At 65.9% G+C, this 55,712-nt stretch carries 54 protein-coding genes and 2 pseudogenes (2 of these 56 running past the window's edge); 19 read left to right on the top strand and 37 right to left on the bottom strand.

The genetic code is table 11. The features are described from left to right. Positions 1-28, top strand: partial view of a class I SAM-dependent methyltransferase gene (locus FLL57_RS02645; RefSeq protein WP_047307026.1) — the 3' portion only. Its footprint begins 668 nt before the window's first position; only the last 28 of its 696 coding nucleotides appear in the window; its start codon lies off the left edge, out of view; its stop codon occupies positions 26-28. A gap of 150 nt (positions 29-178) precedes the next feature. On the opposite strand, the gene FLL57_RS02640 is transcribed toward FLL57_RS02645, so the two are convergent. Further along, positions 179-1,288: an ATP-dependent DNA helicase gene (locus FLL57_RS02640; RefSeq protein WP_013503836.1), complete on the bottom strand. Its 1,110-nt coding sequence runs from the start codon at positions 1,286-1,288 to the stop codon at positions 179-181. A gap of 75 nt (positions 1,289-1,363) precedes the next feature. Next, positions 1,364-2,194: a transglutaminase-like domain-containing protein gene (locus tag FLL57_RS02635; protein WP_013503837.1), complete on the bottom strand. Its 831-nt coding sequence runs from the start codon at positions 2,192-2,194 to the stop codon at positions 1,364-1,366. Positions 2,195-2,453: 259 nt separating this feature from the next. Between FLL57_RS02635 and FLL57_RS23485 the strand changes: the two are divergent. From FLL57_RS23485 to FLL57_RS23245, 3 genes and pseudogenes are all read left to right on the top strand, one after another. Further along, positions 2,454-2,695 (top strand): annotated as a pseudogene (locus FLL57_RS23485) (hypothetical protein). 39 nt (positions 2,696-2,734) lie between these two features. After that, positions 2,735-3,013, top strand: a complete 279-nt coding sequence (locus FLL57_RS02625; RefSeq protein ID WP_013503838.1) for a DUF1488 domain-containing protein — start codon at positions 2,735-2,737, stop codon at positions 3,011-3,013. A gap of 57 nt (positions 3,014-3,070) precedes the next feature. Next, the gene (locus tag FLL57_RS23245) at positions 3,071-3,226 is read left to right on the top strand and encodes a hypothetical protein (RefSeq protein ID WP_013503839.1); all 156 of its coding nucleotides are present in this window, start codon (positions 3,071-3,073) and stop codon (positions 3,224-3,226) included. Between the two features lie 407 nt (positions 3,227-3,633). On the opposite strand, the gene flbD is transcribed toward FLL57_RS23245, so the two are convergent. The 6 genes from flbD to FLL57_RS02595 all read right to left on the bottom strand — a co-directional run bounded on the left by flbD (position 3,634) and on the right by FLL57_RS02595 (position 9,236). Then, entirely contained in the window at positions 3,634-5,013 is a 1,380-nt protein-coding gene (flbD, locus tag FLL57_RS02620; protein WP_013503840.1) for a sigma-54-dependent transcriptional regulator FlbD, read from the bottom strand. A 46-nt stretch (positions 5,014-5,059) separates the two neighbouring features. Then, positions 5,060-5,407 (bottom strand): flagellar motor switch protein FliN, encoded by a 348-nt coding sequence (fliN, locus tag FLL57_RS02615; protein WP_011156831.1) that lies wholly within the window; start codon positions 5,405-5,407, stop codon positions 5,060-5,062. 18 nt (positions 5,408-5,425) lie between these two features. Further along, complete coding sequence (locus FLL57_RS02610) at positions 5,426-6,052, bottom strand: FliH/SctL family protein (RefSeq protein WP_013503841.1); 627 nt, start codon at positions 6,050-6,052, stop codon at positions 5,426-5,428. Further along, positions 6,052-7,140, bottom strand: a complete 1,089-nt coding sequence (gene fliG, locus FLL57_RS02605) for a flagellar motor switch protein FliG (RefSeq protein ID WP_013503842.1) — start codon at positions 7,138-7,140, stop codon at positions 6,052-6,054. Before fliG ends, FLL57_RS02610 begins: the two co-directional genes overlap by 1 nt. 6 nt (positions 7,141-7,146) lie before the next feature. Continuing rightward, entirely contained in the window at positions 7,147-8,760 is a 1,614-nt protein-coding gene (fliF, locus tag FLL57_RS02600; protein ID WP_142882059.1) for a flagellar basal-body MS-ring/collar protein FliF, read from the bottom strand. A 200-nt stretch (positions 8,761-8,960) separates the two neighbouring features. Then, entirely contained in the window at positions 8,961-9,236 is a 276-nt protein-coding gene (locus FLL57_RS02595) for a DUF1153 domain-containing protein (RefSeq protein WP_011156827.1), read from the bottom strand. A gap of 217 nt (positions 9,237-9,453) precedes the next feature. Here FLL57_RS02595 and FLL57_RS02590 point away from each other — a divergent pair, with 217 nt between their 5' ends. Further along, positions 9,454-9,921: a hypothetical protein gene (locus FLL57_RS02590; RefSeq protein WP_142882058.1), complete on the top strand. Its 468-nt coding sequence runs from the start codon at positions 9,454-9,456 to the stop codon at positions 9,919-9,921. On the opposite strand, the gene FLL57_RS23480 is transcribed toward FLL57_RS02590, so the two are convergent. The 5 genes and pseudogenes from FLL57_RS23480 to FLL57_RS02570 form a co-directional block, all read right to left on the bottom strand. Further along, positions 9,893-10,636, bottom strand: coding sequence for an FAD-linked oxidase C-terminal domain-containing protein (locus FLL57_RS23480; RefSeq protein WP_235677258.1), 744 nt, complete (start codon positions 10,634-10,636; stop codon positions 9,893-9,895). The two genes, FLL57_RS02590 and FLL57_RS23480, sit on opposite strands and share 29 nt — an antisense overlap. Before the next feature lie 198 nt (positions 10,637-10,834). Next, a pseudogene (locus FLL57_RS23475) lies at positions 10,835-11,150 on the bottom strand (FAD-binding protein); the annotation flags it as partial. A gap of 432 nt (positions 11,151-11,582) precedes the next feature. Then, a complete protein-coding gene (locus FLL57_RS02580; protein WP_142882057.1) occupies positions 11,583-12,488 on the bottom strand; it encodes a universal stress protein in 906 nt (301 codons plus the stop codon). Positions 12,489-12,537: 49 nt separating this feature from the next. Further along, on the bottom strand, positions 12,538-15,282 hold the full coding sequence (locus FLL57_RS02575) for a cation-transporting P-type ATPase (protein ID WP_142882056.1): 2,745 nt from the start codon (positions 15,280-15,282) through the stop codon (positions 12,538-12,540). A gap of 258 nt (positions 15,283-15,540) precedes the next feature. Next, the gene (locus FLL57_RS02570; RefSeq protein WP_142882055.1) at positions 15,541-15,873 is read right to left on the bottom strand and encodes a hypothetical protein; all 333 of its coding nucleotides are present in this window, start codon (positions 15,871-15,873) and stop codon (positions 15,541-15,543) included. A gap of 272 nt (positions 15,874-16,145) precedes the next feature. On the opposite strand from FLL57_RS02570, the gene cobS reads away from it, so the two are divergent. Then, the gene (gene cobS / locus FLL57_RS02565) at positions 16,146-16,943 is read left to right on the top strand and encodes an adenosylcobinamide-GDP ribazoletransferase (protein WP_142882054.1); all 798 of its coding nucleotides are present in this window, start codon (positions 16,146-16,148) and stop codon (positions 16,941-16,943) included. 151 nt (positions 16,944-17,094) lie between these two features. On the opposite strand, the gene FLL57_RS02560 is transcribed toward cobS, so the two are convergent. The 7 genes from FLL57_RS02560 to urtA form a co-directional block, all read right to left on the bottom strand. Beyond that, positions 17,095-17,439, bottom strand: coding sequence for an FmdB family zinc ribbon protein (locus tag FLL57_RS02560; protein ID WP_142882053.1), 345 nt, complete (start codon positions 17,437-17,439; stop codon positions 17,095-17,097). 238 nt (positions 17,440-17,677) lie between these two features. Beyond that, positions 17,678-18,907, bottom strand: coding sequence for a formamidase (gene fmdA, locus FLL57_RS02555; protein ID WP_142882052.1), 1,230 nt, complete (start codon positions 18,905-18,907; stop codon positions 17,678-17,680). Between the two features lie 36 nt (positions 18,908-18,943). Further along, on the bottom strand, positions 18,944-19,633 hold the full coding sequence (gene urtE, locus FLL57_RS02550) for an urea ABC transporter ATP-binding subunit UrtE (RefSeq protein WP_142882051.1): 690 nt from the start codon (positions 19,631-19,633) through the stop codon (positions 18,944-18,946). An 11-nt stretch (positions 19,634-19,644) separates the two neighbouring features. Continuing rightward, positions 19,645-20,400 (bottom strand): urea ABC transporter ATP-binding protein UrtD, encoded by a 756-nt coding sequence (urtD, locus tag FLL57_RS02545; protein WP_142882050.1) that lies wholly within the window; start codon positions 20,398-20,400, stop codon positions 19,645-19,647. A 10-nt stretch (positions 20,401-20,410) separates the two neighbouring features. Then, positions 20,411-21,562, bottom strand: coding sequence for an urea ABC transporter permease subunit UrtC (gene urtC, locus FLL57_RS02540; protein WP_142882049.1), 1,152 nt, complete (start codon positions 21,560-21,562; stop codon positions 20,411-20,413). Between the two features lie 15 nt (positions 21,563-21,577). After that, entirely contained in the window at positions 21,578-22,504 is a 927-nt protein-coding gene (gene urtB, locus FLL57_RS02535) for an urea ABC transporter permease subunit UrtB (RefSeq protein ID WP_142884150.1), read from the bottom strand. 198 nt (positions 22,505-22,702) lie between these two features. After that, entirely contained in the window at positions 22,703-23,965 is a 1,263-nt protein-coding gene (urtA, locus tag FLL57_RS02530) for an urea ABC transporter substrate-binding protein (protein ID WP_013503856.1), read from the bottom strand. A gap of 255 nt (positions 23,966-24,220) precedes the next feature. Between urtA and FLL57_RS02525 the strand changes: the two genes are divergently transcribed. Next, on the top strand, positions 24,221-27,589 hold the full coding sequence (locus FLL57_RS02525; protein WP_142882048.1) for a hybrid sensor histidine kinase/response regulator: 3,369 nt from the start codon (positions 24,221-24,223) through the stop codon (positions 27,587-27,589). Beyond that, the gene (locus tag FLL57_RS02520) at positions 27,579-28,508 is read left to right on the top strand and encodes a response regulator (RefSeq protein WP_013503858.1); all 930 of its coding nucleotides are present in this window, start codon (positions 27,579-27,581) and stop codon (positions 28,506-28,508) included. Before FLL57_RS02525 ends, FLL57_RS02520 begins: the two co-directional genes overlap by 11 nt. A gap of 25 nt (positions 28,509-28,533) precedes the next feature. Here the strand turns inward: FLL57_RS02520 and FLL57_RS02515 are convergent, their stop codons facing one another. The 6 genes from FLL57_RS02515 to FLL57_RS02495 form a co-directional block, all read right to left on the bottom strand. Further along, complete coding sequence (locus FLL57_RS02515) at positions 28,534-29,367, bottom strand: YihY/virulence factor BrkB family protein (RefSeq protein WP_235677196.1); 834 nt, start codon at positions 29,365-29,367, stop codon at positions 28,534-28,536. Positions 29,368-29,519: 152 nt separating this feature from the next. Then, positions 29,520-29,678 carry a hypothetical protein gene (locus tag FLL57_RS23240; protein WP_164631633.1) on the bottom strand — a complete coding sequence of 53 codons (159 nt, stop codon included), beginning with the start codon at positions 29,676-29,678 and terminating at the stop codon, positions 29,520-29,522. Between the two features lie 5 nt (positions 29,679-29,683). Beyond that, positions 29,684-30,397, bottom strand: a complete 714-nt coding sequence (locus FLL57_RS02510; protein ID WP_142882046.1) for a hypothetical protein — start codon at positions 30,395-30,397, stop codon at positions 29,684-29,686. Next, the gene (locus FLL57_RS02505; protein ID WP_142882045.1) at positions 30,394-30,786 is read right to left on the bottom strand and encodes a phage holin family protein; all 393 of its coding nucleotides are present in this window, start codon (positions 30,784-30,786) and stop codon (positions 30,394-30,396) included. Before FLL57_RS02505 ends, FLL57_RS02510 begins: the two co-directional genes overlap by 4 nt. After that, complete coding sequence (locus tag FLL57_RS02500; protein ID WP_013503862.1) at positions 30,770-31,372, bottom strand: hypothetical protein; 603 nt, start codon at positions 31,370-31,372, stop codon at positions 30,770-30,772. The genes FLL57_RS02505 and FLL57_RS02500 overlap by 17 nt, the downstream gene beginning before the upstream one ends. A 15-nt stretch (positions 31,373-31,387) precedes the next feature. After that, entirely contained in the window at positions 31,388-32,554 is a 1,167-nt protein-coding gene (locus FLL57_RS02495) for a hypothetical protein (RefSeq protein ID WP_013503863.1), read from the bottom strand. A gap of 326 nt (positions 32,555-32,880) precedes the next feature. Between FLL57_RS02495 and FLL57_RS02490 the strand changes: the two genes are divergently transcribed. Beyond that, the gene (locus FLL57_RS02490; protein ID WP_142882044.1) at positions 32,881-34,389 is read left to right on the top strand and encodes an AMP-binding protein; all 1,509 of its coding nucleotides are present in this window, start codon (positions 32,881-32,883) and stop codon (positions 34,387-34,389) included. 19 nt (positions 34,390-34,408) lie between these two features. On the opposite strand, the gene FLL57_RS02485 is transcribed toward FLL57_RS02490, so the two are convergent. Genes FLL57_RS02485 through exbB form a run of 3 tightly spaced genes read right to left on the bottom strand, consistent with a single transcriptional unit; the run spans position 34,409 to position 36,478 of the window. Further along, on the bottom strand, positions 34,409-35,239 hold the full coding sequence (locus FLL57_RS02485; protein ID WP_142882043.1) for an energy transducer TonB family protein: 831 nt from the start codon (positions 35,237-35,239) through the stop codon (positions 34,409-34,411). Next, a complete protein-coding gene (gene exbD, locus FLL57_RS02480) occupies positions 35,236-35,673 on the bottom strand; it encodes a TonB system transport protein ExbD (protein WP_142882042.1) in 438 nt (145 codons plus the stop codon). The genes FLL57_RS02485 and exbD overlap by 4 nt, the downstream gene beginning before the upstream one ends. A 4-nt stretch (positions 35,674-35,677) precedes the next feature. Next, positions 35,678-36,478, bottom strand: a complete 801-nt coding sequence (gene exbB / locus FLL57_RS02475; RefSeq protein ID WP_142882041.1) for a tonB-system energizer ExbB — start codon at positions 36,476-36,478, stop codon at positions 35,678-35,680. 325 nt (positions 36,479-36,803) lie between these two features. On the opposite strand from exbB, the gene FLL57_RS02470 reads away from it, so the two are divergent. The 3 genes from FLL57_RS02470 to FLL57_RS02460 are packed head-to-tail and all read left to right on the top strand — an operon-like array spanning position 36,804 to position 40,007. Beyond that, on the top strand, positions 36,804-37,652 hold the full coding sequence (locus FLL57_RS02470) for an enoyl-CoA hydratase (protein ID WP_142882040.1): 849 nt from the start codon (positions 36,804-36,806) through the stop codon (positions 37,650-37,652). A gap of 3 nt (positions 37,653-37,655) precedes the next feature. Then, positions 37,656-38,792, top strand: a complete 1,137-nt coding sequence (locus FLL57_RS02465; RefSeq protein WP_142882039.1) for an acyl-CoA dehydrogenase family protein — start codon at positions 37,656-37,658, stop codon at positions 38,790-38,792. 18 nt (positions 38,793-38,810) lie between these two features. After that, complete coding sequence (locus tag FLL57_RS02460; RefSeq protein ID WP_142882038.1) at positions 38,811-40,007, top strand: acyl-CoA dehydrogenase family protein; 1,197 nt, start codon at positions 38,811-38,813, stop codon at positions 40,005-40,007. 245 nt (positions 40,008-40,252) lie between these two features. On the opposite strand, the gene FLL57_RS02455 is transcribed toward FLL57_RS02460, so the two are convergent. From FLL57_RS02455 to iorA, 6 genes are read right to left on the bottom strand one after another with little or no spacing between them, the layout of a single operon-like run. Next, positions 40,253-41,587: a phenylacetate--CoA ligase family protein gene (locus FLL57_RS02455; RefSeq protein ID WP_142882037.1), complete on the bottom strand. Its 1,335-nt coding sequence runs from the start codon at positions 41,585-41,587 to the stop codon at positions 40,253-40,255. A 23-nt stretch (positions 41,588-41,610) separates the two neighbouring features. After that, positions 41,611-42,171, bottom strand: coding sequence for a 2-oxoacid:acceptor oxidoreductase family protein (locus tag FLL57_RS02450; protein ID WP_013503872.1), 561 nt, complete (start codon positions 42,169-42,171; stop codon positions 41,611-41,613). 14 nt (positions 42,172-42,185) lie between these two features. Further along, a complete protein-coding gene (locus FLL57_RS02445; protein ID WP_013503873.1) occupies positions 42,186-43,016 on the bottom strand; it encodes a thiamine pyrophosphate-dependent enzyme in 831 nt (276 codons plus the stop codon). 1 nt (position 43,017) lies between these two features. Next, positions 43,018-44,181 carry a 2-oxoacid:acceptor oxidoreductase subunit alpha gene (locus tag FLL57_RS02440; RefSeq protein WP_142882036.1) on the bottom strand — a complete coding sequence of 388 codons (1,164 nt, stop codon included), beginning with the start codon at positions 44,179-44,181 and terminating at the stop codon, positions 43,018-43,020. Next, the gene (locus FLL57_RS02435; RefSeq protein ID WP_142882035.1) at positions 44,178-45,122 is read right to left on the bottom strand and encodes a 2-oxoacid:acceptor oxidoreductase family protein; all 945 of its coding nucleotides are present in this window, start codon (positions 45,120-45,122) and stop codon (positions 44,178-44,180) included. Before FLL57_RS02435 ends, FLL57_RS02440 begins: the two co-directional genes overlap by 4 nt. Beyond that, entirely contained in the window at positions 45,119-46,942 is a 1,824-nt protein-coding gene (gene iorA, locus FLL57_RS02430; RefSeq protein WP_047307272.1) for an indolepyruvate ferredoxin oxidoreductase subunit alpha, read from the bottom strand. Before iorA ends, FLL57_RS02435 begins: the two co-directional genes overlap by 4 nt. A gap of 270 nt (positions 46,943-47,212) precedes the next feature. Here iorA and FLL57_RS02425 point away from each other — a divergent pair, with 270 nt between their 5' ends. The 3 genes from FLL57_RS02425 to FLL57_RS02415 all read left to right on the top strand — a co-directional run bounded on the left by FLL57_RS02425 (position 47,213) and on the right by FLL57_RS02415 (position 49,408). Next, positions 47,213-47,536, top strand: a complete 324-nt coding sequence (locus FLL57_RS02425) for a hypothetical protein (RefSeq protein WP_142882034.1) — start codon at positions 47,213-47,215, stop codon at positions 47,534-47,536. Between the two features lie 116 nt (positions 47,537-47,652). After that, positions 47,653-48,588, top strand: coding sequence for a CHAD domain-containing protein (locus tag FLL57_RS02420; RefSeq protein ID WP_235677195.1), 936 nt, complete (start codon positions 47,653-47,655; stop codon positions 48,586-48,588). Positions 48,589-48,616: 28 nt separating this feature from the next. Next, positions 48,617-49,408: a hypothetical protein gene (locus FLL57_RS02415; RefSeq protein WP_142882033.1), complete on the top strand. Its 792-nt coding sequence runs from the start codon at positions 48,617-48,619 to the stop codon at positions 49,406-49,408. A 22-nt stretch (positions 49,409-49,430) separates the two neighbouring features. On the opposite strand, the gene FLL57_RS02410 is transcribed toward FLL57_RS02415, so the two are convergent. After that, positions 49,431-50,447: a CBS domain-containing protein gene (locus tag FLL57_RS02410; RefSeq protein WP_142882032.1), complete on the bottom strand. Its 1,017-nt coding sequence runs from the start codon at positions 50,445-50,447 to the stop codon at positions 49,431-49,433. Between FLL57_RS02410 and FLL57_RS02405 the strand changes: the two genes are divergently transcribed. Together FLL57_RS02405 and FLL57_RS02400 are read left to right on the top strand one after the other, a co-directional pair. Further along, on the top strand, positions 50,416-50,925 hold the full coding sequence (locus tag FLL57_RS02405) for a hypothetical protein (RefSeq protein WP_142882031.1): 510 nt from the start codon (positions 50,416-50,418) through the stop codon (positions 50,923-50,925). The genes FLL57_RS02410 and FLL57_RS02405 overlap by 32 nt on opposite strands. 1 nt (position 50,926) lies before the next feature. Beyond that, positions 50,927-51,556 (top strand): hypothetical protein, encoded by a 630-nt coding sequence (locus FLL57_RS02400; RefSeq protein ID WP_047307270.1) that lies wholly within the window; start codon positions 50,927-50,929, stop codon positions 51,554-51,556. A gap of 200 nt (positions 51,557-51,756) precedes the next feature. Here FLL57_RS02400 and FLL57_RS02395 read toward each other — a convergent pair whose 3' ends face one another. Next, complete coding sequence (locus FLL57_RS02395) at positions 51,757-53,367, bottom strand: ABC transporter substrate-binding protein (RefSeq protein ID WP_142882030.1); 1,611 nt, start codon at positions 53,365-53,367, stop codon at positions 51,757-51,759. Positions 53,368-53,619: 252 nt separating this feature from the next. Here FLL57_RS02395 and FLL57_RS02390 point away from each other — a divergent pair, with 252 nt between their 5' ends. Then, positions 53,620-54,750: a M20/M25/M40 family metallo-hydrolase gene (locus FLL57_RS02390; protein WP_013501161.1), complete on the top strand. Its 1,131-nt coding sequence runs from the start codon at positions 53,620-53,622 to the stop codon at positions 54,748-54,750. A 160-nt stretch (positions 54,751-54,910) separates the two neighbouring features. After that, positions 54,911-55,712, top strand: partial view of an ABC transporter permease gene (locus tag FLL57_RS02385; protein WP_013501160.1) — the 5' portion only. It continues 140 nt past the right edge of the window; 802 of the gene's 942 nt are visible here — the first part of the coding sequence; it begins with the start codon at positions 54,911-54,913; its stop codon lies beyond the right edge, outside the window.

Genomic DNA, 55,712 nt, shown 5'->3' with positions numbered 1-55,712 from the left:
GACCTTCGTGGCGCGGAAGGCGGAGTAGTTTCTTGCTGTCAAGCACCCGGTCATTCCGGGGCGCTCGTACCACGAGCGACCCCGGAATCCCGACGAGTTCTGCGTGTCAGATTCCTGGTTCGCGAGCTGATCGCTCGCGCCCCGGAATGACCGGCAGAAAGACCGCGGAGATCGCCGCCTACACCACCACGCTCAGGCGTTTCGCCGCCCTGGTGATGCCGGTGTAGAGCCAGCGGGCGCGGCTGTCCTGGAACGCGAAGCTCTCGTCGAAAAGCACGACGTCGTCCCACTGCGAGCCCTGGCTCTTGTGCACGGTGAGCACGTAGCCGTAGTCGAACTCGTCATAGGGCTTGCGCTGGTCCCACGAGATGTCCTCGATGCCGCCGGCAAAGCACTCGTTGCGGACCGAGACCTTGGTGAGCCGGCCGCCGAATTCCTCGTCGGGCGTCACCCGTAGGGTGATGATCTTGGTCTTGATCGGCGAGCGCGACTTCACCCGCCACAGCCCGCCGTTGAACAGCGCCTTCTTGCGGTTGTTGCGCAGGCACACCAGCTTGTCGCCGCCGACCGGAAACGGATCTTCGATATTGAGCCGCTGGCGGAAGCGCGCATTGTAGGCGCGACGGGTGTTGTTGCGGCCGACCAACACCTGATCGGCCTCCATCACCCGCTGAGGATCGAGCTGGTCGCGGCTCACCACTTCGGTGTCACCATAGCGGCCGCGTTCGAGCCCCCGGCCCTCGCGCACGTCCATCGACAGCCGCACGATCGGATCGTCCTGCGCCTGGCGATGCACCTCGGTGAGCATCACGTCGGGCTCGGCATTGGTGAAAAAGCCGCCGCCCTGGATCGGCGGAAGCTGCGCCGGATCGCCAAGCACCAGGAGCGGGCAGTCGAACGACATCAGGTCGCGGCCGAGTTCCTCGTCGACCATCGAGCATTCGTCGATCACGATCAGCTTGGCCTTGGAGGCCGGCGCATCGTCCCACAATTCGAAGCTCGGCTGTTCAACGCCGCTCTCCTTGGTGCGGTAGATCAAGGAATGGATGGTGGAGGCGTCGTCGCAGCCCTTGTTGCGCATCACCAGCGCCGCCTTGCCGGTGAAGGCGGCGAACTTCACCTCGCCCGACACCCCCTCGGCGATCTCGCGCGCCAGCGTGGTCTTGCCGGTGCCGGCATAGCCGAACAGCCGGAACACCAGCGGCGTGCCACCCCGGCCGGGCTTGGCTTTCAGCCATTCGCCGACGGCTTTCAGGGCCTCGTCCTGGACTGGGGTGAAGGTGGTCATGGGATCTCGCGGGCGGACCACGCGGCGGGCAACGGCCGCAGCGATTCGTTGCCGGCAAGCTAGCGCGTCGCGCGCTCAGTGCAAGCCGGCGGCGGCCGTCTCGTCGATCTCGTCGGTCCACACCTTGAAGCTGACCAGGGTGTTGGGGCCGAAGGTCTGGGTGATCGGCACGTCGGCGGCATCGCGGCCCTGCGCGATCAGCACCCGGCCGAGCCGCGGCACGTTGTTGCGCGGATCGAACGTGTACCAGCGGCCGCCGATGAAGGCTTCGAACCATCCGGCAAAATCGCCGGCCGCCCACGGCTTCGGGGTGCCGACGTCGCCAAGATAGCCGGTGCAATAGCGCGCCGGAATGTTCATGCAGCGGCACAGCGCGATCGCCAGATGCGCATAGTCGCGGCAGACGCCGCGGCCTTCCTGGAACGCCTCGTGCGCGGTGCGGGTGGCGCGGGCGTGCTGGTAGTCGAATACGATGTGATCGTGGACGAAGTCGCAGATCGCCTGCACCCGCGGCCAGCCTGGCGTCGTAGTCTCGAACATCTTCCACGCGGTGTCGGAGAGAAGATCGGTTTCGCAATAGCGGCTGCCGAGCAGGTACACGATGGTGTCGGCCGGTAGTTCCTCAATCGCATGCTGGATCGCCGATGGCACCACCGGATCGGGCACGCCGCTGTCGCGCACGATGCCGTCCGCGGCGAGCCGCATCCGGCCCGCCGGCGCCACGAGGCGGCTGCACCAATTGCCGAACATGTCGCGATACGGCGTGATCTGCACCGCCGGATCGGTGGTGAGGAAATCCGGAACGATGATGTCGGAGGCTCGGCTGAAATGCGTGCCGAGCACCACAATCATCGGCGTCGGTTGCGGGAAGTCGTAGATCATCTCGTAGCCGACGCGGAGCTTCATGAGGTCGGCTTCTCCGCTATCGCGCCGTGGGCCTGATCGGAACTGATCGCCGGCTGCCTGCCCTAGATGGCGATCGAGCGCGGAAAAACAAGCCGCTGCGGCCCGGCCGACGCCTGCCGCGGCGAATTCAATGGCTATCGCAGGCGAAAAGGCGCAGCATGGTCGGCGACCACCCGGGAGCGCAAACTACGCTGCCGGCGACAGGACGCAGCGGCCCGAAGGAGGCGTCCATGACCACACACGAACACGCCGCGAAGCGATCGTCTTCTCTCATCCGTTTCAACTCTGCGGCATCGACCGCGAGCTGCCGGCGGGAGCTTATGCCGTCGTCACCGACGAAGAACTGATCGAAGGCCTGTCGTCCCGGTGTTCCGCCGTGTCGCGACGATGATCACGGTGCCCTGCGCGCCGCCGCGTCAGGCCGCGGTGGAAATGATCGCGATCGCCCCCGACGCGTTGCGAGATGCGCGGCAGGCCGACAGCCGCACCAGCCGGCCCTGACGCGCGCGGGGCCGCCCGCAACACGAAGGATGATCCACCATGAGCTTCACCAGCGGCACCTTTCGCGGCTACGATGAGGACCGGTCAGTGGTGCTGTTTTCGATGATCAATGATCATACCGAAGTGCCCTGCGCGATCAGCTCAGACGCCATGGATTTTCTCGACGGAGCGAAACGGACGCCGCCGGCCCAGCGCGAGCAGCAGTTCATGCGGCTGCGCGCCAGCATCGAGAGCTGCGCCGAGCGCAAATTCGCCAACGCCGAGCTGGAAGGCCGGCCTCCCGGAATCATTCTGCGACGGCTGGACTTTCACGGCTGACGCGGTTTGACTCCGGCGGCCAGATCGCCATCTTCCACGAGGCGGAGGATTAGCGAGATGCGACGTGTGGCGACTTGGCTGTTCTATGGCGTGGGCGCGCTCGCATGCGCCTATCTGGCATTGTACGCCTATGCGATGCTGACCGCGCCGAAGCTGACCCCGGGGGAGCCGATCCGGATCTTCCGCAATCCCGACGCGCCGAAATATTCGTGAGGTAGCGCCCCCGGCAGCAGCCATGCGGGCCCAAACCTCTCCCCGCGGAAAGCGGGGCGAGGGAGCAGACCGCGGATGGGGAGACGTCGTGCTTCGCTGCGGGCGACGCCTCTTTCGATCTTGATACTTGGTACAGGAATGGATTGTCGTCATTCCGGGGCGCTCACGCACGTGAGCGAACCCGGAATCTCGATGTTGTGGCAGTAGATGTTGTGGCAGTAAGTGATACAACCGCGGGATTCCGGGTTCGCGCCTGCGGCGCGCCCCGGAATAACTGCGGATGAAGCTATTCTTTGCAGCCAATGCCCTCTCCGCCCCACCTCCTTTCAGGAGGAGGGGCGGAGGAGAGACCTTCCAGAGGGGGCCGGAGGGCTCTCTTCAGGGTCGGGAAAATGCGATCGGCGACGTCAGCTCATCGCCACGAACGCACGAGGCTCGCCGCCGCCCGCGGGCGGAATCGGCAGGCCGCCATCGGCGTATTCGTTGAGCTTGTTGCGCAGCGTCCGGATCGAGATGCCGAGGATGTTGGCCGCATGGGTGCGGTTGCCGAGGCAGTGCTTCAAAGTCTCCAGGATCAGGTCGCGTTCGACGTCTGCCACCGTGCGGCCGACCAGCGCGCGGGTGACCTGCTCGGCCGCGAAGGTGGCGTGCGCCACCGCCGGCGGCGTCTTGGTCTGATCGAGCCGGTCGCCGTCAGGCGTAATGATCGCTTCGGGTCCGATCTCGTCGCCCTGCGCCATCAGCACCGCGCGGTGGATGGTGTTTTCCAATTCGCGGACGTTACCCGGCCAGCGATTGGTGGTGAGCACCCGGCGGGCCTCGGCCGACAACGGCCGCAACGGCACGCCGTTGGCGTCGGCGTATTTCTTGGCGAAGTGCTGCGCCAGTTCGAGAATGTCGGCCGGCCGCTCGCGAAGCGGCGGGATCTTCAGATTGACGACGTTGAGCCGGAACAGCAGGTCCTCGCGGAAAGTGCCTTCGCGCACCGCTTCGGACAAATTACGATTCGAGGTGGCGAGGATACGGATATCGACCGGCACCGGGTTCTTGCCGCCGACGCGGTCGATCACCCGCTCCTGAATCGCGCGCAGCAGCTTCGACTGCAGCCGCACGTCCATTTCGGAGATTTCGTCGAGCAACAGCGTGCCGCCGCTGGCTTCCTCGAACTTGCCGATGCGGCGCGCCACAGCGCCGGTGAAGGCGCCCTTCTCGTGGCCGAACAGTTCGGATTCCAGGAGATGCTCAGGGATGGCTGCGCAATTGATGCTGATGAACGGCTTTTTGGCGCGACCCGAGCGGCTGTGAACGTAGCGCGCCAGCACCTCCTTGCCGGTGCCGGACTCGCCGGTGATCATCACCGAGGCGTCGGAAGCGGCGATTTGCTGCGCCAGCTTCACCACCCTGGCCATCGCGTCGTCGCGATACACCAGTTCGCGGGAATCGTTGGCCACCGCAGCCAGCACCGCAGCGATCAGCTCCGGATCCGGCGGCAGCGGGATATACTCCTTGGCACCGGCGTGGATCGCGGCGACTGCGGCGCGGGCGTCGGAAGCGATGCCGCAGGCGACGATCGGCACCGCGATGTGCTCGGCCTCCAGCCGCATCACCAGATCGCGGATATCGAGCGCGACGTCGACCAGAAGCAAGTCGGCGCCTTTGCCGCCGCGCAGCACCCGCATCGCCTGTTCGTTGTCGGCCGCATGAGTGACCGACGCGCCGTTGTCGATCGCGATCTTGGTCGCGGTGGTGAGCTGGCCCTTGAGGGTGCCGACGATGAGAAGCCGCATGGATTGCTCCTGGATATCCTGCTGCGCGAATCCGCGCGCTGCTCGTTTAGGTGTCTGCCTTGATGATTTCCGTCATGGTGACGCCGAGCTTGTCTTCGACCAGCACGACCTCGCCGCGCGCCACCAGGCGGTTGTTCACATAGATGTCGATCGCCTCGCCGACGCGGCGATCGAGCTCCAGCACCGCGCCGGGCCCGAGCTTGAGCAGCTCGCCGACGTCCATTTTCGAGCGGCCGAGCACAGCCGAGACTTGCACCGGGACGTCGAACACCGCCTCGAGATCGGCGGCGACGCGCGAAATCTGCTCGTCCTCCTGATAGCCGACGTCCGCCAGCGGCGGCGCATCGGCGCCGTTGAGGTCGGGAAGCGGCACCTGGCCGTCATTGTCGCCCATGTCTCACTTTCCTCCCGATCATCGGCCGCTGTTGCGCGATGCCATGTAGCGGCCCACCAATTCGTCGATCTTGGCTTCGACCGCGGCGCGCTCCAGCACCACGCCGCCATCGGCCCATTCGATCTTGCAGTCGCCGCCGGCGATCTCCGGATCGGCCAGCAGCACCAGACGCCCCGCAAACCCGCTCTGCTTGGCGAGCAGCTCAATGCGTTCGCGCGCGGCCTCATAGAGCGAGTCGTTGATCCGCACCACCAGATGCGGCGTCGCCACCAAATGACGGAAGCAATCGCCGACCAGCGCAGTGATCTCGGCGAGCGGCTCGGCGGCGACCAGTTCGCCGCACAGTTTTCGCGCCGCTGCGACCGCCACTTCGACCGCCTCGGTCTCCATCCGGGTTTCGACGCCGCCGATGCCGCTGGCGATCACATGCATCGCCTGCGCGACCTGCTCCAGCGCCATCGCGCTGCGCCGCTGCGCCTCGACCATGGCCTCGTTCTGACCAGCCGCGAATCCGTTGTGATAGCCGCGCTGCTCGGCAGCGGCGACGGCCTGCGCCAGCTCTGCTGCGGCGATCGTCTTCTCGCGGGTCTTTTCCGGCGCCCCGAAATCGTCGTTGAACAGGAATTTCTGTGCGGGAGCGGCCATCAGTACACCAATTCGTCGTCGGCACGGTTCTTGGTCAGCACGATCTCGCCCTTGGCGGCGAGGTCCTTGGCGAGGTTGACGAGCAGCGCCTGCGCCTCGTCGACGTCGCGTAGCCGCACCGGACCGAGCGCGGCCATGTCGTCGAGCAGCATCTTGCCGGCGCGCGACGACATATTGCCGAGGAAGAACCCGCGGACCTCCTCGTTGGCGCTCTTCAGCGCGATCGCCAGCTTGTCCTTGTCGATGTTGCGCATCAGCGTCTGCGCCGAGCCGGCGTCGAGCTTGACCAGATCGTCGAACGTGAACATCAGCGCCTTGATGCGCTCGGCGGATTCGCGATTGTCCTCTTCCAGCGAGGTGATGAACCGGGTCTCGGTCTGGCGGTCGAAATTATTGAAAATCTCCGCCATCACCTCGTGGGCGTCGCGGCGGCGGGTCTGCGACAGGTTCGACATGAATTCGGAGCGCAGTGTCTTCTCGACGCTTTCGATCACTTCCTTCTGCACCGACTCCATCCGGAGCATCCGGTTGATGACGTCGAGCGCCATGTCCTCGGGCAGGATCGCCAGCACCTTGGCGGCATGCTCCGGCTTCAGCTTCGACAGCACCACCGCGGTGGTCTGCGGGTACTCGTTCTTCAGATAGTTGGCGAGCACCTCTTCGGAGACGTTGGACAACTTCTCCCACATGTTGCGGCCGGCCGGGCCGCGGATCTCTTCCATGATGCCGGTGACGCGGTCGGCCGGCAGATATTTCTGCAGCAGCCGCTCGGTGGCGTCGTAGGTGCCCATCAGCGCGCCGGACGCCGACATCCGCGACACGAATTCGAGCAGCAGATCCTCGACCGTTTCCGGCTCGATGGTGCCAAGCGTCGACATCACCGAGGACAGTTCGCGCACCTCCTCGTCGTCGAGCAGACTCCAGATCTTGCCGCCGTACTGCTCGCCGAGTGCCAGCATCAGGATCGCGGCGCGCTTCGGTCCGCTCAGCGGCTTGCTCGGCGCCCGGCCGCTCTGACGCTGCGCCAGCGTCGCGACGACGGAGGCGATGTCATCCTGGCTGGTTGCTGGGAGGGAAGCGTCTGCCATGGCGGATTAGGCGGCGGGTTCGGCCAGCCATTGACGGACAATGGCGGCGGTTTCGTTGGGATTGCGTTCGGCGAGCTCGCCAACCCGGTGCACCGACTGGGCGTGGACCTGACCCTGCACCTGGGCGATGTCGATCATGCTGGGCATTCCGGGCGCCACCGGCTGCCCGTCGACGCCGATCTGCGGCACGGTGCCGTCGGCCAGCGCCGGCAGGCCCGCCGCTTCCGGCGTCTGCTCTGCGGCGAGCACGCGCTTGACCAGAGGGCGGATCACCATGAACAGCACCACCAAGCCGAGCAGGAACATCACCCCGAGCTGAATCATGTTCATGATGTCGTCCTTGGTGAATTGGAACATGCCCATCAGCCCGGCGGGCTCCGGCAGTTTCTCGATCTGCGGCGCTTCGGCGAATTTCAGGTTGACGACTTCGATCTGGTCGCCGCGCTTCTGATCGAAGCCGATCGCCGAGCGCACCAGCGCGGCGATCCGGTCGAGCTGCTCCTTGGACCGCTCGGCGTAAACCAGCTCACCCTTGTCGTCCTTGGTGTAGGCGCCGTCGACCAGCACCGCGACCGAGAGCCGGCTGACCCGGCCGGCCTCGGTGACTTCGGTCTTGGTGACGCGAGAGATCTCGTAATTGTTGGTCTCTTCGGACTTCTTGCTGACGTCGCGTGCGCCGGCGCCCTGTCCCTGGTTGGCGCCGGGCAGCTCGTTGTTGACGGTCACCTGACCATCGGCGGCCGAGGTCGCGGCGGATTCTTCACGAGTCTGACTCGACCGCAGCACCCGTCCTTCCGGATCGAACGTGTCGGAGGTCTGGGTGATCTTGTTGTAGTCGAAGTCGGCCGAGACCTGGACCCGGGCACGCCCCGAGCCGACCACCGAGGAAACGATGCCCTCGATCTGGTGACGCATCCGCTTTTCGAATGCGGCGCGCCGCTCGTCGCTGGTGGCGCCTTCCATCTGCTCGCCGCTGGCCGAGCCGTCGGCGAGCAACTGCCCCGCCTCGTCGACGATCGACACCCGTTGCGGCTTCAGGCCGTTGACGGCGGAAGCAACGAGATGGCGGATGGCGCGGACCTGCTGCGGCTCCAGCGCGCCGCGCACCCGCAGCACGATAGAGGCGGACGGCTCCGGCGCCTCGCGCGAGAACAACGGCCGCGCCGGCAGCACCAGATGCACCCGCGCCGCCTGAACCCGGTCGATCGCCCGGATGGTGCGCGACAATTCGCCTTCGAGTGCGCGTAGATGGTTGATGTTCTGGACGAAGCTGGTGGTGCCGAGCGCATCCGACTTGTCGAAGATCTCGTAGCCGACGCCGCCGCCCTTCGGCAGGCCGCCTTCGGCCAGCTTCATCCGCAGCCGGGTCACTTTGTCCTTCGGCACCAGCAAAATGGCGCCCTCGTTGCGCATCTCGAACGGAATACCCTGGCGCTCCAGCTCCTTGATGATGCTGGACGAGTCCTCGACGCTGAGGTCCGTATAGAGAGTCGTCATCTGCGGCTGCGACACCCGCATGATGACGAAGGCGAAGAAGCCGACCAGCGCAACCGTGACGGCGATCATCGCCATCAGCCGGGCGGCCCCCAAGCCTTTCAGGAAACTCAACAGATTCTGCAAGGACCAGCCCCTCGGATGCACGACGCGACCGACCGGCGGGATCAGCCTCCCCGCCCGGCTAGGCAAATCTTGCCTATGGGATGGTTTCCATATGGTTAACGAATCTTAACGGACCGGAAAAACCGGCGAAAATGCTGAAAGCCGGCTTCCCGAAAAGGAGCCGGCTTTCATCGAATCGTCGAAATCTGGAAAGGATTTGTTTACTGGCGATACTGCTGGATTCGGGTGGTCCGCAGCCCGGCCAGACCGTGATGGTCGATCGAGAACTGCCAGGACAGGAATTCGTCCACCGTCAGGGTGTATCGGCTGCACGCCTCTTCCAGAGAGAGCAGTCCGCCGCGGACCGCGGCCACGACTTCGGCCTTCCGGCGAATGACCCAGCGCTTGGTGCCGGGTGCAGGCAGGTCCGCGATCGTCAATGGGCTTCCATCGGGCCCGATCACGTATTTTACCCTCGGGCGGTGGGGCTCTGTCATGGCGTACTCACAACTCGCAAAGCACTCAACTCACAGGCTTAACCTAAGCGGCCCGGCTTAAAATTTGCCTAAGCGCGACACGAGATCGCGGGTATTGCTGTTAGTAATCCGGTAACGATTGGCTCAACGCCCGTGCTGTCCTGATGTGAATACGTGGAACGACCGACCGTGGCAGGTTCGGCTTCCGGATCGGCGGTCGATCGTCTAGTGCTGATGTATGAGCGACGACAGCGCACGGGCAACGACGCCCGCCCCCAACCCGAACGCGAATGCCGGTACCCGCTCGCATGCGGTCGCACTCGACGACACGACGTTGGCGGCGATCGACCAGTGGGCGACGAGCCGGCGCATGTCGCGAACAGAAGCGCTCGCCGAGCTGGTGCGGCTCGGCCTCGGCATCGCACCGGGCACACGGCCACCGCTCGCGATTGCACCGGACCGCGCGGTCGAACTCGCCGCGTCGCAGATCCACGCGCTGATCGATCCCGAAGCGCCGACGGACGAACGCGACCGGAGAATCGCTCGGCTGGTCGAAGGCCCGCCGGAATTCGTCGAAGCGCGTGTCGACCTGCCGCGCCGCCGCGCCACGGATCTGACGCCGCCCACAATTGCCGCCACCCTGCCGCCGGCCGCTCCCGGCACGCCGCAGCGTCGCGCTACGGATCGATCAGCACTCCCGGATTGAGCATCGCGTGCGGATCGAATTCGCGTTTGGCGGCGCGTAGCGCCGCAGCGAACAGTTCGGGACGCTGACGGTCGTACCATTTGCGATGATCGCGCCCGACCGCGTGGTGATGGGTGATGGTGCCGCCGGCGGCGATCAACGCGTCGCTCGCCGCATCCTTGATCGCCTGCCATTGCTCGAGCAGCGCGCCGTGCCGTCCGAGCGCATGAAACGAGAAATACGGCGCAGGTCCGTCCGGATAGACGTGGGTGAAGCGACAGGTGACTTCGCCCTTGATCCCGGTCGCATCCAGGATCGCCTGCTCGGTCGCAGCCTTGATGCCGTCGTGGAAGCTCTCGAACCGCTCCCAGGTTATCGACGTTTCGAAGGTGTCGTTGATCAGTCCCGCGGGCGTCAGGAATTCCCGCGCATAGGGCATCCGGATGAAGGCGTTGCGCCACAGTCCGGCGGCACCTTCGAGATGTGCCGATGAAGCGTCGGCCTCTTCCTTGGTGCCGCCGTGGTCGGCGCAGCATTCCAGCGCTCGCGCCATCCACGGCTCGACCGGGTGATCGCCACTCTCGAACGCCAGCACCATGATGGCGACGCTGCCGTCGGCGGCACCGGTGTTGTACGCCTCCTGCGGATCAAGAATACGACAGTTCGACGGATAGAGTCCCGCCTGCGCCACCGCCCGGACCGCGTGCGCCGCGGCGAAGAAGGTCGGAAAACGCACCGAAGCGCCGGCGCGGAACATCGGGCGTGATTGCAGCCGCATCCAGGCCGCGGAGATCACGCCCAGAATGCCTTCGGAGCCGATAAACATCCGGTCCGGGCTCGGGCCGGCGCCGGAGCCCGGCAGCCGCCGCGTCTCGACCACCCCTCGCGGCGTCACGACGCGGAGGCTTTCGACCAAATCGTCGATGTGGGTGTAGAGGCTGGCGAAGTGACCACCGGAGCGGGTCGCGATCCAGCCGCCGAGCGTGGTATTCGAAGCTCTGCGGAAAGTGCCGGAGCGTGACATTGCGCGACTTGAGTTGCGCCTCCAGCGCCGGACCGAACGCGCCGCCCTGGATCAGCGCCGCGCGGGAAGTGGCGTCGACCTCGAGCACCTTGCCGAGGTGCCGCAGATCAAGCGTCACCGCCGCTTTGTAGCGGCTGCCGTCGACGCGGCATTCCACGCCGCCGCACACCGACGAGCCACCGCCGAACGGCGTCAACGCGGCGCCGGCGCCGCCGGCCCAATCCATCACCGCGGCGATCTCAGCTTCGTCGCGGGGATAGGCGACGACGTCAGGCGCGGCATCGTAGTCGCCGAGCATGCCGCGAACGTAGTCTGGATAGGATTTGCCATAGGCGTGGGCGGCGCGGTGATAGACATCGACCGCGCAGATTTCGGACAGCGACTTCGGCGGCACGATCCGGGGTTCGCGGAGCTTGATGTCGTCGAGCGCGGCGACGCCGACCCTCTCGAAGCTGTCGCAGCCGAACTTCGCCTGATAGCGGCCGAGCACGAACGCCTGCTCGGCCTCCGTCATGCCCTCGCCTTCCCGTCCCCAGCCATAGTGCTTCAGCCGCGCGCCCATCCTCGACCTCCCGATTGCTTGCCGGCGAGGTGCCAATGCCGCGCCGGTCGGCAGGGAGTGTGACGGGCAATACCGAGACCGGCAAGCCGGCTCGGCTCAGCCCGCGGCGTCGCGCACAGGTACCACCAGGATGTCGCGCTGCAGTTGGCGCAACACCTCCTCGGTCACGCTGCTGAGCAACAACCGCACCGCACCACGCCGCGCGTGGGTACCGATCACCACCAGATCAGGGCGCAATTCGGTAGCAGCCTCGATGATATCGGTGGCGAGGCCGACTCCTTCCCTGACCACGGTGGAGTAGTCGATGTCGTCGAGCCTAAGCGGTTCGAGGAAGCGCACCAGATCCCGCACCGCATCGGTGCGGGTGTCGACCAGATAGTCGTCGAGACTGGTCTTGTCGACGCCGGCGTAGTTGAGCATGCCAGCGGCGGCGGCGTCGTAGACGTGCATCACGATCAGTTTGGTCCGTTGCAGCAGGCCGAGCCGGCGCCCGGTCTCAAGTGCCTGGGCCGAGCAGTCGGTCAGTTCGACCGGCGCGAGGCTCTTCGCGTAGGGCAACGCCGGATCAAGATTGGCCATCAGAACCGGCACCGTGCTGTTGCGAATCACCCTCTCGGCGGTGGTGCCGACGAAAATGTCGCGCAGGAATAGCCGGCGATGGCTGCCGACCACGCACAGATCGGCGCTCTCCTGCTGCGCAGCACGGACGATGCCGTCGAACGGCGTGCCGAGTATGACCAGTGGCCTGCAATCCAGGCCGGCCAGATAGGTGTGTTCGCGGATCGCATCCGCGAGCGCCGACTCGGCGAGTTCGACCTCCACCGTGACGATGTGCTCGGGCTGATCATCGTCCACCACATGGGCGATCACCAGGCGGGCGCCGCTTTGCCTGGCGAGGGCGGCGGCACGGCGCACCGTACGATCTGAGCGCGCCGAGAAATCAGTGGCGGCGAGCACAACCTTCAGGCCGGACATCGTATCGGGACGGGGCAGTTCATTCATGATGAAACTCGTCGTTGGAGTGAAGCGGGCGCGACGACGCGATGACCGGCTACGGCTCGAGACGCTGCAGCGCTCCGATCCTGCGCATCACCAGCTTCTCCAGTTCGAGCACGATCATCAGCACCACGCCGGCGCCGATCACCACCGCACCGTCGACCAGCGAGATCGGCGTGGTGGCGAACAGGCTGTGCATGAACGGCGCATAAGTGAAGGTGAGCTGCGCGGCGACCACCACCACCAGCGCGGCCAGCACCGGCATAGTCCCGAGCGCGCCACGCAGCGATATCGAACTGGTGTGAAGATAGCGAACGTTGAACAGATAGAAGATCTCGAACACCACGATCACGTTGACCACCATGGTGCGCGCGGTCTCCAGCGGCAGGCCCTTGCCGAGTGCGAAGAAGAAGATCGCCAACGCGCCGACGGTGAACAGGAACGAGACGAAGAAGATCCGCCATACCAGAAACCGCGACAGCAGCGGCGCGTGCGCCGGCCGCGGAGGGCGCTTCATCACGCCGGGCTCCGGCGGCTCGAACGCCAACACAAGGCCGAGCGTGACGGTGAGGATCAGGTTGATCCACAGGATCTGCACCGGCGTCATCGGCATGGTGAAGCCGACCAGGATCGCAATGATGACGGTGAGCACCTCGCCGCCGTTGGTCGGAATCGTCCAGGCTATCACCTTGCGGATGTTGTCGTAGACGGTGCGGCCTTCCTGCACAGCGGCAACGATCGAGACGAAATTGTCGTCGAGCAGCACCACCTCGGAGGCTTCCTTGGCGGTCTCGGTGCCCTTGTGGCCCATCGCGATGCCGACATCGGCCTGCTTGAGCGCCGGCGCATCATTGACGCCGTCGCCGGTCATCGCCACCACCGCGCCGGTGGATTGCAGCGCCTGGACGATGCGCAGCTTGTGTTCCGGATTGGTGCGGGCGAACACGTCAGTGCGGCGCGCCAGCTCGACGAAGCCGGAATCCGGGGTGCGGTCGAGCTCGGCACCGGTGACGACATCGGGATGATCGGTGAGGTTCAGTTGCCATGCGATCGACTCCGCCGTCGCGGCGTGATCGCCGGTGATCATTTTGACCACAATGCCGGCGGAGCGGCACTCGGCGATCGCCTGGATCACCTCGTCGCGCGGCGGATCGATGAAGCCGACCAGCCCCATGAACGACAGTCCCTCGTCGAGATCGGCGAAGCCGAGCTGATCGGACGGCCGCGCCGGCGAGCGTAGCGCAAAGCCGAGCACGCGCTCGCCTTCGGCCGCAGCGCGCGCAATCTGCGCGGTCCAGAATTCCGGATCAATCGGATGCAGCGCACCGCCCGGACCAACCTGGGTCGCGCACATGCCCAGCAGCCGTTCCGGCGCGCCCTTGACGAAGATCACCTGCGCGCCGGATTCGGCAGCGTGACGGGTCGCCATGAAGCGGTGCTTGGCATCGAACGGAATTTCATCGGAGCGCTTCCACGCTGACCGCTCGCCTTCCGGATCGAGCCCGGCCTTGATCGCGAGCGCGACCAGTGCGCCCTCCATTGGATCGCCATCGACGACGAAGTGCCCATCGACCTGGCGAAGCTGGGCGTCGTTGCACAGCAGCGCCGAGCGGATCAGTTGCGCCGCTGACGCCACCGCTTCGGGATCGTCGCGGCCGTCGACCGTGAACTCGCCCTTCGGCACGTAGCCCGAGCCGCTGACCAGGATGGTGTGGTCGGCGGTGACGATGCGCCGCGCGGTCATCTCGTTGCGGGTCAGCGTGCCAGTCTTGTCGGAGCAAATTACCGACGTCGCGCCGAGGGTTTCGACGGCCGGCAGCCGGCGGATGATGGCGTTGCGCCTCGCCATTCGCTGCACACCGATGGCCAGCGTGATCGTGATCACCGCCGGCAGCCCCTCCGGCACCACGCCGACCGCGAGCGCCACCACGGCGATCAGCGCGTCCGACCAGGCGTAGTCGCGCACCAGTGTGGCGAAGGCGAAGATCGCCACCGCCGCCGAGATTGCCACCCAGGTGAAGCGTTCACCGAACCGATTGATCTGTGCCAGCAGCGGCGTCGCCAGTTGTTCGACGCCCTGGATCATGGTGCTGATGCGACCGATCTCGGTGCGGGCGGCGGTCGCGACCACGACCCCAAAGCCCTGCCCGGCCGAAACCAGCGTGCCGGAAAACGCCATGCACAGTCGGTCGCCGAGCGGCGCGTCGGGCGCCGCCGGCTGGTCGTGCTTTTCCGACGCGACCGACTCGCCGGTCAGCATCGCTTCATCGATCAACAGGCCACGGGCACGTGTCAGCCGCAGATCGGCCGGCACGCGGTCGCCAGCCTCGATCATGACTACGTCGCCGGGCACCAACTCCTCGGCCGGCACAACAACGCGATGACCGTCGCGCCAGGCATGAGCGCGCGGCGAGATCATCTTCTTGATCGCCGCCAGCGCCTTCTCGGCTCTGTCCTCCTGAAGGTAGCCGACGATGGCGTTGATGGTCACGACTGCGACGATCACCGCAGCATCGATATGGTGACCGAGGAACGCGGCAGCGACTGCGGCCGCCAGCAGGAAGTAGATCAACGTATTGTTGAACTGCGACAGGAACCGCAGGATCGCCGAGCGGCGCGGCGGCTCCGGCAGCGCGTTGGGGCCGTAGCTCTCCAACCGGCGCCTCGCCTCCTCGCTGCTGAGGCCTCCACGACTGGTGCCGAGAGCGGCGAGGACGCGGTCTGCATCGACCGCATGCCACATTTCCGCGGAGGCCTGATCGTTCGGGCCCTTGATGTCGGCTTGCAATACTTCGGTCATGGTGGGGTCTCGACGTCTTGGGCTCGGCAAGAACGCTGCGGCTCGAAGCTGAACGCATCCCTCAGGAGAAGCATCCATGGCCTCTGCTCCGTCCGATCCCGAACAGGGCGATCGGCCGCGCAACGCGATGGGAGGAAATCGAAATGCCGGACGGCTTCGCTGCGGCGATCAGGCGAGAACGGGCTCAGCGCCTCGCGCCGTCGGACGACGGCTCGCTCGATCGGGATGGCGGCAGCAGACGGAGTCGCGGCGTGAGGACTACGCGGCTATTGGCGGACGCAGTTGCGGAGGCTCGCTGCGATCGAGCATCGGTTCGGCCAGCGGCAGGTGCACGCGGGTCGACTGATCGCAGCCGAGGTTCCTGAACGACACCGGAGTCAGCGCATTGGCGCTGTCGGTCGTCATGATTTCTGGATCGTCATTGAGATTCAGCGGCGGAACCGGAGGCGGCGTCTTGACGAGGGTAAACTCGGGACGCGGCCCATCTTGAGCCGCGGCGACCGAAACGTTGCCGAGAACGAGCACAGCGAATGCGCACACACAGATCGCCGCTGCCTGAAACCACAAGCGCACTGCGGCGGAGATCGCCAAGCCGTCCCTCTTTCGTTCAAATCGCATCGTCGCGCAGCGTACCCCATCTCGATCAGGACTGACAAAGGGTAGCGGTCGGAGGTCGACGGTCACATTGACCTCTATCAAGGGGTTAGCCGTTTGGATGCGGCGGGTGGTCACAGTCGGCGGAAGGTCGCGGCAACCGTAACCAGGTATCACGGCACCGCAGTTGGACCGACCTACGGTGCACGCGGGCGCTTGACCGCAATCGCGGGTGCGCGCAGTACGGCGGCTTCCGCAAAGGCAGATCCATGACCGACTCCCCTCAACTCTCGCGGCCGACGCCGACGCTGGCGCAATTGCTCGACGCCGTGCGCTTCCTCACCATCCTGCCGGTGCCGAGCGCCGACCGCGCCCCGGAGCCCGACTGGCTGATGCGGGCGATGACGTTCTTTCCCGTGGTCGGAGTCGGCATCGGCGTGGTGTCAGCGGCGGCGATGATCGTCGGCACCTCGCTGTTCGGACCGACGCTCGGCGCGCTCTTCGCGGTGACCGCCTCGATCGCGCTGACCGGCGCCTTCCACGAAGACGGTCTCGCCGACACCTTCGATGCGTTCGGCGGCGGCTGGACGGTCGAGCGCCGACTCGAGATCATGAAGGATAGCCGCATCGGCACCTACGGGGCGCTCGCGCTCGGCATCGGCGTGGCGCTCCGGGTTGCGGCGCTGACGCTGCTGCCGCTGTGGGCGGCCCTGGCCGCGCTGGTCGCCTGCCATGCGGCGTCGCGCGGCGCGGCGTGCCTGGTGGCGCACCAGATGAGCTACGCCGGCAATACCGCGGCGATGAAGGCGAGCTACGCCGATACCACGCTGCGCAAGGACGAACTGGTGCTCGGCGCAATCGCTGTCGCACTCGGCGCGCTGCCGCTGTTACTGGTTTCGCCGATCGCGTTGGTGATCGGCCTCGCCGCCGGTGCCGCACTCACCGCAGCGATGGCCGGCTGGGCCAAGCGCCTGATCGGCGGCTACACCGGCGACGTGCTCGGCGCCAGCGAGCAATTGTTCGAAATCGGCTTTCTGCTTGGCGTCGCGGCGGTGATCGCCGGATAGGTCGGTCGCTCCAGTCCCTTCATCATAGCGAGGAGCACCCGGATCGACGCTTCACGTCGTCCGAGTACAGGCTCCGCGACGAAGCAATTCAGAAGCCCGGTGCACCCGCTTCCTGGATTGCTTCGCTTCGTTCGCAATGATGAGAAAGCAATCAGTGGCTGATCATCCAGGGCCGCGCGGTCGGGAAGCCCTTGGCGCCGCTCTTGGTGCGGGTCTGCAGCCGGGCCGGCTTCTTGATGCCCGAACAGCAACTGCAGCCGGGGGCGTGCTTGGCCTTGTATTCCCCGACCGTCATCGGCGCGTTGCGGCTCTTCTCGTTGGTGGCGTGCGCGGCGCGCTGCGAGGACGGCATGCAGGAGAAGTTTGGCGCGGTGAGGATCACCCGCGGTGACGAAGTCTCGCAGGTCGGGCAGAGCTGCGGATCGTCGCATTCCGCCATCGGCCGCAGATCGGTGAACGGCCCGCAGGCGTCGCATAGATACTCGTAGACAGGCATCGTCGTTTCCCTTGCGCTGACGATTGGTTCGGACCTGTGCGATGGGAGCGGGGCGGAAAACACGCCCCGTCCCGCCCCCCGTCGCGCAGGGAAGTCTTGGCGACCACGCAGCAGTTAAGCCAACGGTCACCGCAGTGAATTCGTCATGCCCGGGCTTGTCCCGGGCATCTACGCCTTGATGCGGCTCAGCAGTTAAGGCGTGGATGGCCGGGACAAGCCCGGCCATGACGACGTTTGGTTACTTATCCGGCGAAATCGGCATCTGGATGTCGCCCTTGATCGCCTTCACCGGGCCGGCCGAGGTCGGCATCATGTCGAAGTCGAAGATCTCGGTCGGCAGCCACAGCGTGGCGCAGGCGTTGGGAACGTCGACGACGCCGGAGATATGGCCCTGCACCGGCGCGGTGCCGAGGATCGAATAGGCCTGAGCGCCGGAGTAGCCGAACTTCTTCAGATACTCGATGGCGTTCAAGCACGCCTGGCGATACGCCACAGTGACGTCGAGGTAGTGCTGCTGGCCCTGCTCGTCGACCGAAATGCCCTCGAAGATCAGATAATCCTTGTAGTTCGGCGTCACCGGCGACGGCTTGAAGATCGGGTTCTTGATGCCGTATTTCGAGACGCCGTCCTTGATGACGTCGACCTTGATGTGCAACCAGCCGGCCATCTCGATCGCGCCGCAGAAGGTGATCTCGCCGTCGCCCTGGCTGAAGTGCAGATCGCCCATCGACAGGCCGCCGCCCGGCACATAGACCGGGAAGTAGATCTTCGAACCGCGCGACAGATCCTTGATGTCGCAGTTGCCGCCATGTTCGCGCGGCGGCACCGTGCGGGCACCTTCGGCCGCGGCCTTGGCCTTGTCGTCGCCCTTCAGCTTGCCCATATGGGCGGTCGGCCCGAACGGCGGATTGGCGAGGCCGGGCACCCGGGTCGGATTGGTGGCGATCAACGCGGTTTCACGTTCATTCCACGCCGCCAGCAGCTTCGGATCGGGCAGACAGCCGATCAGACCGGGATGAATCAGCCCGGCGAAATTGACGCCCGGGATGTGACGCGACGAGGTGTACATCCCCTTGAAGTCCCAGATCGACTTCTGTGCCAGCGGGAAGTGGTCGGTGAGGAAGCCGCCGCCGTTCTGCTTGGAGAAGAAGCCGTTGAATCCCCACATGCTCTCGGCCTTCGGGCCGATGTCGAGCAGATCGACGACCAGAAGATCGCCGGGCTCGGCGCCCTTGACGCCGATCGGGCCCGACAGGAAGTGCACGATCGACAGGTCGATGTCGCGAACGTCGTCGGCCGAATCGTTGTTCTTGATGAACCCGCCGGTCCAATCGTAGGTCTCGACGATGAAGTCGTCGCCGGGATTGACCCACGCGGCCATCGGAATGTCCGGGTGCCAGCGGTTGTGGACCATCTCGTTGTCGTAGGCCGACTGTGTGAGATCGACCTTGATCAGTGTCTCTGGCATCGGAAGCTCCCCTTGTTACCAGTGGACGGTGGAAAACTAGACGGACAGATATTTCGCGACCTGCGCCTCATCGACGCCGGCACGCGGCTCATCGCGAACGATTTCGCCGTTCTCGATCACGAGCACCCGATCGGCGACGTCGAGCGCGAAGCTCAGCACCTGCTCGGAGACGATGATCGAAAGACCGCGGCTGTCGCGGATGCGCTTCAAGGTGCGCGCCATCTCGCGAATGATCGACGGCTGGATGCCCTCGGTCGGCTCGTCGAGCAGCAGCACCTTCGGCCTGGTGGCGAGCGCGCGGGCGATCGCGAGCTGCTGCTGCTGGCCGCCGGACAGATTGCCGCCGCGCCGGCCCTTCATTTCGAGCAGCACCGGAAACAGCTCGTAGATGTCGGCCGGCACCTCGCTGTCGCCGGAGGCCGCAAGCCCGGTCTCGATGTTCTCCTTCACCGTCATGGTGGAGAAGATCATCCGGCCCTGCGGCACGTAGGCGAGCCCCTTGGCGACGCGCTCGTAGCTCTTGAGGCCGCCGAGCTCGATGCCGTTCATGGCGATCGAGCCCTTGCGCTGCGGGACGATGCCCATCAGCGATTTCATCAGGGTGGTCTTACCCATGCCGTTGCGGCCCATGATCGCGACGATCTCGTTCGGCGCGACGTCGATATTGAGCCCGTGCAGCACCTCGCTCTGGCCATAGGCGACGTGCAGATCGTTGATAGCAAGCATGTCCGCCTCCTTTAGTGGCCCAGATAGACTTCGATCACCTTCGGGTCGTTCTTCACCGTGTCCATGGTGCCCTCGGACAGGATCTGGCCCTGGTGCAGCACGGTGACCTTGTGGGCGATGTCTTCGACGAACTTCATGTCGTGCTCGATCACCAGCACCGAGCGGTCCTTGATGATGGTGTGCAGGAGCTCCGCGGTCTTGACGCGCTCGGAGACGCTCATGCCGGCGACCGGCTCATCGAGCATCAATAGATCGGGGTCCTGGATCAGCAGCATGCCGATCTCGAGCCACTGCTTCTGGCCGTGGCTGAGCAGATCGGCGCTCATGCCGAGCTTGTCCTTGAGGAAGATCGCCTCGGCGACCTCCTCGACGCGCTCGCGTACGGCGGCGGTACGCTTGAACGCCAGCGCACCGAACACCGAGCGGCCCTGCGGATAGGAGATCTCCAGATTTTCGAACACCGTGAGGTCTTCGTAGATCGACGGCGTCTGGAACTTGCGCCCCACCCCGACCTGGACGATCTGGTTCTCCTTCATCTTGGTGAGATCCTTGCCGCGGAAATGGATCGCACCGGAGGTCGCTTTGGTCTTGCCGCAGATCAGATCCAGCACTGTGGTCTTGCCGGCTCCATTGGGGCCGATGATCACGCGGATTTCGTTCTCCTCGACGTAGAACGACAGATCGTTGACCGCCTTGAAGCCGTCGAACGAAACCGTGAGCCCTTCCACAGCGAGCAGGAATTCGGGCGGTTGATGACCGATCAGCATGATGTCCTCCTCATTCCGCCGGGGCGCCGTCGGCCACCGAGCCGAACGGTTTGCCGTTGCCGTGATCCGAACCGGGCTTACGCTTGCTGATCAGCTTGCCGAACAGCGGCTGGACATTGTCGCGCCAGATGCCGGCGAGGCCGTTCGGGAAGATCAGCACCACCGCGATGAACAAGGCACCCAGGCCGAACAGCCAGAGCTGCGGGAAGGATTCCGACAGCGAGGTCTTGGCGAAATTGACCAGAAGCGTGCCGTAGACCGCGCCGAAGATCGACAGCCGGCCGCCGACCGCGGTGTAGATCACCATCTCGATCGACGGTACGATGCCGACGAAGGACGGCGACATGAAGCCGACATTGAGGGTGAACATCGCGCCGCCGATCGCCGCAAACATTGCCGCGAGGCAGAACGCGAAGATCTTGAAATTGGCGACGCTGTAGCCGGAGAACCGCACCCGGTCCTCTTTCTCGCGCATCGCCACCAGAATGCGGCCGAGCTTGGCGTGACGCACGAACAGCGCCAGCAGGATGCAGCCGAACAGGAACGCGACCTCGACGAAGTAGAGCACCACCTTGGCGTGGTCGGGACGGATGTCCCAGCCCTTCAGAGTGCGCAGATCGGTGATGCCGTTGATGCCGCCGGTGTAACCCTGCTGGCCGATGATCAGGATCGTCATGATTGCGGCGATCGCCTGGGTGATGATGGCGAAGTACACGCCGCCGACCCGCCGTTTGAACATCGCGGCGCCGATCAGATAGGCGAACACCGTCGGCACCACCAGGATCGCCACGATCGTCAGCGTCAGACTGTGGAACGGCTGCCAAAACCACGGAAGCTGCGTTATTTGGTTCCAGTCCATGAAGTCCGGGATGCCGGGGGTGGACTGGATCTTGGTGTTCTCGACACTGGAGGCTTCCAGCTTGAGATACATCGCCATGCAGTAGCCGCCGAGACCGAAGAACACACCTTGGCCGAGGCTGAGAATGCCGCCGAAGCCCCAGCACAGCACCAGGCCGATCGCCACGAAGGCGTAGGTCAGATATTTGGCGACCAGGTTCAGGCGGAACACGTCCAGCGTCAGCGGCAGGATCACCACCAGGAGCACGGCGAGGACGGCGAGACCGAGCAGGTCGGTACGACTGAGGAAGCGCGGGCTGTCCATGATGGAGGCTCCTGTTTACTTGCGGACCTTGAGGGCGAACAGGCCTTGCGGACGCACCATCAGGATCGCCACGATGGCGAGCAGCGTCAGCACCTTGGCCATCGAACCGGACATGAAGAACTCCATGGTCGACTGGGCCTGCGAGATGCTGAAGGCGGACGCGATGGTGCCGAACAGGCTGGCGGCGCCGCCGAACACCACGACCAGGAAGGTGTCGACGATGTAGAGCTGGCCGGAGGTCGGCCCGGTCGAGCCGATCATGGTGAAGGCCGAGCCCGCGATGCCGGCGATGCCGCAGCCGAGGCCGAAGGTGTAGCGGTCGACCTTCTCGGTGTTGATGCCGACGGCGCCGGCCATCACCCGGTTCTGCATCACGGCACGCACCTGCCGGCCCCAGCGCGACCAGAACAGCAGATAGAACACCACAGCGGTGATCAGCACGGTGAGCGCCATCACGAACATGCCGTTGATCGGAATCTCGATAGTGTCGGTGACCTGCTTGGAGCCGAGCATCCATTGCGGCAGCTCGACGCCGACCTCGCGCGCGCCGAAGATCGAGCGGTACGCCTGCTGCAGGATCAGCGACAGCCCCCAGGTCGCCAGCAGAGTGTCGAGCGGGCGCTTGTAGAGGTGGCGGATCAGACCCCACTCCACCAGCATGCCGAGCGCCCCGGATGCGATAAAGGCGAGAATCATCGCGATGAAGAAGTAGCCGGCGAACAGCGACGGCAGATAGGACTGGAACAGGTTCGACGTCATCCAGGTGACGTAGGCACCCAGGATCATGAACTCGCCGTGGGCCATGTTGATGACGCCCATCTGGCCGAAAATGATCGCCAGCCCCAGCGCCATCAGCACGTAGACCGAAAACAGAATGAGCCCCGCGAAGCCCTGCATCGCGAAGATCGCGCCGAGATCGCCAATCGAATAGTCGCCGAACATGACGCTGCCCCTGGATGGAATGGATCTGGATTCGGTGGTGGCGGCGGCGCGCTCCCACACTCCGGGCGTCATCGCCGGGCGCGACCCGGCGATCCATCTTCTTGCGAAGGAGATGGATGCGCGGGCAGCTATGCGAAGACGCGCTTCGCGCTGTTGCCCGCCCATGACGCGGAGTTTGTGGAAGCGTTTCGCCGACGCTTACTGGTAGCCCTTCGGGAACGGATCGGGCTCGACCAGATCGGCGGTCTCGTAGATCAGCTCGTACTGACCATCCGCCTTGGCGCGGCCGACGCGGGTCTTGGACCACAGGTGGTGGTTCTCGTGGATCCGGACATAGCCTTCCGGCGCCCCCTTGAATTCGACACCCGGAGAGGCCGCCGCGACCTTGTCGACATCGAACGAGCCGGCCTTCTCGACCGTCAATTTCCACAGCCACGGGCCGAGATAGGCAGCCTGGGTGACGTCTCCGATCACCGTCTTGTCGCCCCACATCTTCTTGAACGCGGCGACGAATTCCTTGTTGTTGGGATTGTCGAGCGACTGGAAGTACTTCATGCAAGCATAGGCGCCGGCGATGTTCTCGCCGCCGATGCCGTCGATCTCGTCTTCGGTCACCGAGATGGTCAGCAGCGTCTGCTTCGACAGATCGATGCCGGCCGCCTTGAGCTGTTTGTAGAAGGCGACGTTGGAGCCGCCGACGATGATGGCGTAGATCACGTCCGGCTTGGTCAGCTTGATCTTGTTGATCACCGAGTTGAACTGGGTGTGGCCGAGCGGGAAGTATTCTTCGCCGACGACCTTGCAGCCCTGCAGATGGTTCTCGATGTGCTTGCGGGCGATCTTGTTCGAGGTGCGAGGCCAGATGTAGTCGGAACCGAGCAGATAGAAGCTCTTGGCGTTCTTGGTCTTGTTGACCCAGTCGAGGCCGGCGATGATCTGCTGAGTGGCTTCCTGGCCGGTGTAGATCACATTCTTGGACTGCTCGAGGCCTTCGTAGAAGGTCGGGTAGTACAGCATGCCGTTATACTGTTCGAACACCGGCAGCACCGCCTTGCGCGACGCCGAGGTCCAGCACCCCATCACCGCGGCGCACTTGTCGTTGACCAGCAGCTTCTTGGCCTTTTCGGCGAAGGTCGGCCAATCGGAAGCGCCGTCTTCCTGAATGTACTTGATCTTGCGGCCGAGCACGCCGCCGCTGGCATTGATCTGCTCGATCGCCAGCTTCTCGGCCTGCACCGAGCCGGTCTCGGAGATCGCCATGGTGCCGGTCACCGAATGCAGGATGCCGACCGTTACCTCAGTATCCGTCACCGCGAGACCGGTCGTATTGACCGCAGAAGTTGCGGGCGCCTGGGCGAACGAGGTGCGCGGCAACATCGCGATGGCGGGGATCGCCGCCATTCCCATCAGCAGCTTACGCCGGAGCGGCGAATTCAGGCTCGTCTTGTTGTCGTCTGACATTAACTACCCCTTCGTGGTTCGTGGATGCGAGTGCAGTCGGGGAAACGATCGACGAATTCGGCGACTGGACCGATACGCAAGATCACGTATGTTGCATCGCAAGATCGCGACGTAGGTTTTTCAGGCGACGGAGCCTCGTGGTCCGGTGCCGCAACAACGAGCTGCAGGCCGAACAATTGCGCGGGTCGTGATCGCAAAACCGGCAACGTCGCCGGCGGATCGGCGCTAGGGTCGGACAGAGATGAGGAGAAGCGCGTGGCGGGGCGGCAGCGCATAGATCGCGTTCGGCGCCAGTACAATCAGTGGGTCGCCAACCAGACTCTCGAGGACTACGCGCTCCGCTTCACCGCAAAGAGCTCGCGCCGGTGGTCGGCGGCACGCGTCGCCAACACCGCGCTAGGCGCGATCTCGTTCCTGGCGCTGGAGGCGATCGGCGGCACTATCACGCTGAACTACGGCGTCACCAACGCCACCGCGGCGATCCTGGTGGTCGGCGTGATCATCTTTTGCTGCGGCCTGCCGATCGCCTATCACGCCGCAAAATGTGGGGTCGATATCGACCTCCTGACCCGCGGCGCCGGGTTCGGCTATATCGGCTCCACCGTCACCTCGCTGATCTACGCCTCCTTCACCTTCATCTTCTTCGCCATCGAGGCCGTGATCCTCGCCAACGCGCTGGAACTGTGCTTCGGCCTGCCGCTGCCGCTCGGCTACTTCTTCAGCGCGGTGGTGATCATCCCCCTGGTGACTTACGGCATCACCCTGATCAGCCGGTTCCAGCTCTGGACCCAACCGTTCTGGATCCTGCTGCACATCCTGCCGTTCGCCGCGATCGCGGTGAAGAGCCCGGAGTCCTTCACCGCCTGGACGAGGTTCGCCGGTGAGCAAGGCAGCCCGGACGGCAAGCTCGATCTGCTGCTGTTCGGCACCGCGGCCTCGGTGGTGTTCGCGCTGGTGGCGCAGATCGGCGAGCAGGTCGACTTCCTGCGCTTCCTGCCGCGCGACCGCCGCGCCTCCCGCGGCGCCTGGTGGATCGCAATGATCAGCGCCGGCCCCGGCTGGATCGTCCCCGGCGCGCTCAAGATGCTGGCGGGATCGTTCCTCGCCTACTTCGCCCTCAGCCGCGGCGCGCCGCCGGACGAAGCGGCTGAGCCGGCGCACATGTATCTCGAAGCGTTCCGCACCGTGCTGGAGCAGCCCGGCCTGGTGCTGGCGCTGACCGGCGCGTTCGTGATCCTGTCGCAGATCAAGATCAACGTCACCAACGCCTATGCGGGCTCGATCGCCTGGTCGAACTTCTTCTCACGGCTGACGCACAGCCATCCCGGACGCGTCGTCTGGCTGGTGTTCAACGTGCTGGTGGCGCTGCTGCTGATGGAGATCGGCGTCTACAAGGCGCTGGAGCACACCCTGGCGCTGTACTCGAACGTCGCGATCGCCTGGGTCGGAGCGCTGGTGGCCGATCTCGTCGTCAACCGGCCGCTCGGACTGCGGCCTCGCCACATGGAGTTCAAACGCGCGCATCTGTACGACATCAACCCGGTCGGGGTCGGCTCGATGACGATCGCCACGGTGCTGTCGATCACCGCGTTCTACGGCGTGTTCGGGCCGACCGTGAAAGCACTGGCGCCGTTCGTGGCGCTGACCGTGGCTTTCCTCACCGCACCGGTGATCGCCTTCGCGACCGGCGGCCGGTTCTACATCGCGCGCAAGCCGAAACGCGCCTGGCAGCACGTCGAGGCGATCAAGTGCTGCATCTGCGAGCACTCGTTCGAACCGGAAGACATGGCCTCCTGCCCGGCCTATGCCGGGCCGATCTGCTCGCTGTGCTGCTCGCTCGACGCACGCTGCAGCGATCTGTGCAAGCCGCACGCCCGAATCGACGCGCAGTTCACCGACACCCTCGGCAAGGTGCTGCCGCAGCGGGTCTATGCGCTGCTGAATTCCCAGGTCGGACATTATCTCACCGTGTTCGCAGCCTCGGTCGGCCTGATCGGCCTGTCGTTGCTGCTGATCTATCTGCAGGCGGCGACCGCCAACGAAGCCCAGCAGATCGAACTCGCCGAGGTGTTGTGGAAGCTGTTCTTCGCGCTGACCATCATCGTCGGCGTGGTGAGCTGGCTGTTCGTGCTGGCGCGGCTGAGCCGGCAGGCGGCGGAGGCCGAAACCCGGCGACAGACCACGCTGCTGATGCAGGAGATCGACGCCCACCGCCAGACCGACGCCGAGCTGCAGCGCGCCAAGGAGGCGGCGGAGTCGGCCAACCTCGCCAAGAGTCGCTACGTGGTCGGCCTCAGCCACGAGCTGCGCTCGCCGCTCAACGCCATCAGCGGCTACGCGCAGCTTCTGGAGCAGGACAACAGCCTGCCGCCGCGGCCGCGCGACCAGATCCGGCTGATGCGACGCAGCGCCGATCATCTGTCGGGCCTGATCGACGGCCTGCTGGATATCTCGAAAATCGAGGCCGGCAGGCTGTACCTGTCGCGCGACGAGGTGCGGTTCGGCGAATTCCTCGATCAGCTCGTCGGCATGTTCCGGCTACAGGCGGCCGCCAAGGACATCGAGTTCGTGTTCAAGCGGCCGCAATATCTGCCGCCGATGGTCTATGCCGACGAGAAGCGGCTGCGCCAGGTGCTGATCAACCTGTTGTCGAACGCCATCAAGTTCACCCAGCAAGGCAGCGTGCAGTTCATCGTGCACTACCGCAACCCGGTCGCCGAGCTCGAAGTCCGCGACACCGGGCCCGGCATCCATCCCGACGATCTGGAGCGAATCTTCGCGCCGTTCGAGCGCGGCGCCCTCGGCGCCGCCCAGCCGCACAGCGGCACCGGCCTCGGCCTCACCATCAGCAAGCTGCTGGCCGGGGTGATGGGCGGCGACCTCACAGTGACATCGACGCCGGACAAGGGTTCGACTTTTCGGGTCAAGCTGCTGCTGTCCGAGGTCACCAATCCGACCCGCACCCGCTCGATCCGCGCGCCGGTGCTCGGCTATCAGGGCCCGCGCAAGACCATCTTGGTCACCGACGACGATCCGGCGCAGCGCGGATTGCTGCAGGATGCGCTGGCGCCGCTCGGCTTCATCGTGCTGGTGGCGACCGACGGCTATTCCTGCGTCGATCTCGCCGAGCACTGCCAGCCGGATCTGTTCCTGCTCGACATCTCGATGCCGGGGATGGACGGCTGGACGGTGGCCGAGACGCTGCGCTCCCAGGGTCATCACCACGCGCGGATCCTGATGCTGTCGGCGAGCGCGCTGGAGGCGCACGGCACGCTGCTGTCCCAGCCGTTCCACGATGCCTACCTGATGAAGCCGGTCGACATTCCGCGGCTGCTCGAACTGATCGGCCAGCTCCTCAAGATCGAATGGATCTACAAGGGCGAAACCACCGCCGCCGCCGATGAGACGCCCGAGATCCAGCATCCGCCGATGCGGCACGTCGAGGAATTGTTGGAGCTCGGCAAAATCGGCTACATCCGCGGCATCGAGTCGAAGCTCGATCAGATCCACACCGATTATCCGGAGACCTGGGCGTTCGTGTCGCAGATGCGAACGCTCGTCGAGCAATTCGATCTCGACTCCTACATGAAGACGCTGAACACGCTGTATCGCCATGAACAATGACATGAAAAAGCGCGATATCGCCCTGGTGGTCGACGACTCTCCGGAGACGTTGCGGATGCTGACCGACGCCCTCGACGGCGCCGGCATGACCGTGATGGTGGCGCTCGACGGCGCCGCGGCGATGCGGATCGTCGAGCAGATCACGCCGGACATCATCCTGCTCGACGCCGTAATGCCGGGGATGGACGGATTCGAAACCTGCCGGCGGCTGAAGCGCAGCGCGGGATTGTCCGACGTGCCGGTGATCTTCATGACCGGACTGTCGGAGTCCGAGCACATCGTCCGCGGCCTCGAAGCCGGCGGCGTCGACTACGTCACCAAGCCGATCGCGATCGTCGAGATGCTGGCGCGGATCCGAGTTCACCTCAACAACGCGCGGGTGAGCCAAAGCGCCCGCGCAGCGCTGGATGTTTCGGGACGTTTCCTGCTCGCGGTCGACCGGCTCGGCAAGGTGCTGTGGGCGACGCCGCAGGCGCAAAAGCTGCTCGCCGCAGATGGCGCGCCGGAGGACGGTCTGCGGCTGGATCTGCCGAAGCCCTGGCTCGACTGGCTGGAGCAGGTCCACACCGGACTCGCCCAGCCGAAGATGCCGATCAAGGCATCGATGCTGCGCAACGACGAGCTGCGGCTGCAATATATGGGCAAGCTCGGCCCCAACGAATTCCTGCTGCGGCTGGCGCGCGATACGGCAACCGAGGCGCCGACGCAGTTCTCAGCCGAATTTGGCCTCACCAGCCGCGAGAGCGAGGTGCTGGCGTGGCTGAGCAAGGGCAAGACCAACCGCGACATCGCGCAGATTTTGGGTCTGAGCCCCCGCACCGTCGACAAGCATCTCGAGCAGATCTACGCCAAGCTCGGCGTCGAGAACCGCACCGCCGCCGCCGCGATAGCCACCAATGCGAGCCGGCGGGATCTGTGACTGTCGCGCCCGCCCGCACGCTCGATCAGCTCGGCCCGCCTTCGGCCCGGCCGAGCCGCCCCGCCCGCGCTTCGATCGCGGCATTGAGCTCGCCGCCGACCAGCACCACGATCGCGGTCATCCACATCCAGATCATCAAGCCGATCGCCGCGCCGAGCGAGCCGTAGGTCGCGTTGTAGTCGGCGAAGTTGGCGAGGTAGTAGGACAGCGCAGCCGAGCCGGCGAGCCAACTCAGCGTCGCCGCGACGCTGCCGGGCACGACCCAGCGCCACGGCGGCGACGGCCGGTTGGCCGCGGTTCGATACAGCAGTCCCAGCCCGGCGAAGGTCAGCAGCGCCAACACGGGCCAGCGGCCATAGTCGATCACCACCGCCACCAGACTGCCTAGTCCGATCTGTGCCAGCACGATCGGCGCTGCGATCACCAAGCCGATTGCCGCAAGCACCGCACCGAGCGCACCGAGCGTCAACAGCAGCGAAAATGCGTTGAGCTTGAAGAAGCCGCGCTCCTCCTCGACGTCATACACCGCATTGAGCGCGTCGATGATGGCTTTGACGCCGCCATTGGCGCTCCACAGCGCCAGTGACAGGCTGACCAGGAACGCAAAGCCCAGCCTGGTCTGGCCATTCGCCAGCACCCGGCCAACCTGCTCCTCGATCACGGAGTAGGTGCCGGCCGGCACCACCGCAGACAACTGCGCGAGGTGCCCGCTGATCGTCACAGGATCGGCAAACAGCGCATAAGACGACACCAGGGCCGTGATGGCGGGAAACAGACCGAGCAGCCAGTAGAACACCACGCCGGCCGCGACCAACAGCAGCCGGTCGCCGCCAATCCGCGCATAGGTGTCAGCGAACACCGGCTTCCAACCGGTGCGCAGAACCTGCCACGGCGAGTCGGCGCGAGGTCGCGGTTCTGACGAAAGGGCTCGTTCGGGCGCACGCCGTCTGCGGCGCGCAGCAAGGCTTGGCTCCGCGGCGGTCATCAGCACACCAGTTGCGTGTCGAAAATTCAGTGCGTGCTGGACTTCTGCCAGCGCTCCAGATCCGGCCTGTCGGGCGGATTCTGGTCGTCGACCTGAGAACTCTGCCCCGGCTTCTTCCAGGGCTCGCGGGTGCCGCTCTTCATCGCGTCGCCGGGGCGGTCGTCGGGCGCCTTGTCGTCTGCCATCGCCCTTACTCCAGCCGCACGTTGTCTTCGGCCGCTTCGGCAACCCGCTTGGCCTTCTCTCCGACCTCGCGCGCCGCTGCCATCGCGGCTTCCGGCGTCAGCCCCTGACGACGCGCTTCCTCGGCGGCAGCGCCGGCGACATCGCGTGCCATCTCGCCGGCCCGTGCCGCCTGCTGCCGCGCATAGTCGCGCGCCTGCCCCATCATTTCGTCGCTGGTGTCGCCGAACAGCTCGCGTTCGGTCTCGGTCGCCGGAAGAGACGCCGCGATGCCGGCTCCGATCGCGACGCCGATCGCCCCGAGCAGCAATGGCTGCTCATTGAACAGATCGCCGAGCCGGGTCTTCGCACTGTCGAACAGGTCGGCACCGGTCTCCGGAATGGCACGGCCGAATTCTGTCGCACGATCGATCGCTTCCGCGCCGCGCTCGCGCGCCATCCGCGCGGCCTCGCTCGCGGCACTCGCCGCGCCGTCGCGCACCTCGCCGAGTTTCTCGCTGACATCGGCGAAACGCTCGCCGACCCGCCCGACCGCCTCGGAGGCGACATCCGGGACGCGGTCGAGGCCGGTGTCGTGCACGAAGCGCGACGCTCGCGCCTTGGCGCGATCGCCGGTGAACAGCCACAATAGTCCCATTCCGATCAGCGCGGTCGAGACCGGATTGCGCCGCATCGCGTCGCCGAGATCGCCGATGAACGGCACGCCCTCTTTCTTGGTCATCGCATCATCTCCCCGGCCGCTTGCTTGTCGCGCTGCAATTGTTCCATGGTCATCTCCGGCTTCAGAGCCTCCGGCGACATCCGGTTTGCGCCGAAACCGATCAGCGTCGCCGCGATGCCCGTGGTGCAGGCGCCGACGATCAGGTAGGCCACCGAGGTCGCAAATCCGTTCTCGACCAGAGCTGCCGCAGCCGCCATCAGCAGCACCACCAGACCGGGGATCAGGATCACCGCGCCGGCGCCGATCATCATCGCGGCGCGACCAATCTGTCCGAGCTTCTCCGACATCTCGGCCCGCGCCAGATCGAATTCGTTACTGACGAGCTTGGCGAACTGATTGAAAGCGTCCCCGACCAGGTCCGGGATCGAGCGATTACTTGGCGTTGTCATCGTCGGAACTCCGGTTGACCTGAGCATCGACGACGCGGCTGTCGCGCCCCGAACTCTTCAGGAAGCGTACCGCGCCGAACCCCGCGAGCACCGCCAGACCGAGAAACACCGTCGGCTGGCGCCGGGCGAAGTCCTGCACGCCATGCACCAGATCGGACAGGTCACCGCGCTGCACGGTGTCGGAGATGTCCTCGACCTTGTTGGCCGCCTTGCGCATATAGACGCCGGCGATCGGTAAATCGTTGTCGAACTCGCGCGAAGCCCGCCGGATCGCGTCGGCGATGTGGGCGACGTAGTCAGCGCCGGCCTGCTTTTCTTCATAGGCACGCCGCTTCAAAGATTCGCCGGCCTCGGCGGCGAAATCCTTGGCGGTTTCGGCGAACTCCTCGGCCTTGGCACGGGCGGCGTCCGCAGATTCGCTCGCCAAACCAACGATCCTTTCTTTCAGATCGCGCTCGGGCTCCGCACCCGCGCCGGTCTCGCCGGAGACCATCTCCGGATCCTTCTTGGCTGACTTCGGCGGCTGCTGGCGTCCGCCATTGCTGCCGCCGGTCGCGCCAGGTGTCTTGACGATTTGCTCGGCCATGTCCGGTATCTCCGATCAATGCTTGTTCTGTGAGGGCGAAGGCGCTTCGAACGAAGAGGCTGCGGCTTCGGCGACCTTACGGACTCGCTGGCCGAGATCTCTCACGTTCTCGGCGAGGTCGTCGCCGGTCAATCCCTGCTGTTCGGCTTCGCGCGCCGCGCCCTGATAGGCGGCGCGCCCCTTCTCGAACCCGCGCGACACCGCGTCCCTGGCCTGCTCGCCGACGCGGCGGCCGACACGCCCGCCGCTGGCGCGCACGCGTGGAAACGCGCTGGCGATCAGCCCGCCGATCAACAAACCGGCGCCGGCAACCAGCAGCGGATGATCGGTCAGGGTCTGCTTGGCGGTCTTGCCGGCGCGATGGCCGAAATCGGTGGCCTGGTGGCGCAATCGCGCCGCCGCCTCCATTCCAGCATCTCGGGTGTCGTGGATCGTTTCGCGCACCTTGGCGGCCGCATCACCGGCGCGCTCACGAACCGTGTCGGCCACGGCGCCGGCAAGGCCGGCTCCGCGTGCCGCGAGCTGTTCGGCTTCGCCGGCAAACGCTTCACCGGCCGCGCTGGCGCGGCGTCGCAGATCATCGCCGCTATGCGCAACGCTGCGGCTGAGATCGTCGCCCTTGTGCTTGAGATCCGCGGCGGTCGCGGTCGCCGCCTGGCGGAACTGCTCGGCGCGACTGGCCACGGCATCACTGGCAGCTTCGAACGCGCCGGACGCATATTCGCGGGCAGCCACCGCCGTATCGGCAGCATCAGCGGAAAATTCGCGGGTTCGGCGCTCGAGATCACCGGCGAGATCGCGGGCTTTGTCGGACGCCCGTTGGGTCAGCTCCGCGCCGGATCGGGTGCCGGCCAGATACAGCCCGGCGCCGATCATCAGCACCGGCGCGGGAATCGCCCGCACCACCTTCCACAACGGATAAGCCAGCGTCGCGCCGACCGCGACCGCCTGCACCGGATTGTGACGGATCGAGTCCCGGACATTGTCGGCGAGTTCCTCGCCGCGCGACTTGATGTAGCTGCCGACCTCGGCCTTGATCGCGGCCGGCGAGTATTTCTCGCGCACCTCGTTGGCGGTGTCGGCTACGGTGGCGCGCAACTGGCCCACGGTCTCGGTCAGGCCAGCCCGGGCGCGTTCGGTGTCGCGGCGAATCTCGTCCAGGCTTCGGGTGTCGTTGGCCATGAGTTGCCTCCAATCCTTGTCTCGCGTCCCCAACTCGGCCAGGTGAGCGATGTTCCTTGCCTTCAATCCATTCATACAAATGGGGATTCGGGAACAGCAGCGGAAGCAGCCCGGCCCCGGAAGTCACGGATTCAGTCACCCGGCCTCCGCCGGATGCCGCTTTCAGCGGTAGCGAGGTCGGGATAGCGTGGCGGATGCGCGATCATGCTTTCCGCACCCTGACGATGTTCGCTACAAAGCGAGGCGCGGACGACCGGCCAACCGGCGGCGCGACAATCCGGACCCGCCGCGAACGAGCGGTTGCGGCCGGCACCAGGGGGGACACGATGGCGCTTCACGACTTCACGCTGGCCGACGTCTATCGCCGCAACGCGGTTCTGTTTCCCGAGCGCACCGCCTTCGTGGTCGACGGCGTCCGCCTCACCCACCGCGACTATCTGGCGCGGGCCGAACGGCTGGCGAGTGGTTTGCTGCGCGACGGCGTGCAGCCCGGCGACCGCGTGGCGATCCTGTCGCAGAACTGCATCGAGATGGTCGAGCTGATCGGTGCGGTGGCGATGATCGGCGCGATCCTGCTGCCGGTGAACTACCGGCTCAATGCCGACGAAATCGCCTTCGTGCTCAGCGACGGCGCGCCCAGCGTGGTGGTGGCCGGTACCGACTATCGCGACATCGTGGCCGGCATGCTGCCCTCGCTCGACGGTGTGAAGAAGGCCTACGCAATCGGGGGCGGCAGCGGCCCGTTCGCGCCGTTCCCCGACCTCGCCTCCGACGCGCCGTTCAGCCCGCCGGAATTCGGCGCCGCCGACGGCTTCGTCATCATCCACACCGCCGCGGTCGGCGGCCGGCCGCGCGGCGCGCTGATCTCGCAAGGCAATCTGTTAATTGCGCAAAGCTCGCTGGTCGACGCATGGCGGTTGACCGAGGCCGACGTCAATCTCGGCATGCTGCCGCTGTTTCATGTCACCGGGCTCGGCCTGATGCTGACGCTGCAACAAGCCGGCGGAGCGAGCGTGATCGCCGCGAAATTCGACCCGGCGCAGGCGGCGCGCGATATCGAAGCCCACAAGGTGACGGTGCTGGCCGAGTTCGCCCCGATGCTCGGCAACATTCTCGATCAGGCGCAGCCGGCGCAGCTCGAAAGCCTGCGCGCGGTGACCGGGCTCGACACCCCGGAGACGATCGAGCGGTTCGAAGCCGCCTGCCCGAACGCAACGTTCTGGGCGACGTTCGGGCAGTCCGAGACCTCGGGCCTCTCGACGTTCGCGCCGTATCGCGACCGGCCGAAATCTGCAGGGCGGCCGCTGTTCTGGCGCACCGTCGCGGTGGTCGATGCGGAAGATCGGCCGCTGCCGCCGGGCGAGGTCGGCGAGATCGTGCTGCGCGGCCCGACCGTGTTCAAAGGCTATTGGAACAACGCCGCCGCCACCCAGCACGCGTTCCGCAACGGCTGGCACCACACCGGCGACATGGGCCGGTTCGACGCCGACGGTTACCTGTTCTACGCCGGCCGCGCACCGGAGAAGGAACTGATCAAGACCGGCGGCGAGAATGTCTATCCGGCCGAGGTCGAAGGCGCTTTGAAGCAGCATCCGGCAATCGCCGAGGCGGTGGTGATCGGCGTACCCGATCCGCAATGGAGCGAAGCCATCAAGGCGGTGTGCATCTGCAAGCCGGGCCAGACCGTTGCCGCCGACACGCTGGCCGAATTCGTCGCCTCGCTGATCGCACGCTACAAGAAGCCGAAGCACGTGGTGTTCGTCGAAGCGCTTCCGAAGGACGCCAAGGGCGCGATCGACCGCGCCGCAGTGAAGGCGGCGCACGGGCAAGCGTGACGCCGGGCGGCGCGCCTTCTCACTGCAGCGAAAACCGCACCGGCACGGTGAAGCTCAGCGACGACTGCGTGATCTCGCTCGGGAACGGCGGCAGCGGCTGGGCGCGGCGGATCATCGCCATGGTCTCGGCGTCGAGCGCCGCGTGGCCGGAGCTGCGGGCAAGCCGGCTGCCGAGCACCTGACCGCCGCGGCCGACTGTGAACGACAGCATCGCGGTGCCCTGCTCGCGCGCAGCCCGGGAGCCGGCCGGATACTGCCGATAACGGACGAGATGTGCGGCGAGCCGGTCACGGTACGACGGCAGTGCCGCAGCGGCAGCCGCCTGCCCTGCCCGCGCCGCAGCGGCGAGCGCGGCCTGACGCTCGGCCTTGGGCGGTGCCGTGCTACGCGGCGCGGGCGCCTGCGACTTCGGCTTGGTCTCCTCGCGCTTGGCGTGATCGCGTTTCGGTTTGGCGGGCTCGCGCTTAACCGGCTCCGGCTCGTCCGGCTGACGTTGCTGCGGCAGCACCACTTCGGGCGTCGGCAGCACCGGCGCCGGCGACTCCGGCAGTTGCTCGGCGAGCTGCTGCGGGGCTTCGGGCCGCTGAGGCGTTGCCTCCTCCTGCGGAGCCGGCGCTTCCTGCATCTCCGGCCCCGGCGCCAAATCCTGAGGCTGCGGCGCCGGCGCGGCGGGAGCCGGCGCCATATCGACCATGATGACCGGCATCGAGACGCCCGGTGCCGGCGCCTGCTGATACCAGGCAACGGCCGCGGCGATCAGCCCGAAATGCGCCACCACGATCGCGGCCGCCGACAGCAGCCACTGGCTGCGGCCGCGGCCGGGCGTCTCGTGCAGCGCGTAGTCGTTCATGGCTGATCCCGGCCGTCGAGCCCCACCAGCGCGACCTTCAAGTAACCGGCCTCGCGCAGCAGGTTCATCACCGCCATCAGTTCGCCATAGGCCACCGCCTTGTCGGCACGCAGGAAGATCCGCTCGTCCTTGTTGCCGCTGGTCGCCGATTGCAGCGCCTCGGCCAGCGCCTCGCGCGCCACGATGGTCTCGCCGACCGCCAGCGTCAGGTCCGGCTGCACCGACAGATACACCGGCTTGTCGGGGCGAGGCTGCGGCTGTGCGGTCGAGGCCGGCAGATCGACGCCGATGTCGACGGTGGCGAGCGGCGCCGCCACCATGAAGATGATCAGCAGTACCAGCATCACGTCGATGAACGGTGTGACGTTGATCTCGTGCGCGACCTCGAGATCGTCCTCCGCCGCGAGCCGTCGTCCGCCGAGCCGCACGCCCATCGTCTCACCCTGCCCGCATCTGCCGCGCCGAGCGGCCGCGGTCGCGGCTGACCAGCAGCAGCACCTGCGCCGAGGCGTCGCCGAGCAGCGCGCGATAGCCCGCGATGGCGCGAACCAGATAGTTGTAGATCACCACCGCCGGTACCGCGGCGACGAGGCCGAGCGCAGTGGCGAGCAGCGCCTCGGCGATGCCCGGCGCCACCACCGCCAGATTGGTGGTATGCGCCTCGGAGATGCCGATGAAGGCGTTCATGATGCCCCACACCGTGCCGAACAGGCCGACGAACGGCGCCACCGCGCCGATGGTGGCGAGAATGCCGGTGCCGCTCGCGATCTTGCGCGCCACCGCGGCTTCGACCCGCTCCAGCCGCAGCGCGACGCGGTCCTTGAAGTCGGCATCGAACGTCCAGCCCGACAGGCTGCCTTCGCGCGCAGCGGTCTGAATCAGTTGCGACACTGCGTCGTGCGCGCCCTCGGCGTCGCGGCCAAGCTCGGCCAACGTGGTATCGGTTTCGAGCTTGGCCAGACCGTCGCGGGCGCGTGCAGTCTCGCGCCGCAGCTCGATGGTCTTCGACAGCCACACCGTCCAGGTCGCAAGTGAAGCGATCGCGAGCCCGGCCATCACCACCTTCACGACGATGTCGGCATTCCGGAACATCCCCCACGGCGACAGATCGCGCGGCAGGTTGGCGATGTCGGCGGCGGCATGCGCGACGCTGCCGAGCAGCAGCGCAGCCGCGGCGCCGAGCGCGCCGGCACAGACGAGATTGCGGATCATCGACGGGACGCGAAACGGCGGCATCATCCACTTTCGGCAGGCAAAGGCGTTCGGCGCGGGGCCGCGAGCTATCGCACGGATCGCCGGCCGCTCGAAATCAATTCTGGCCCTTCCGCTCCTATGCCCGAGCGCCATCGCATAATCGCGGCGGACGCGGTTTGTTCTGGCTCAAAGCGGCGGTTTACCGGAACCTCATGGCAAACGGCGGCGGCCTTTCCCGACAGCGCTCCGCGACACGGAATTCCTCGGCAAATGCGGCAGAGATGCCGTTTGCAGTCGCGCGCGCGACCTGCCACACTCCGCGGAACACAACCGGCGCCATAAGCCGAGACAACAAGAAACGGGAGGATGGATGAGCTCCTACGAGACGATCCTGGTCGAGCGGCCGGATCCGGCGGTCGCACGAATCGTGATGAACCGCCCCGAGGCGCGCAACGCGCAAAATCTGCAGATGACCTACGATCTCAACGCCGCGTTCGACGATGCGGTGCAGGACGATACTGTGAAGGTCATCATCCTCGCAGGCTCCGGCCCGCATTTCTCCGCCGGCCACGATCTGCGCGCCACCACCAAGAACGAAGCCGGCATCGACTTTCCGCCGGTCGGCGCCTGGGGCGGGTTTCGCGAACCGGGCGCGCACGGCCGGATGGCGCGCGAGCAGGAGATCTATCTGCAGATCACCCGGCGCTGGCGCAACCTCGCCAAGCCGACGATCGCGGAAGTGCACGGCAAGTGCATCGCCGGTGGACTGATGCTGGCCTGGGCCTGCGACCTGATCGTCGCATCGGACAATGCCGAGTTCTGCGATCCGGTGGTGACGATGGGCGTCTGCGGCGTCGAGTGGTTCGTGCATCCGTGGGAGCTCGGGCCGCGCAAGGCCAAGGAGCTCTTATTCACCGCCGATAGCTGGAGCGCGCAGGACGCCCATCAGCTCGGCATGGTCAATCACGTGGTACCCGCCGCCGAACTATCCGCCTTCACCATGGCGCTTGCTCAACGCATCGCCGCCAAGCCGAGCTTTGCGCTCAAGATGACCAAGGAAGCGGTCAACCGCTCGGTCGATATTCAGGGGCAGCCGGCCGCGATCGATCAGGCGTTCGCGCTGCATCAGCTTTGCCACGCTCACAATCTGCAGGAGTTCGGAATGATCGTAGACCCAATGGGACTGCATCCATCGGTGCGCAAACAGGTGAAGGTGTAAGCGATGGATCTCACGCCCAGTGACGAGCAGCGGCTGCTCCGCGAAAGCGCCGACCGCTTCATCGCCGAGACCTACACGACCAAGCTGCGCGAGCAAAACGTCAAGGAGCCGTTCGGCTTCAGCGAGGCGATCTGGAAGCAGTTCGCCGATCTCGGCTGGCTGGCACTGCCGCTGCCGGAACAGCATGGTGGCATCGGCGGCGGCGCGATCGAAGTCGGCATCCTGATGGAAGCGTTCGGCCGCGGCCTCGTCAGCGAGCCGTATCTATCCACCGTGGTGCTCGGCGCCGGCCTCGTCGCCGAACACGGCCGCGACGAGCAAAAGGCCGCACTGCTGCCGAGCGTCGCAGAAGGAACGCTGCGGCTCGCCTTCGCCCATGCCGAACGCGCAGCCCGCGCAGATCTCGCTCGCGTCGACACCACCGCCCGGAAGGACGGCGACGGCTATGTGCTGGACGGCGCCAAGGTCGCGGTGCTCGACGGCGCGTCGGCCGATCAGTTGATCGTCTCGGCACGGCTAGCGAACAACGGCAGCGGCTCGCTGCGGCTGTTCCTGGTACCGCGCGACGCGGCCGGGCTGACGCTCGCCGACTATCCGCGGCTCGGCGGCGGCCGGGCGTGCAATCTGACGCTGCAAGGCGTGCGCGTCCCCGCCGACGCCATGCTCGGCGGCGATGTCGATGCATATCCGGCCGTCGAGGCGGTGGTCGATCGCGCCCTCGCCGCGCTGTCGGCCGAAGCCGTCGGCATGATGCAGACCCTGACCGACAAGACGCTCGACTATACCAAGGTGCGAAAACAGTTCGGCCGGCCGCTCGCCGCCAACCAGGTGGTGCGGCATCGCCTCACCGACATGTCGGTGCAGGTCGACGAAGCCCGCTCGATGGCGCTACGCGCCGCCCTCAAGGCCGAGGCGGACGCTGCCGAGCGCGGCCGCGCCGCCTCCGGCGCCAAGGCCAAGATCGGCAAGGGCGCGCGCTTCGTCGCCGAGCAGTCGGTTCAGCTCCACGGCGGCATGGGCGTCACCGAGGAACTCGACGTCGGCGCGTATTTCAAACGCCTGCTGGCGTTCGAGACGCTGTTCGGCGGCAGCACCCATCATTATCGCCGCCACGCCGCGCTCAGCGGCAGGCCTGTTTAAGCAAAGCGAGGCATCGACATGGACATGACCTTCGGCGAAGCCGAGCTCGCCTTTCAACAGGAAGTCCGCGACTTCATCGCGGCCAATCTCACGCCCGACATGAAGCGGGCGGAATCACTCAACGCTTCGGTGTTCTCCGAGCCGGAGAGCGGCGTGCCGTGGCAGCGTGCCCTCAACGCCAAGGGCTGGGGTGCGCCGGGCTGGCCGGTCGAATATGGCGGCCCCGGCTGGACGCCGGCGCAGCGCTGGATCTTCGAAACCGAATGCGCTCATGCGGGCGTCCCCTCCCCGACGCCGATGGGCGTCAAGATGGTCGGCCCGGTGATCATCGGCTTCGGCTCGCCGGAGCAGAAGAACTACTTCCTGCCGCGGATTCTGTCCTGCGAGGATTACTGGTGCCAGGGCTATTCGGAGCCGGGATCGGGCTCGGACCTGTCGTCGCTGAAGACCCGCGCGGTGCGCGACGGCGACGAGTATGTCATCAACGGCACCAAGATCTGGACCACCCACGCGCACAACGCGAACATGATGTTCGCGCTGGTGCGCACCAGCGACGAGCCGCGGCAGCAGGACGGCATCAGCTTCGTGCTGATCGACATGAAGAGCCCCGGCATCACCATCCGCCCGATCCTGACGATCGGCGGCGACCACGAGGTCAACCAGGTGTTCTTCGACGACGTCCGGATTCCGGCGTCGAACCTGGTCGGCGAGGAAGGCAAGGGCTGGACCTACGGCAAGTATCTGCTGGAGTTCGAGCGCGGCTCGGGCATCGCCTCGGCGAAGCTCCGCAAGGCGCTGCACCGGGCGGCGGCGTTCGCCGAGTCGGAGGCGACCGGCCGGGCGATCGAGGATCCGGACATCGCGATCCGCTTGTCGGAGGCCGAGGTCGATATCGACGCGCTTGAAATGACCGAGCTACGCGTGCTGTCGGCGCTGCAGAACGGCCAGAACCCCGGCGCGGTGTCGTCAATCCTGAAGCTGCGCACCAGCGAGATCTACCAGGCAGTGAGCCGGCTCGCCGTCGACGTGATCGGTAACGATGGCCTCTATGTCGAACCGACCCGCCCGCTGCACCGGCTCAACGCCCCACCGGCGATTCCGGAGGACGAACTGGCCGTGATACCGACGCATCTCAACGGCCGCGCCTACACCATCTTCGGCGGAACCTCGGAGATCCAGCGCGACATCATCAGCAAGCTGGTGCTGGGGCTGTAGGCCGCGGAAGAACTAACTCACCCCGTCATGGCCGGGCTCGTCCCGGTCATGACGAGTCCGTGCGCTTCATCGATTGATTGGCGCGAACTTGGCCGTTGCCAAGGGTGCTGAGTCCTCATCCTGAGCCCGGCAGCCGGGCGTCTCGAAGGATGCGCCAAGGGCACCTGCAGCCCATGGTTCGAGACGGCGCTGCGCGCCTCCTCACCATGAGGTCATTCAGGTGGCCCAGGCTCCGGATCTGAAAATCAGATATTCCGCTGGTCCTTGACCCGCACCGCCTTGCCCTGCGAGCGCGGGACTTCGCCCGGCGATTTCACCGCGACCTTGCAGGTGACGCCGATCAGCGACTTGATGTGATGCATCACTTCGGCCGCCTTCTTGGCGAGCGCGGCCTCGTCGCGTGGGGCGTCGGGGGCAATCTCGACCTCGACCGTCATGGCGTCGAGCGCCTTCTCGCGGGTCAGCACGATCTGGTAATGCGGCGCGATGCCGGGGAAGCCGACCAGCACCGACTCCACCTGCGACGGATAAACGTTGACGCCGCGGATGATCAGCATGTCGTCGTCGCGGCCGGTAACACGCATGATGCGCAGATGGGTGCGGCCGCAAGCGCAGGGCTCGGTGTTGAGGCTGGTGATGTCGCGGGTGCGATACCGGATCATCGGCAGCGCTTCCTTGGTCAGCGTGGTGATCACCAGTTCGCCGACCGAGCCCATCGGCAGCACCTCGAGCGTTTCCGGATCGATGGTCTCGAACAGGAAGTGATCTTCCCAGCCGTGCAGACCGTTTTGCGCGACATGGCATTCGCAGGCCACGCCCGGCCCCATGATCTCCGACAGGCCGTAGACGTCGACCGCCTTGATGCCGAGCCGCGTTTCGAGGTCGCGGCGCATCGCGTCGCTCCACGGCTCGGCGCCGAACAGGCCGACCCGCAGCGGCGCATCGCGCAGGTTGACACCCATCTGCTCGGCGACCTCGGCGATGTTGAGCGCGTAGGACGGCGTCGAGCATAGCGCGTTGGCGCCGAAATCGGTGATCAATTGCACCTGCCGTTCGGTGCCGCCACCGGAGGCCGGCACGACCGTACAGCCGAGCCGCTCGGCGCCGTAATGCGCCCCAAGACCGCCGGTGAACAGGCCGTAGCCATAGGCGTTGTGGACGATATCGTCCGGCGAGATCCCGGCGCCGACCATCGACCGCGCCATCAGGTCGGCCCAGTTGTCGAGATCGGTCCTGGTGTAGCCGACCACGGTCGGCTTGCCGGTGGTACCCGACGAGGCGTGAATCCGCGGCATCTGATTGCGTGGCACCGCGAACATCCCGAACGGGTAGTTGTCACGCAGATCGGTCTTCTTGGTGAAGGGAAACTTCGCGATGTCGGCGAGCGAGGCCAGGTCGGCCGGCTTGACGCCGGCTTGGTCGAAGCTGTTGCGATAGTGCGGAACATCGCGATAGGCCCGCTCGACGATTTTGCGCAGCCGCTCGAACTGCAACGCCGCGAGCTGCGGCCGCGGCATCGTTTCGATGGCGCGGTCGTGCATATAGACGGTCTGTTCGCGCAATGCGGGTTGGGCGCTCATCGAAGCAATCCTTTGTCAGAAAATCAGGAAGCCGCCGCGACGGCGGGCGTCTTGGCCAGCGCGGTGCCGGCGGCCAGCGCGTCCATATTGAGATCGAGGAAACCGCGCGGCGAGGATGCGCGCACCACCTGCTCGACCGATTTGTGCTTGCAGATGCCCGACAGCTCGACCAACACGCCGAGCGCCACGATGTTGGTGACGCGCTCGCTGCCGAGCTCGATCGCGGTGCGGCTGAGCGGCAGCGGGTAGCGCTTGAAGCGACCGGCTTCCGGCAGTTCCGGGCACAGCCGGACATCGGATATCACCAGCGCGCCGGCCTTGAGTTTCGGCCACGACGGCTTGATGGCGATCTTGTCGAGCAGCACCAGATGATCGAATTCGATCGGCAGCGGATAGTCGACCTCGCCATGGGCGACCACCAGGTCTGCGTTGCAGAAGCCGCCGCGCGAGGTCGGCTCGTAGGTCTGCGATTGCGCGACGTGGCGGCCTTCCAGCGCCAGTGCGTCGGCGAGCAGCTTGGCGCTGAGCAACAGGCCTTGGCCGCCGGTGCCGCCGAAGCGCAGTTCAATGCGGGATGTCGACATGGCTGATCTCCCCGTCACTTGCCGGCGCGTGCCGCGGCGGCGGCGCGCAACGCCGCGCCGTATTCCGGCCGATTGTTCTGGGCCAGAATGCCAGTCGGCAGATCGGTCGAGCGGAACGGCTCATCGACGCTGTCGCGATACGCCGAGGGGCGCATCTCGCTCTTCTGCCGCATCACCATCTCGGCCGACGAGCCCATGTCGTTCTTGCGGCCGTAGACCTCGGTGCAGTCCGACACCACTTCGACGAAGGCGAAGCCCGGATGCTGCAGCCCGGCCTTGATCAGCTCTTTCAGCTTCGGCACATGCCGGGTGACTTCGCGGCCGACGAAGCCGGCGCCGGCGGCGGTCGCCAGCGCGCAGGCGTCGAAGTTCGGTTCGGAATTGCCGTGCGGCGTGGTGGTGGTCAGCCGCGTTTCCGACGTGGTCGGCGACACCTGGCCCCCGGTCATGCCGTAGATCTCGTTGTTGAGCATCAGGCAGGTGAGCTTGAGATTGCGCCGGCAGGCGTGGATCAGGTGATTGCCGCCGATAGCGAGGCAATCGCCGTCGCCGGTGATCACCACGACGTGCAGATCCGGCCGCGCCAGCGCAAGACCAGTCGCATAGGCCAGCGGCCGGCCGTGCGTGGTGTGGAAGGTGTTGGCGTCGATATAAGCCGACAGCCGTCCGGCGCAGCCGATCCCCGACACCACCGCGAGCTTGTCGCGGTCGATGTTCAGTTCGTGGATCGCCCACAGCAGCGCGCGCAGCGCCATGCCGTGACCGCAGCCCGGGCACAGGAAGTGCGGCATCATCTCCTTGCGGAGATAGTCGCGGACGTCGAAATGCGGCGCGTCGCGGAACATCTCAGACCTCCGAAGCAAGCTTGGCGGCGCTGGCTGCGATCTGCGCCGGCGTGATTGGTTCACCACTGATCAGATGCAGACCTTCGACGCGGCGGTCGCGGAGCTGACGCTCGATCTCGAGCCGGAGCTGGCCGATATTGAGCTCCGGCACCAGGATCGCCTTGGCGTTCCGGGTCGCTTCGCGCAGCGCGATTTCCGGAAACGGCCACAGCGTGACCGGGCGGAACAGGCCGACCTTGTAGCCCTCGGCGCGACAGGCATCGACGGCACGGCGGGCGGCGCGGGCGCTGATGCCGATCGCGACGATCACCACCTCGGCGTCTTCGCAGCGCACGGCTTCATAGCTGTCGATCAGGTCGCGATGGCGATCGAGCTTGGCGTACAGCCGGCCGAGATTGCGCGTCACCGTCTCGGGATCCTGGCTCGGGAAGCCGGTTTCGCTATGCGTCAGGCCGGTGGTGTGGGTGCGATAGCCGTCGCCGGGACGTGGCATCGGCGGCACCAGATCGGCATCGGCTGCGTAGGGCTTGTAAGCCTCGCGGGGGCCGCTGGCCCATTTGCGGGTGGCGTGCACCGGGACACGGCCGCCGAGCGCCACGGTCTCCGACGATTGCGCGATCACCTGATCGTACAGCAGGATCACCGGGGTGCGGCACAGCTCGGCGAGATCGAAAGCGCGGATGGTCTCGTCGTAGATCTCGCGCGCCGAGGCCGGCGCCAGCACGATCATCGGGTAGTCACCGTGGCTGCCGTAGCGGGTCTGGAAGATGTCGGCCTGCGATGGCCGCGTCGGCATGCCGGTCGAGGGCCCACCACGCATCACGTTGACGATGACGCAGGGAATCTCGGCGCCGGCGGCGTAGCCGATATTCTCCTGCTTCAACGAGAAGCCGGGGCCGGAGGTCGCGGTCAGCGATTTGACGCCGCCCATCGAGGCGCCGACCACCGCCGCCATCGCGGCGATCTCGTCTTCCATCTGGATGAACACGCCGCCGGCGGCCGGCAGCATGGTCGACAGCCGCTCGGCAATTTCCGAGGACGGCGTGATCGGATAGCCGGCGAAGAACTTGCAGCCGGCGTCGATCGCGCCTTGGGCGCAGGCGGCATTGCCGGACAGCAGCTTGGCGGCGGCGGCTTTGGGAACGTGACGATCCGGCGCGTTCATTGCGCGGCCTCCATCGCAGGCGCTTCAGGGTCGAGATGGACGCGGATCGCAAAGTCCGGGCACAGCCATTCGCACAGCCGGCAGCCGGTGCATTTTTCCGGCGCCACCAGGGTGGCGATGCGATCGGCGTTCAGCGTCAGGCAGCGCTCGGGGCACAGCTTGACGCAGATTTCGCAGCTCTTGCACCAGGCGTCGGTGATCTCGAGCCGTGGCTGATATGGGGCGTGCGCCGGCACCGGCGCAGGCACCGCATCCGCGGTCGCCGGCCCGCTCTTGGCCTCGGCGATCCAGTTGCGACCGAGCTCGAACGCGGCCGAATTCACCGCGATGGTCTTTTTCGGCACGAACGCGGTGACGGTCTTTTCCCATTCCGGCAGCGCGAATTCCAGCACGGTCGACAGCGCGCCCAGCAGCACCACGTTGGCGGCGCGCTCGTTGCCGAGCTCTTCGGCCATCTTGGTGGCGTCGATCGCGTAGGCCTCCGAGACGTAGGCGGCAACCTGCTCGGCGGTCTCGGTCGAGTAACGCATCGGCGCGCCGGGGCGGCGGCTGAGGCAAGCGAACGGCGGCACGATCCGCTTGGTGTCGCAGATGAACACGCCGGTGTCGCGCTTCAGATGCGGCAGCCAGCGCAACCCCTCTGCCCATTCCAGCGCGATCAGCACGTCGGCCTCGCCCTTGGCGATGGTCGGCGACCACACCCGCGGCCCGAACCGGACGTGGCTGAACACGGTGCCGCCGCGCTTGGCCATGCCGTGGACTTCGCTCTGCTTGACCTCGTAGCCATGCGCCTGCGCCAGCGACGCCAGCACCTTGGACACCAGGATCACACCCTGGCCGCCGACGCCGACGATCAGCACGTTGGTGGGCTCGGCCAATGCTGCGTTGAACGCCACCGGCTCGCTGTCCGCATTCACTGCGATGCTGCTCTGCTCGTTCATTGCGTCACCGCCGGGCTCGCGATCTTGATACAGTCGATGGTGCAGACCTGGGCGCACAGCGTGCAGCCGATGCACAGCGCCGGATCGATCTTCACCCGGTGCCGGCCCTCGAACCACTCGTCGCTCCAGGTCAGCGCCGGGCAGCCGAGATTCATGCAGGACTGACAGGCGGTGCACTGGCTGGTGATCACTTCCAGCGGCGGCCCCTTGATCTTGATCGGATCGAGCACGCACGGCCGGTTCGAGATCAGCACCGCGACGCCGCGGTAAGCGATCGCCTCGCGCAGCGCCTGATGGGTGGCTGCGAGGTCGTAACTGTCGACCTTCTTCACCCATTTGACGCCGCACGCCTTGATCAGCGCCTCATAGTCCACCTGCGGGGCCGGCTCGCCGCGTAGCGTCTTGCCCGTGCCGGGATGCTCCTGGCCGCCGGTCATCGCCGTGATGTGGTTGTCGAGCAGCATCACCGCGATGTTGGCCTGATTGTAGACCGCGTCGATCAGCGCCGGCAGGCCGGCGTGCAGGAAGGTGGAATCGCCGATGGTGGCAACCACCGGCTTGGTCTCGCCGGCCTTCGCCATGCCGATCGCATTCCCGATCGAGGATCCCATCGCCACGCAGGTGTCGATGCCGCGCAGCGGATCAAGCACCGCCAGCGTGTAGCAGCCGATGTCGCCGGCGACGCGGGCGCCGGAGGCGCGCACCGCCATGAAGCTCGAGGTGTGCGGGCAGCCGGCGCACAGCACCGGCGGCCGCACCACCGGCTCCGGCACCCAAGCGTTGTAGGACGGCGGCGCCGGCAACAGGCCGGCCTTGACGAAACCGGCACGGACCACCTCGGGCGAGAACTCGCCGGCGCGCGGAAACAGCCGCTTGCCCTCGACCTTGATGCCGAGCGAGGCGATCTCCTTCTCGATGATCGGCTCCAGCTCCTCGACCACGAATACCTGATCGACCGACGCGCAGAACTCGCGCAACAACGGTTCGGGCAGCGGCCAGGACGCGGCGAGCTTCAGCACGGTAGCATCCGGCAGCACTTCGCGGACGTAAGGGTAGCAGGTGCCGGCGGTGACCACGCCGAAGCTGGTCTGACCTTTCTCGATCCGACTGACCTCCGCGGTGCCGAGATAATCCTTCAGCCTGGCCTCGCGCTCGAGCACGAACAGATGACGGCCGCGGGCGTGCGCCGGGATCATCACGTTCTTCGACGGCCGCTCCAGGAACACGCGCGGCGGCACCTCGCAGCGCAGGCCGACCGACACGGTGCTGCGGGTGTGCGACAGACGTGTGGTGCTGCGCACGATCACGGGGGTGTCGAACTGCTCCGAGATCTCGAACGCCAGCTTGGTGAAGTCGTAGGCTTCCTGGGCGTCGCTCGGCTCCAGCACCGGGATACTGGCGAGCTGGCCGTAGATCCGGCTGTCCTGCTCGTTCTGCGAGGAGTGAATGCCGGGATCGTCGCAGACGATCAGCACCAGGCCACCGTTCACGCCAATATAGGTCGCGGTCATGAACGCGTCGGCCGCGACGTTGAGGCCGACATGCTTCATCGCGCACAGCGCGCGGGAGCCGGCGAACGACGCGCCCATCGCGACGTCGAGCGCGACCTTCTCGTTGGTCGACCACTGCGCGTGCAGATCCTCGGCCGGATAGGTCGCCAGATTTTCGAGAACTTCGGTGCTGGGTGTGCCGGGATAAGCGGCGGCGACACGAACGCCGGCTTCCCAGGCGGCGCGGGCGATCGCCTCGTTACCGGTGAGCGGACGCAACTCTTTGACGTCTGTATTCAACGCGGTGGCGGCTTGCCAAGGTGTGTGCATGATGAGCTCCCCCCGAGCGCACGCCGCTGCGGCGTTTAGAACGGCTGTAAAGGGGCCCTCTTTCCCAAATTTACCTTCTGTCGTATTTGCGCTAAGTCAACGGTACCTACAGTTATCGATCAGCATGATCACTACGCGCGCTGCATTTTCGGTAGTCATTTTGTGCTGAGTCAATTCTGTGCAGTGCAGCGACGCTTACTGCTACGCAACAGCGGATCGTGATCGCGACCGGACGGATAGTTGGACTTTAGACGAACAAGTGAGGACTGCATGACGACGACGCCCCCGGACAGCGTCCCGAACACACCGGCTTCGGGCAAACCGACGTCGGAGCGCGGCCCGGACAAGCATGTCGAAGCGCGGATGGCCCGGATCGAGGCGGCCGTGCAGCGGATGCAGATGTTCGTCGTGATGGCGGTCGGCGTCGCCGCTATCCTGTGGTGCCTGGACGTTGCCACCCAACTGATGCCGTTCCCGCCCTCGGCCGCGTGGTACTATGGCGGTCAGGCGGTTGCGGCTCTGATCGGCATGGGGATCGCCTATGCGGTGGCCAAGCTGATCGGCTATCCGCTGGAAGTGCTGAAGCGGGCCTGACCCGCCGGCGCGCTTGGCTGCGCGGTTTTGGCGCCGTTGGTCGCACCAAGCTGTCGCGTCATCGCGGCGTAAATCTGCTAGGATACCGCGGGCGGTGAATTTCGCCCGTGTGGGACATGATGCGTCGAACTTTCCAGAAGCCTACGGCCAAGCCGGGCGCAGCCCCGGCCAACGACATTGATCTGTCGGAAATCGCCAGCAGCGGCGAGGCGTTTCGCGCGATCGTCACCGCCTTGCTGCATCTGATCGTCGCCCAGCAACCACGGGTAAGGCGCCGTGATCCGTCCGGCGTGCACCAGATGCGGATCGCACTGCGGCGAATGCGGGCGGCGATTTCGGTGTTCGGCGACCTGGTCGACGGAACCGACACCCAGCGAATGAAGCGCGAACTGAAATGGCTTGCCGGCCGGCTGGCGCCGGCGCGCGATCTGCATTTGCTGGAAGTGAAAATCAAAGGCGCAAAGCTCAGGGCAGCCTCGCCGACCTTTCTGAAGCGGCTCGGTGCCGATCGCGGAGCCGCCTTCGACAGCGCCAGAGCGACGGTGGATCTGCAGCGCTTCCGCAAGCTGCTGGCCGATCTGGAGCACTGGATCGAGGCCGGCGAGTGGACCAAGAGGGCGGACGCGGACGACCGGCCATCGGCCGAGGTGTTCGCCCGGAAGGTGCTGACGCGTCGCGCCCACAAGCTCAACAAGCGTCTGGCGAAGCTGGAACAGCTCGACGACGAGGAACGCCACCGGGTTCGGATCGCCGCCAAGAAGCTGAACTACGCAATCGGCTTCTTCGAGAGCCTGTTCGACGGCAAGGCCGGCAAGCGTTTGAAGCGGTTCAGGAAGCATCTGAAGAAGCTGCTCGACGCGCTCGGCGCGCTGAACGACGTCGCGGTGCACCGCAAGCTGGCCGGCAAGTTCGCCCGCCGGGCGCAGGCCAAGCTCGATCCCGACGCCGCCCGCCAGCTCGCCGACCTTGATGATGCCGAGATCCGGCGGCAGATGAAGACGGCCCTCAAAACCGCCGGCAAGCTTGCGGAGGATCCGCTTTTCGGCGATTGACTGCGATCGAGCCGCGCTGAAGGACACGATGCAGCCAGACCCCCACCCGCTCGTCGAGGCGGCGACCAGCACCTCGCGCTTCGCGGTGACGCGGCGCTGGCTGGCGCGGATCTCCGAGTGGTCGGCGAAGGCGACATTCCGGATCAAGCGCGGCACCCCGGCGGTCACGATCGCCGAACTCGGCAAGAGTTGGCCGCTGACCGAGGCGCAGACCGCCACCCTGCTGCAGCTCGGTGAGACCAAGCCCGGGGCGGCGTTCATCGACGAGAAGGTCTCCAACATCAACCGCGCGGCATTCCACCGCTCGGCCTTCGTGCTCAACGCGGCGACGCATCTGCTGTTCGTCGACCTCGCCGCCCAGCTCATGCTGTCCCTGTGGGAATTGAAAGGGGTGCTGGTCGCAGCCAATGTACTGCTGGCGCTGATCGCGCATTTTCAGATGCGGGAGAATTATCGCGCCCTGCTGGCCGGGCCGCGGCAATTGCCGAAGAAACGCCGGCTGCTCGGGCTGCTGCGCAATCCGCGGTACAACAAAGCGGTGAAAAAGAGCTCCAGGCCCTACGCGCGCAGCGCCTGGAAAGAGCAGACGTTGTACCGCACTGCGTATTTTGCCAACGCCGCGGTGATCTTCCTCGGCTCACAGTTCATCCTGCCGGCCGAGCGGTTGATTTTCCCGTTCGGGTTCCTGGTCGGCAAGATCACCGGCCTGATCACCACCATCGTGGTGTTTTTCGACGGCTGGCGCGGTATCCGCGCCGGCGACGACGCCCGCCTGGCGCGCGAACGCGAGGTCTCGGTGTATCGCAATCTCAAGATCTGAGGCTGCTCGACTGGAGGGCGCCTCAATGATGCACCGCTTCGCTCTTGCCCCAGCTCAGGAACAGGCCGATGTCGCCCGGGATGCCATCGGGAAAATCGACCACCCGGGCCTGCAGCACGAAGCCGTGCGACCGCAGCTCCGCTTTCCAGCGCAGATAGATGTCGGCGGCCATGCCGCGCAGCGTGGACGGCCATTCCGGATCGGGGGCGTTCACGGCACGGCCATGATCGCTGCACAATTCGGCCGGAAACCGCAGCAGCAGGCTTTCCTGTTCGCCCTTCTTGGCGGCTGCCCGCGCATTGCGCAGCAGCTTCTGCCAGGTCTCGTCCGACAAATGCGACGCCAGCATCTCGCTCGCCAGGCGATGGTGCTTGTCGTCGGCGAGCTCTTTGGCGTGCTTGCGCTTCTCGTCCTCCTCATGTTCGTGCTCGATGCCGAGTTCACGAAACGCTGCGGCCGACAAATCGTCGGTCGCCGGAGCGTGGGAAGGTGGCGCCGGCGGGGCAGCGGGACGCGACAGCGCCGCCAGCTTTTCGGACGGCGCCGGCCAGGCATTGGGATCGTCGTGCACCGGGTCGCGCCCGATATGATTGGTGCCGGTCATGGTCTTGAGCAGGTCGGCGCGGCTGACAATGCCGACGATGCGACCAGCGCGCAGCACCGGCACCCGCTTGATCCGCTTCTCGACCAGGACGTCGGCGACATCGGCCAGCGCCGCGGTTTCCTCGACCGTCACCACCGGGCCGACCATCACATCCCTGGCGGTCCGGGTGTCGGACTTCAGGAACCGGAGGTAGTCAGGATGCACCGCCTCGCCTTCAGAAAGGATCTGCAGCCACCAGTCGTGACGCGCCTCGCGCGCGGTGTCGTCGCGCGGCATCAGATCGCCCTCACTGACGATACCGAGCGGAGCACCGTGACCGTCGACCACCGGAACGGCACTGATGCCGTGCCTGAGCAGGGTCTCGGCAATCGCGTGAACGGGCGTGTCGGGTTGCACCGTCACGATGGCGGTGGTCATCACGTCTGCTGCCTTCATGGGGAGACTCTTCGATCGTTGCGGCCGCTACATGATACGCGGCTTGTATGGCGGTCAGGTGCGCGCTGGGCGCGGAACGGGTTTGTCGCGGCGCAGCGGCTCTTTCGGCCCGCCGTCAAGCAACTGCCATATTCCGCCACTGCTTTGCATTCGAACATCCCATATCCGGCGGCAACTGCGGTCGATCGACGCAGAACTGCTGCCACGCTGCGCGTTGATCATTGAATCACAGCGCCAACGGTCGGCGCACTCGGCAAACGCCCGGCGTCGTTCATCAACCCTAACAAATTACGAAACTATCGGCCGCGATGACGGCGCCGCACTGGTCGTGCTACATCTCGCCGGACGGAGCCAGACGGTTTTGACATACCTCAACGCACCGTTGCAGATGCGTGTTCATTTGATTTTCGACAATGCAGCTCGCGGCGGGCGAAACCTATACACCTCGCGCCGGCCTGCCATGAATGGAAAGACGTAACATGGAGTATCTCTCCGCGCTCGGTCCACTGCTGATACTTATTTTGTTCGGTGGTGGCCTCGTGATCGCTGCGTATCTGACGTTCGACGATATGCGGTCCCGCGGCGGTTCGTTCGATACCGCCGCCTTCGCCGCATCGATCCGCAACACGGTCGAACGGGTCAAGGCACTGCCCACCACGACGCTGATCATGATCGGCGCAGTCGTCGTCGCGGCGCTGTTCGTCTACCTGGTGTCGGCCAGCGGCTACTATGCCCGGCCGGCCGCGGTGGAAAGCAGCTCCAGCCCGGCGGCCGTTGAAGCCGCCGCGGCGCCGGCCCCCGAGGCCGCTGCGCCCGCCCCGGCGGCCAAGGCCGCTCCGGCGCCTGCCGCCAAGGCTCCGCCCGCCGACAAGCAGGCCGCGGCTACGGCCCCGGCGGCGATCGCCTCGGTCCGTAACGTCACCTCGACCAGTTGCGCCTCGGACGGCTGCCCGGTGACCTGCGCCGCCAACGAGACGCTGACCTCGGCCTATTGCGTCAACGGCGGTGCCGCCCGGCTTGCCGATCAGCTCACGGTCAAGGACGGCGCAGTGACGGCGAAGTGCAGCCCCAGCGCCAGTTCGATCAAGGTCGCCTGCGCCCGCAAATAGCAGCCGGCCTCGCGCGCCCGACCGGATTTAGGGACTGCGTTCTGCCCATCGAGCCCGTGCTTCGCGCCGGGCTTTTTGTTGTTCGCGGCAAGACAAAGCGCTGGATTGCCGGTTGGCTGCCGACGGCAGAGCGCCGCCCTGCTTCATCGCAGGACGGCGCAATGCACGACGTCAGCGGTTCGCTCGGGCCGTGACGGCCCTTACTCCTTCTTGTCCATATTCCAGAACACCGGGGTCGCGGGACCATCGAGCACGCCGGTCAGTTCGGTGCGCCACACCGTCGGGGTCTTGTACTGGCCGACGTGCAGATAGGTCACTTCCTCATAGACCCGCTTCTGGAGATCGGTCGCGATCGCCTTCTGATCCTCGGGCGACGTCGCCCGGACGAACTTGTCGAGCAGCGCTTCCATCTTGTCATCCTGCGGCCAGCCGAACCAGCCGCCGGTCTTGCCCTTGCCGTTGAGCATGACGTTGGCGACCGGGTTCATCACGTCCGGCACCACCCAGTTGGTGAAGAAGATATTCCAACCGCCTTCGGCCGGCGGCTTCTGGCTGGCGCGGCGCGACACCACGGTCTGCCAGTCGGTCGCCTGCAGGTCGACCTTGAAACCCGCCTCGCGCAGGAGCTGCGCGGCGACGATCGGCTGCGCCTTCAGGGTGACGACGTCGCCCGGCGCCATCAGCACCACCGGCGTGCCGTCGTAGCCGGATTCGGCGAGCGCCTTCTTGGCTTCCGCCATGTCGTCGCCCTTGGTGACCGGCGCCGAGTCGACGTCGGTGGCGAGCGGAGTGCCGCAGCCGAAGATCGCGCCGCAGATCTGGTAGTAATCGGGATTGCCGACCAGCGCGTCGAGGATCGGCTTCTGGTTCATCGCCAGCAGCGCCGCGCGCCGCACCTTCGGATTGTCGAACGGCGGATACAGGAAGTTCATCCGGCCGATGGTGACGTAGCCGAGCTTGTTGAGGGTCTCGATCTTCAGTTCCTTGTCCTGCTGCAGCACCGGCAGGATGTCGAAGGACGGGTTCTCGACGAAGTCGATGTCGCCCGATTGCAGCGCGTTCACCGCGGTCTGCGCGTCCGGCATGGTGATCCATTCGACGCGGTCGACCTTCACCACCTTGCCGCCCGAGGTCCAGCTCGGCGCTTCCTTGCGCGGCACGTAGTCGGCGTTCTTGACGTATACCGCCTTGACGCCGGGCTGGAATTCAGACGCGACGAACTTGAACGGACCGGAGCCGATCTGCTCGGGGATCGCCTTGTCGGCCGGGGTCTCGGCGATCCGCTTCGGCATCATGAACGGCACGATCGACGACGGCTTGGCGATCGACTCCAGCACCAGCGCGTATGGCTCCTTCAGCTTCAGCACGATGGTCTTGGCGTCGGGCGCCTCGAGGCTGGCGGTGAACTGCATCAGCTTCTGGCCCATGCCGTCCTTCTTGCCCCAGCGCTGCAGCGAGGTGACGCAATCCTCCGCGGTGACCGGCGCGCCGTCGTGCCACTTCAGCCCGTCGCGCAACGTGAAGGTATAGGTCAGCTTGTCGTCCGAGACCTTGTACTCGGCCATCTGCGGCTGGACCTTGAAGCTCGAATCCATCGCCAGCAGCGTGTCGTACACCATGTAGCCGTGATCGCGGGTAATGTACGCGGTGGTCAGGCCGGGGTCGATGATACGCAGATCGGAATGCATGACGGCCCGGATCGTCTTGGCATCGACGGCAGCCGGCAGCGTCAGCGATGCGGCGAGCGCGAGCGCCGGCAAGGCGAATTTCGACGCGACGACCGAGTGCATCCAACGCGGTGGATGAGACATTCGACTTCTCCTGACTTGAAACTGATCAGTCACAGATGATTGCTTGTGCAAGGCGACGAGCCTCAGGCGCGACGCCGCGCCGATCGACGCAATGCCGCATCCTGATAATCGAGACTTGCACCAAGCGTGCCAAGCGTCAATCATCCGGCGGCGGCGCGGTCCGCACCCGGCCGCGTAGTCGCCCACGAATCTTCGCTTTACAAAGTCATCGGCAATCAGTCTCGTAAGCCACCTTTCAACCGAGAGCGCGCAATGAACCCCGCAAATCTTCCATTCGATTCCGACACGATGCTGCAAGGATTGCGCGCATGGGTTGAGTGCGAGAGTCCTACCTGGAACGCCGCCGCGGTCGAGCGCATGCTCGATCTCGCAGCGCGGGAGATGGCGATCATGGGCGCGACAATCGAGCGCATCGCGGGCCGGCAAGGCTTCGCCGGCTGCGTCCGCGCGCGCTTTCCGCATCCCAAGCAAGGCGAGCCGGGTATCCTGATCGCCGGTCATCTCGATACTGTGCACCCTGTCGGCACCATCGAAAAACTGATGTTCCGCCGCGAAGGCAACAAAGCGTTCGGCCCGGGCATCTTCGACATGAAGGGCGGCAACTACCTGACGCTCGAAGCCATCCGCCAGCTCGCCCGCGCCTCGTTCACCACGCCGCTGCCGATCACGGTGCTGTTCACGCCGGACGAGGAAGTCGGTACACCGTCGACCCGTGACATCATCGAAGCTGAAGCGGCCCGCAACAAATACGTGCTGGTGCCGGAGCCCGGACGCCCCGACAACGGCGTCGTCACCGGCCGCTACGCGATCGCTCGGTTCAACCTGGAAGCGACCGGCAAGCCGAGCCACGCCGGCGCGACGCTGTCGTCGGGTCGTTCCGCGATACGGGAAATGGCCAGGCAGATTCTGGCGATCGACGCGATGACCGGCGACGATTGCACCTTCAGCGTCGGCATTGTGCACGGCGGCCAGTGGGTCAATTGCGTCGCCACCACCTGCACCGGCGAGGCGCTGAGCATGGCCAAGCGTCAGGCCGATCTCGACCGCGGCGTCGAGCGGATGCTGGCGTTGTCCGGCACCAGCAACGACGTATCGTTCAAGGTGACGCGGGGCGTCACCCGCCCGGTGTGGGAGCCGGACGCCGGCACCATGGCGCTGTACGAGAAAGCCCGTGCGGTCGCCGCCCAGCTCGGCACCAGCCTGCCCCACGGCAGCGCCGGCGGCGGCTCCGACGGCAATTTCACCGGCGCGATGGGCATTCCGACACTCGACGGTCTCGGCGTGCGCGGCGCCGATGCCCACACGCTGAACGAGCATATCGAGATCGACAGTCTCGCCGAGCGCGGCCGGCTGATGGCGGGATTGCTCGCGACACTGGACTGAGCGCGGGCTCGGGCCGGCGCTCGCACCCATGCGCGCGCTGGCACGGGACTTGCTGAACTTCGAACGTGACTTTCGACAGCCGAGCGCAGGTGATGATGACGAACCGCATGGTCGAGATAAGTTTTGCTAATCGTCGATCGAAATCCGTGATGGAGCGCCGATGCTCGGCTATCTGATCCGCCGCCTGCTTGCGGCCATCCCGGTGATGGGCGTGGTCGCGCTGTTCGTGTTCCTGCTGCTGCGGCTGACGCCGGGCGATCCCGCCGCGATCATTGCCGGCGACAACGCCAGCCCTGAACAATTGATGCGCATCCGCGCCACGCTCGGGCTCGACGAACCGCTCTATGTACAATTCTTCACCTGGGTCGGCCGGCTGTTGCATGGCGATCTCGGCGTGTCGCTGATCTCGCAGGTGCCGGTGCTGCAGATGATCGGCCAGCGCATCGAGCCGACCATCACGGTGGCGCTGTCGACCATCGTGGTCTCGGTGATCGTCGCGGTTCCGCTCGGTGTCGTCGCCGCCTGGAAACACGGCACCTGGATCGACCGTTTCGTGATGGGGCTGTCGGTGATCGGCTTCTCGGTTCCGGTGTTCGTGATCGGCTACGTCCTGATCCAGATCTTCGCGATCGAGCTGCGCTGGTTTCCGGTGCAGGGCTTCCGATCGCTGTCGCGGGGCTTCGGCCCGTTCTTCGAGCGGCTGGTGCTGCCGACGCTGACGCTGTCCTTCATCTACATCGCGCTGATCGCGCGCATGACGCGCGCGGCCATGCTCGACGTGCTCGGCGAGGATTACGTCCGCACCGCCCGCGCCAAGGGTATCACGGAAAGCCGGGTGCTGCTGCGCCACGCGCTGCGCAACGCCGCGGTGCCGGTGATCACCGTGATCGGCACCGGCTTCGCGCTGCTGATCTCGGGCGTCGTCGTCACCGAAAGCGTGTTCAACCTGCCCGGCATCGGTC

The sequence above is a fragment of the Rhodopseudomonas palustris genome (assembly GCF_007005445.1).
Taxonomy (GTDB): Bacteria; Pseudomonadota; Alphaproteobacteria; order Rhizobiales; family Xanthobacteraceae; genus Rhodopseudomonas; species Rhodopseudomonas palustris_G.
This window is presented reverse-complemented; position numbering and strand designations above follow the sequence as displayed.

What these genes read in the sequence shown, in the direction of transcription:
- FLL57_RS02390 (WP_013501161.1), top strand. Translation starts at nt 53,620, where the DNA reads ATGAACCCCGCAAATCTTCCATTCGATTCCGACACGATGCTGCAAGGA.
- FLL57_RS02575 (WP_142882056.1), bottom strand. Translation starts at nt 15,282, where the DNA reads ATGACCGAAGTATTGCAAGCCGACATCAAGGGCCCGAACGATCAGGCC.
- FLL57_RS02495 (WP_013503863.1), bottom strand. Translation starts at nt 32,554, where the DNA reads ATGGCCAACGACACCCGAAGCCTGGACGAGATTCGCCGCGACACCGAA.
- FLL57_RS23240 (WP_164631633.1), bottom strand. Translation starts at nt 29,678, where the DNA reads ATGGCAGACGACAAGGCGCCCGACGACCGCCCCGGCGACGCGATGAAG.
- cobS (WP_142882054.1), top strand. Translation starts at nt 16,146, where the DNA reads ATGACCGACTCCCCTCAACTCTCGCGGCCGACGCCGACGCTGGCGCAA.
- FLL57_RS02420 (WP_235677195.1), top strand. Translation starts at nt 47,653, where the DNA reads ATGATGCGTCGAACTTTCCAGAAGCCTACGGCCAAGCCGGGCGCAGCC.
- urtD (WP_142882050.1), bottom strand. Translation starts at nt 20,400, where the DNA reads ATGCTGATCGGTCATCAACCGCCCGAATTCCTGCTCGCTGTGGAAGGG.
- FLL57_RS02590 (WP_142882058.1), top strand. Translation starts at nt 9,454, where the DNA reads ATGAGCGACGACAGCGCACGGGCAACGACGCCCGCCCCCAACCCGAAC.
- exbD (WP_142882042.1), bottom strand. Translation starts at nt 35,673, where the DNA reads ATGGGCGTGCGGCTCGGCGGACGACGGCTCGCGGCGGAGGACGATCTC.
- FLL57_RS02485 (WP_142882043.1), bottom strand. Translation starts at nt 35,239, where the DNA reads ATGAACGACTACGCGCTGCACGAGACGCCCGGCCGCGGCCGCAGCCAG.
- urtE (WP_142882051.1), bottom strand. Translation starts at nt 19,633, where the DNA reads ATGCTTGCTATCAACGATCTGCACGTCGCCTATGGCCAGAGCGAGGTG.
- FLL57_RS02440 (WP_142882036.1), bottom strand. Translation starts at nt 44,181, where the DNA reads ATGAACGCGCCGGATCGTCACGTTCCCAAAGCCGCCGCCGCCAAGCTG.
- fmdA (WP_142882052.1), bottom strand. Translation starts at nt 18,907, where the DNA reads ATGCCAGAGACACTGATCAAGGTCGATCTCACACAGTCGGCCTACGAC.
- FLL57_RS02460 (WP_142882038.1), top strand. Translation starts at nt 38,811, where the DNA reads ATGGACATGACCTTCGGCGAAGCCGAGCTCGCCTTTCAACAGGAAGTC.
- FLL57_RS02595 (WP_011156827.1), bottom strand. Translation starts at nt 9,236, where the DNA reads ATGACAGAGCCCCACCGCCCGAGGGTAAAATACGTGATCGGGCCCGAT.
- urtA (WP_013503856.1), bottom strand. Translation starts at nt 23,965, where the DNA reads ATGTCAGACGACAACAAGACGAGCCTGAATTCGCCGCTCCGGCGTAAG.
- iorA (WP_047307272.1), bottom strand. Translation starts at nt 46,942, where the DNA reads ATGCACACACCTTGGCAAGCCGCCACCGCGTTGAATACAGACGTCAAA.
- urtC (WP_142882049.1), bottom strand. Translation starts at nt 21,562, where the DNA reads ATGGACAGCCCGCGCTTCCTCAGTCGTACCGACCTGCTCGGTCTCGCC.
- fliN (WP_011156831.1), bottom strand. Translation starts at nt 5,407, where the DNA reads ATGGGCGACAATGACGGCCAGGTGCCGCTTCCCGACCTCAACGGCGCC.
- FLL57_RS02465 (WP_142882039.1), top strand. Translation starts at nt 37,656, where the DNA reads ATGGATCTCACGCCCAGTGACGAGCAGCGGCTGCTCCGCGAAAGCGCC.
- FLL57_RS02580 (WP_142882057.1), bottom strand. Translation starts at nt 12,488, where the DNA reads ATGAATGAACTGCCCCGTCCCGATACGATGTCCGGCCTGAAGGTTGTG.
- FLL57_RS02435 (WP_142882035.1), bottom strand. Translation starts at nt 45,122, where the DNA reads ATGAACGAGCAGAGCAGCATCGCAGTGAATGCGGACAGCGAGCCGGTG.
- FLL57_RS02395 (WP_142882030.1), bottom strand. Translation starts at nt 53,367, where the DNA reads ATGTCTCATCCACCGCGTTGGATGCACTCGGTCGTCGCGTCGAAATTC.
- fliG (WP_013503842.1), bottom strand. Translation starts at nt 7,140, where the DNA reads ATGGCAGACGCTTCCCTCCCAGCAACCAGCCAGGATGACATCGCCTCC.
- FLL57_RS02505 (WP_142882045.1), bottom strand. Translation starts at nt 30,786, where the DNA reads ATGACAACGCCAAGTAATCGCTCGATCCCGGACCTGGTCGGGGACGCT.
- FLL57_RS02405 (WP_142882031.1), top strand. Translation starts at nt 50,416, where the DNA reads ATGGCGGTGGTCATCACGTCTGCTGCCTTCATGGGGAGACTCTTCGAT.
- FLL57_RS02415 (WP_142882033.1), top strand. Translation starts at nt 48,617, where the DNA reads ATGCAGCCAGACCCCCACCCGCTCGTCGAGGCGGCGACCAGCACCTCG.
- FLL57_RS02425 (WP_142882034.1), top strand. Translation starts at nt 47,213, where the DNA reads ATGACGACGACGCCCCCGGACAGCGTCCCGAACACACCGGCTTCGGGC.
- exbB (WP_142882041.1), bottom strand. Translation starts at nt 36,478, where the DNA reads ATGATGCCGCCGTTTCGCGTCCCGTCGATGATCCGCAATCTCGTCTGT.
- FLL57_RS02635 (WP_013503837.1), bottom strand. Translation starts at nt 2,194, where the DNA reads ATGAAGCTCCGCGTCGGCTACGAGATGATCTACGACTTCCCGCAACCG.
- flbD (WP_013503840.1), bottom strand. Translation starts at nt 5,013, where the DNA reads ATGCGGCTTCTCATCGTCGGCACCCTCAAGGGCCAGCTCACCACCGCG.
- FLL57_RS02510 (WP_142882046.1), bottom strand. Translation starts at nt 30,397, where the DNA reads ATGACCAAGAAAGAGGGCGTGCCGTTCATCGGCGATCTCGGCGACGCG.
- FLL57_RS23245 (WP_013503839.1), top strand. Translation starts at nt 3,071, where the DNA reads ATGCGACGTGTGGCGACTTGGCTGTTCTATGGCGTGGGCGCGCTCGCA.
- FLL57_RS02400 (WP_047307270.1), top strand. Translation starts at nt 50,927, where the DNA reads ATGGAGTATCTCTCCGCGCTCGGTCCACTGCTGATACTTATTTTGTTC.
- urtB (WP_142884150.1), bottom strand. Translation starts at nt 22,504, where the DNA reads ATGTTCGGCGACTATTCGATTGGCGATCTCGGCGCGATCTTCGCGATG.
- FLL57_RS02640 (WP_013503836.1), bottom strand. Translation starts at nt 1,288, where the DNA reads ATGACCACCTTCACCCCAGTCCAGGACGAGGCCCTGAAAGCCGTCGGC.
- FLL57_RS02560 (WP_142882053.1), bottom strand. Translation starts at nt 17,439, where the DNA reads ATGCCTGTCTACGAGTATCTATGCGACGCCTGCGGGCCGTTCACCGAT.
- FLL57_RS02500 (WP_013503862.1), bottom strand. Translation starts at nt 31,372, where the DNA reads ATGGCCGAGCAAATCGTCAAGACACCTGGCGCGACCGGCGGCAGCAAT.
- FLL57_RS02490 (WP_142882044.1), top strand. Translation starts at nt 32,881, where the DNA reads ATGGCGCTTCACGACTTCACGCTGGCCGACGTCTATCGCCGCAACGCG.
- FLL57_RS02610 (WP_013503841.1), bottom strand. Translation starts at nt 6,052, where the DNA reads ATGGCCGCTCCCGCACAGAAATTCCTGTTCAACGACGATTTCGGGGCG.
- FLL57_RS02450 (WP_013503872.1), bottom strand. Translation starts at nt 42,171, where the DNA reads ATGTCGACATCCCGCATTGAACTGCGCTTCGGCGGCACCGGCGGCCAA.
- FLL57_RS02410 (WP_142882032.1), bottom strand. Translation starts at nt 50,447, where the DNA reads ATGAAGGCAGCAGACGTGATGACCACCGCCATCGTGACGGTGCAACCC.
- FLL57_RS02470 (WP_142882040.1), top strand. Translation starts at nt 36,804, where the DNA reads ATGAGCTCCTACGAGACGATCCTGGTCGAGCGGCCGGATCCGGCGGTC.
- FLL57_RS02445 (WP_013503873.1), bottom strand. Translation starts at nt 43,016, where the DNA reads ATGTTCCGCGACGCGCCGCATTTCGACGTCCGCGACTATCTCCGCAAG.
- FLL57_RS02625 (WP_013503838.1), top strand. Translation starts at nt 2,735, where the DNA reads ATGAGCTTCACCAGCGGCACCTTTCGCGGCTACGATGAGGACCGGTCA.
- FLL57_RS02520 (WP_013503858.1), top strand. Translation starts at nt 27,579, where the DNA reads ATGAACAATGACATGAAAAAGCGCGATATCGCCCTGGTGGTCGACGAC.
- FLL57_RS02455 (WP_142882037.1), bottom strand. Translation starts at nt 41,587, where the DNA reads ATGAGCGCCCAACCCGCATTGCGCGAACAGACCGTCTATATGCACGAC.